51 protein-coding genes (2 of these 51 only partly in view) are annotated in these 57671 nt (G+C 50.4%); 42 read left to right on the top strand and 9 right to left on the bottom strand.

The features are described from left to right. The 14 genes from gyrA to cysM all read left to right on the top strand — a co-directional run. A protein-coding gene (gene gyrA / locus ACLO87_RS10340) for a DNA gyrase subunit A (RefSeq protein WP_135862977.1) crosses the window boundary here: on the top strand, positions 1 to 1725 show its 3' portion. Its footprint begins 981 nt before the window's first position; only the last 1725 of its 2706 coding nucleotides appear in the window; its start codon lies beyond the left edge, outside the window; the stop codon is at positions 1723 to 1725. Between the two features lie 9 nt (positions 1726 to 1734). Then, positions 1735 to 2847 carry a 3-phosphoserine/phosphohydroxythreonine transaminase gene (gene serC, locus ACLO87_RS10335; RefSeq protein WP_430223618.1) on the top strand — a complete coding sequence of 371 codons (1113 nt, stop codon included), beginning with the start codon at positions 1735 to 1737 and terminating at the stop codon, positions 2845 to 2847. Then, positions 2840 to 3925: a prephenate dehydratase gene (pheA, locus tag ACLO87_RS10330; protein WP_430223617.1), complete on the top strand. Its 1086-nt coding sequence runs from the start codon at positions 2840 to 2842 to the stop codon at positions 3923 to 3925. Before serC ends, pheA begins: the two co-directional genes overlap by 8 nt. Positions 3926 to 3936: 11 nt before the next feature. Further along, positions 3937 to 4839, top strand: coding sequence for a prephenate dehydrogenase (locus ACLO87_RS10325; RefSeq protein ID WP_135862982.1), 903 nt, complete (start codon positions 3937 to 3939; stop codon positions 4837 to 4839). Beyond that, positions 4836 to 6155: a 3-phosphoshikimate 1-carboxyvinyltransferase gene (aroA, locus tag ACLO87_RS10320; protein ID WP_430223616.1), complete on the top strand. Its 1320-nt coding sequence runs from the start codon at positions 4836 to 4838 to the stop codon at positions 6153 to 6155. Before ACLO87_RS10325 ends, aroA begins: the two co-directional genes overlap by 4 nt. Beyond that, positions 6152 to 6808 carry a (d)CMP kinase gene (gene cmk / locus ACLO87_RS10315; protein WP_135862986.1) on the top strand — a complete coding sequence of 219 codons (657 nt, stop codon included), beginning with the start codon at positions 6152 to 6154 and terminating at the stop codon, positions 6806 to 6808. The genes aroA and cmk overlap by 4 nt, the downstream gene beginning before the upstream one ends. A gap of 100 nt (positions 6809 to 6908) precedes the next feature. Further along, positions 6909 to 8624 (top strand): 30S ribosomal protein S1, encoded by a 1716-nt coding sequence (gene rpsA / locus ACLO87_RS10310; protein WP_168246826.1) that lies wholly within the window; start codon positions 6909 to 6911, stop codon positions 8622 to 8624. A 5-nt stretch (positions 8625 to 8629) separates the two neighbouring features. Then, entirely contained in the window at positions 8630 to 8953 is a 324-nt protein-coding gene (locus ACLO87_RS10305) for an integration host factor subunit beta (RefSeq protein WP_135862988.1), read from the top strand. 134 nt (positions 8954 to 9087) lie between these two features. Next, the gene (locus ACLO87_RS10300; protein ID WP_135862989.1) at positions 9088 to 9402 is read left to right on the top strand and encodes a LapA family protein; all 315 of its coding nucleotides are present in this window, start codon (positions 9088 to 9090) and stop codon (positions 9400 to 9402) included. A gap of 21 nt (positions 9403 to 9423) precedes the next feature. Next, positions 9424 to 10680, top strand: coding sequence for a lipopolysaccharide assembly protein LapB (lapB, locus tag ACLO87_RS10295; RefSeq protein ID WP_135862991.1), 1257 nt, complete (start codon positions 9424 to 9426; stop codon positions 10678 to 10680). Further along, on the top strand, positions 10677 to 11606 hold the full coding sequence (rfaE1, locus tag ACLO87_RS10290) for a D-glycero-beta-D-manno-heptose-7-phosphate kinase (protein WP_430223615.1): 930 nt from the start codon (positions 10677 to 10679) through the stop codon (positions 11604 to 11606). The genes lapB and rfaE1 overlap by 4 nt, the downstream gene beginning before the upstream one ends. After that, positions 11603 to 12598, top strand: a complete 996-nt coding sequence (gene rfaD, locus ACLO87_RS10285) for an ADP-glyceromanno-heptose 6-epimerase (protein ID WP_135862995.1) — start codon at positions 11603 to 11605, stop codon at positions 12596 to 12598. The genes rfaE1 and rfaD overlap by 4 nt, the downstream gene beginning before the upstream one ends. Before the next feature lie 100 nt (positions 12599 to 12698). Beyond that, complete coding sequence (locus ACLO87_RS10280; protein WP_430223614.1) at positions 12699 to 13046, top strand: ComEA family DNA-binding protein; 348 nt, start codon at positions 12699 to 12701, stop codon at positions 13044 to 13046. Positions 13047 to 13332: 286 nt separating this feature from the next. Continuing rightward, complete coding sequence (gene cysM, locus ACLO87_RS10275; protein WP_135862998.1) at positions 13333 to 14241, top strand: cysteine synthase CysM; 909 nt, start codon at positions 13333 to 13335, stop codon at positions 14239 to 14241. Positions 14242 to 14391: 150 nt separating this feature from the next. Here the strand turns inward: cysM and ACLO87_RS10270 are convergent, their stop codons facing one another. From ACLO87_RS10270 to uraH, 5 genes are all read right to left on the bottom strand, one after another. Next, on the bottom strand, positions 14392 to 16377 hold the full coding sequence (locus ACLO87_RS10270; RefSeq protein ID WP_430223613.1) for a hydantoinase B/oxoprolinase family protein: 1986 nt from the start codon (positions 16375 to 16377) through the stop codon (positions 14392 to 14394). A gap of 14 nt (positions 16378 to 16391) precedes the next feature. Beyond that, the gene (locus tag ACLO87_RS10265; protein WP_430223612.1) at positions 16392 to 18413 is read right to left on the bottom strand and encodes a hydantoinase/oxoprolinase family protein; all 2022 of its coding nucleotides are present in this window, start codon (positions 18411 to 18413) and stop codon (positions 16392 to 16394) included. Positions 18414 to 18555: 142 nt separating this feature from the next. Next, positions 18556 to 19596: an AraC-like ligand-binding domain-containing protein gene (locus ACLO87_RS10260; protein ID WP_430223611.1), complete on the bottom strand. Its 1041-nt coding sequence runs from the start codon at positions 19594 to 19596 to the stop codon at positions 18556 to 18558. 212 nt (positions 19597 to 19808) lie between these two features. Then, complete coding sequence (locus tag ACLO87_RS10255; protein ID WP_135866208.1) at positions 19809 to 21029, bottom strand: urate hydroxylase PuuD; 1221 nt, start codon at positions 21027 to 21029, stop codon at positions 19809 to 19811. A gap of 49 nt (positions 21030 to 21078) precedes the next feature. Further along, positions 21079 to 21432: a hydroxyisourate hydrolase gene (gene uraH, locus ACLO87_RS10250; protein ID WP_430223610.1), complete on the bottom strand. Its 354-nt coding sequence runs from the start codon at positions 21430 to 21432 to the stop codon at positions 21079 to 21081. 199 nt (positions 21433 to 21631) lie between these two features. On the opposite strand from uraH, the gene ACLO87_RS10245 reads away from it, so the two are divergent. From ACLO87_RS10245 to ACLO87_RS10205, 9 genes are all read left to right on the top strand, one after another. Next, positions 21632 to 22393, top strand: coding sequence for a GntR family transcriptional regulator (locus ACLO87_RS10245; protein ID WP_430223609.1), 762 nt, complete (start codon positions 21632 to 21634; stop codon positions 22391 to 22393). Positions 22394 to 22409: 16 nt separating this feature from the next. Beyond that, positions 22410 to 23345 (top strand): allantoinase PuuE, encoded by a 936-nt coding sequence (gene puuE, locus ACLO87_RS10240; protein WP_135862017.1) that lies wholly within the window; start codon positions 22410 to 22412, stop codon positions 23343 to 23345. Between the two features lie 150 nt (positions 23346 to 23495). Further along, positions 23496 to 26114, top strand: coding sequence for an alanine--tRNA ligase (gene alaS, locus ACLO87_RS10235; protein ID WP_135862016.1), 2619 nt, complete (start codon positions 23496 to 23498; stop codon positions 26112 to 26114). Further along, positions 26111 to 26356 (top strand): sulfurtransferase TusA family protein, encoded by a 246-nt coding sequence (locus ACLO87_RS10230; RefSeq protein ID WP_135862014.1) that lies wholly within the window; start codon positions 26111 to 26113, stop codon positions 26354 to 26356. Before alaS ends, ACLO87_RS10230 begins: the two co-directional genes overlap by 4 nt. A gap of 129 nt (positions 26357 to 26485) precedes the next feature. Further along, a complete protein-coding gene (gene rpsP / locus ACLO87_RS10225; protein WP_135862012.1) occupies positions 26486 to 26746 on the top strand; it encodes a 30S ribosomal protein S16 in 261 nt (86 codons plus the stop codon). 35 nt (positions 26747 to 26781) lie between these two features. Beyond that, a complete protein-coding gene (gene rimM, locus ACLO87_RS10220; protein ID WP_135862010.1) occupies positions 26782 to 27393 on the top strand; it encodes a ribosome maturation factor RimM in 612 nt (203 codons plus the stop codon). A 48-nt stretch (positions 27394 to 27441) separates the two neighbouring features. Then, complete coding sequence (gene trmD / locus ACLO87_RS10215) at positions 27442 to 28227, top strand: tRNA (guanosine(37)-N1)-methyltransferase TrmD (protein WP_430223608.1); 786 nt, start codon at positions 27442 to 27444, stop codon at positions 28225 to 28227. Between the two features lie 437 nt (positions 28228 to 28664). Then, positions 28665 to 29063 (top strand): hypothetical protein, encoded by a 399-nt coding sequence (locus ACLO87_RS10210; protein WP_135862005.1) that lies wholly within the window; start codon positions 28665 to 28667, stop codon positions 29061 to 29063. An 88-nt stretch (positions 29064 to 29151) separates the two neighbouring features. After that, positions 29152 to 29676 carry a DUF6985 domain-containing protein gene (locus tag ACLO87_RS10205; protein ID WP_430223607.1) on the top strand — a complete coding sequence of 175 codons (525 nt, stop codon included), beginning with the start codon at positions 29152 to 29154 and terminating at the stop codon, positions 29674 to 29676. A 158-nt stretch (positions 29677 to 29834) separates the two neighbouring features. Here the strand turns inward: ACLO87_RS10205 and ACLO87_RS10200 are convergent, their stop codons facing one another. Next, the gene (locus ACLO87_RS10200) at positions 29835 to 32687 is read right to left on the bottom strand and encodes a valine--tRNA ligase (RefSeq protein WP_430223606.1); all 2853 of its coding nucleotides are present in this window, start codon (positions 32685 to 32687) and stop codon (positions 29835 to 29837) included. Positions 32688 to 32930: 243 nt separating this feature from the next. Between ACLO87_RS10200 and ndk the strand changes: the two genes are divergently transcribed. The 19 genes from ndk (at position 32931) to rpoD (ending at position 53951) form a co-directional block, all read left to right on the top strand. Further along, positions 32931 to 33356 (top strand): nucleoside-diphosphate kinase, encoded by a 426-nt coding sequence (gene ndk / locus ACLO87_RS10195; RefSeq protein WP_135861999.1) that lies wholly within the window; start codon positions 32931 to 32933, stop codon positions 33354 to 33356. A 33-nt stretch (positions 33357 to 33389) separates the two neighbouring features. Continuing rightward, positions 33390 to 34538 carry a 23S rRNA (adenine(2503)-C(2))-methyltransferase RlmN gene (gene rlmN, locus ACLO87_RS10190; protein ID WP_135861997.1) on the top strand — a complete coding sequence of 383 codons (1149 nt, stop codon included), beginning with the start codon at positions 33390 to 33392 and terminating at the stop codon, positions 34536 to 34538. Then, positions 34538 to 35044, top strand: coding sequence for a helix-turn-helix domain-containing protein (locus tag ACLO87_RS10185; RefSeq protein ID WP_430223605.1), 507 nt, complete (start codon positions 34538 to 34540; stop codon positions 35042 to 35044). The genes rlmN and ACLO87_RS10185 overlap by 1 nt, the downstream gene beginning before the upstream one ends. Further along, the gene (ispG, locus tag ACLO87_RS10180; RefSeq protein ID WP_135861996.1) at positions 35041 to 36330 is read left to right on the top strand and encodes a flavodoxin-dependent (E)-4-hydroxy-3-methylbut-2-enyl-diphosphate synthase; all 1290 of its coding nucleotides are present in this window, start codon (positions 35041 to 35043) and stop codon (positions 36328 to 36330) included. The genes ACLO87_RS10185 and ispG overlap by 4 nt, the downstream gene beginning before the upstream one ends. A 33-nt stretch (positions 36331 to 36363) precedes the next feature. Further along, positions 36364 to 37647, top strand: coding sequence for a histidine--tRNA ligase (gene hisS / locus ACLO87_RS10175; RefSeq protein ID WP_135861995.1), 1284 nt, complete (start codon positions 36364 to 36366; stop codon positions 37645 to 37647). A 7-nt stretch (positions 37648 to 37654) separates the two neighbouring features. Beyond that, complete coding sequence (locus tag ACLO87_RS10170) at positions 37655 to 38293, top strand: tetratricopeptide repeat protein (RefSeq protein ID WP_430223604.1); 639 nt, start codon at positions 37655 to 37657, stop codon at positions 38291 to 38293. Next, on the top strand, positions 38293 to 39441 hold the full coding sequence (gene bamB / locus ACLO87_RS10165; protein WP_430223603.1) for an outer membrane protein assembly factor BamB: 1149 nt from the start codon (positions 38293 to 38295) through the stop codon (positions 39439 to 39441). Before ACLO87_RS10170 ends, bamB begins: the two co-directional genes overlap by 1 nt. A gap of 5 nt (positions 39442 to 39446) precedes the next feature. Further along, the gene (gene der, locus ACLO87_RS10160) at positions 39447 to 40820 is read left to right on the top strand and encodes a ribosome biogenesis GTPase Der (protein WP_168246794.1); all 1374 of its coding nucleotides are present in this window, start codon (positions 39447 to 39449) and stop codon (positions 40818 to 40820) included. Then, positions 40817 to 41887: a histidinol-phosphate transaminase gene (gene hisC, locus ACLO87_RS10155; RefSeq protein ID WP_430223602.1), complete on the top strand. Its 1071-nt coding sequence runs from the start codon at positions 40817 to 40819 to the stop codon at positions 41885 to 41887. Before der ends, hisC begins: the two co-directional genes overlap by 4 nt. Positions 41888 to 42009: 122 nt before the next feature. Beyond that, the gene (hfq, locus tag ACLO87_RS10150; RefSeq protein ID WP_135861985.1) at positions 42010 to 42246 is read left to right on the top strand and encodes an RNA chaperone Hfq; all 237 of its coding nucleotides are present in this window, start codon (positions 42010 to 42012) and stop codon (positions 42244 to 42246) included. 69 nt (positions 42247 to 42315) lie between these two features. Further along, positions 42316 to 43422 (top strand): GTPase HflX, encoded by a 1107-nt coding sequence (gene hflX / locus ACLO87_RS10145; RefSeq protein ID WP_135861983.1) that lies wholly within the window; start codon positions 42316 to 42318, stop codon positions 43420 to 43422. After that, the gene (hflK, locus tag ACLO87_RS10140) at positions 43388 to 44707 is read left to right on the top strand and encodes an FtsH protease activity modulator HflK (RefSeq protein ID WP_430223601.1); all 1320 of its coding nucleotides are present in this window, start codon (positions 43388 to 43390) and stop codon (positions 44705 to 44707) included. Before hflX ends, hflK begins: the two co-directional genes overlap by 35 nt. A 9-nt stretch (positions 44708 to 44716) precedes the next feature. Next, entirely contained in the window at positions 44717 to 45592 is an 876-nt protein-coding gene (gene hflC / locus ACLO87_RS10135; protein ID WP_135861979.1) for a protease modulator HflC, read from the top strand. A gap of 160 nt (positions 45593 to 45752) precedes the next feature. Then, positions 45753 to 46922 carry an ATP phosphoribosyltransferase regulatory subunit gene (locus ACLO87_RS10130; protein ID WP_430223600.1) on the top strand — a complete coding sequence of 390 codons (1170 nt, stop codon included), beginning with the start codon at positions 45753 to 45755 and terminating at the stop codon, positions 46920 to 46922. A 68-nt stretch (positions 46923 to 46990) separates the two neighbouring features. Then, positions 46991 to 48286 (top strand): adenylosuccinate synthase, encoded by a 1296-nt coding sequence (locus ACLO87_RS10125; RefSeq protein ID WP_135861975.1) that lies wholly within the window; start codon positions 46991 to 46993, stop codon positions 48284 to 48286. A gap of 151 nt (positions 48287 to 48437) precedes the next feature. Continuing rightward, positions 48438 to 48983, top strand: a complete 546-nt coding sequence (locus ACLO87_RS10120; protein ID WP_135861973.1) for a phosphoribosyltransferase — start codon at positions 48438 to 48440, stop codon at positions 48981 to 48983. Positions 48984 to 49298: 315 nt separating this feature from the next. Next, complete coding sequence (gene rpsU, locus ACLO87_RS10115; protein ID WP_166408216.1) at positions 49299 to 49511, top strand: 30S ribosomal protein S21; 213 nt, start codon at positions 49299 to 49301, stop codon at positions 49509 to 49511. Next, entirely contained in the window at positions 49508 to 51478 is a 1971-nt protein-coding gene (gene dnaG / locus ACLO87_RS10110) for a DNA primase (RefSeq protein WP_430223599.1), read from the top strand. Before rpsU ends, dnaG begins: the two co-directional genes overlap by 4 nt. A gap of 247 nt (positions 51479 to 51725) precedes the next feature. Beyond that, the gene (rpoD, locus tag ACLO87_RS10105) at positions 51726 to 53951 is read left to right on the top strand and encodes an RNA polymerase sigma factor RpoD (protein WP_168246837.1); all 2226 of its coding nucleotides are present in this window, start codon (positions 51726 to 51728) and stop codon (positions 53949 to 53951) included. A gap of 699 nt (positions 53952 to 54650) precedes the next feature. Here rpoD and guaD read toward each other — a convergent pair. The 3 genes in view from guaD to xdhB are tightly spaced (at most 18 nt apart) and all read right to left on the bottom strand, a layout consistent with a single transcriptional unit that may run on beyond the window. Beyond that, positions 54651 to 55982 (bottom strand): guanine deaminase, encoded by a 1332-nt coding sequence (gene guaD, locus ACLO87_RS10100; protein ID WP_430223598.1) that lies wholly within the window; start codon positions 55980 to 55982, stop codon positions 54651 to 54653. Positions 55983 to 56000: 18 nt separating this feature from the next. After that, positions 56001 to 56969 carry a xanthine dehydrogenase accessory protein XdhC gene (gene xdhC / locus ACLO87_RS10095; RefSeq protein WP_430223597.1) on the bottom strand — a complete coding sequence of 323 codons (969 nt, stop codon included), beginning with the start codon at positions 56967 to 56969 and terminating at the stop codon, positions 56001 to 56003. Positions 56970 to 56972: 3 nt separating this feature from the next. Next, on the bottom strand, positions 56973 to 57671 hold the 3' portion of the coding sequence (gene xdhB, locus ACLO87_RS10090) for a xanthine dehydrogenase molybdopterin binding subunit (protein ID WP_430223596.1). Its footprint extends 1635 nt past the window's final position; the window shows 699 of its 2334 coding nt (coding positions 1636-2334); its start codon lies beyond the right edge, outside the window — the gene reads right to left on this strand; it ends in the stop codon at positions 56973 to 56975.

The raw sequence follows: 57671 nt of genomic DNA, 5'->3' as shown, positions 1-57671 counted from the left end.
CAAGAAACCTTCGGTATGAACATGGTGGCTCTGGTAGATGGCCAGCCACGCTTGTTGAACCTGAAGCAACTGGTGGAGTACTTCTTGATGCACCGTCGCGAAGTGGTGACACGTCGCACAGTGTTCCAACTGCGTAAAGCTCGCGAACGTGGCCATATTCTGGAAGGTTTGGCGGTTGCGCTGGCGAATATCGATGAGTTCATTCGCATTATTCGTGCAGCACCTACACCACCTGTGGCTCGTGAAGAGTTGATGTCCCGCACTTGGGATGCCACCTTGGTGCGTGACATGTTGTCGCGTGCTGATGACAGTGGTGTGCCTGGTGGGCGTGCTGCGTACCGTCCTGATAATCTGTCTGCTCGCTTTGGCTTGCAAAATGATGGTCAGTATCGTTTGAGCGAAGTGCAGGCTCAGGAAATCCTGAACATGCGCTTGCAACGTTTGACTGGTCTGGAGCAAGACAAGATTGTCGACGAATACCGCGAAATCATGGCGCGTATTGCCGACTTGCTGGATATCTTGTCCCGTCCTGAGCGTGTGACTGAAATTATTTCCAACGAGCTGTTGCAGCTTAAAGAAGAGTTCTCCCGTACCGATAAAGATGCACGTCGCTCTGAAATCGAGCACAACGCTACCGAGCTAGACACCGAAGACTTGATCACGCCAATGGATATGGTGGTGACCTTGTCGCATGCGGGCTATGTGAAGAGTCAGCCGTTGTCTGAGTACCGTGCGCAACGTCGTGGTGGTCGAGGCAAGGTTGCTACGACTATGCGCGAAGACGACTGGGTAGATCAGTTGTTCGTGGCTAATACACACGACGTGTTGTTGTGCTTCTCGGATCATGGGCGTTTGTACTGGCTGAAAGTATGGGAAGTGCCACAGGGTTCTCGTAACTCCAGAGGCCGCCCAATCGTGAATATGTTCCCGTTGGTTGACGACGAGAAAATCACAGCCGTATTGTCCATTAAAGAGTTTAGTGACGATCAGTTTGTCTTCATGGCTACCTCCAGAGGTACAGTGAAGAAAACACCGTTGTCGCATTTCTCCAATCCACGTAAAGCCGGCATTATTGCGGTTGATCTGGACGAGGGCGACTTCTTGATTGGCGCTCAGCTCACTGATGGTAAGCATGATGTGATGTTGTTCTCCGATGCAGGTAAAGCAGTGCGCTTTGATGAGGGTGATGTACGTCCTATGGGGCGTACAGCACGTGGCGTACGCGGTATGCGTCTAGAGGACGGTCAGAACGTGATTTCCTTGCTGGTGGCCGACCCTGAGGGTGCCGAGCCACAAGAAGGCGAAGAAGCTGAACGCGTATCGGTACTGACGGCTACTGCTAACGGTTACGGTAAACGTACTGCACTGGAAGAGTACACACGTCACGGTCGTGGCACCAAAGGCATGATCGCCATCCAATGTTCTGCCCGCAATGGCGACTTAGTTGGTGCGGTGTTGGTGAAAGAAAGTGACGAGTTGATGTTGATCACCAACTCTGGTGTGGTGGTTCGTACACGAGTAGATGAAATTCGTGAAATGGGCCGCTCCACTCAGGGTGTCACATTGATTAGCGTCGACGAAGAGAGCAAATTGTCAGGTGTCTACCGCATTCTTGAAACAGATGACGTAGAGGCTGATGAAGAAAGTGACGAAACGGTTGATGCTGCAGGATCAACCGAAACAGGGGATACCTCGTCTTTAGCTGCTGATGAAGGGAATGAATAGAGAGAGTCAATGATGCGTCCGTGGAATTTTTCAGCGGGTCCTTCCGTCTTGCCGGTGGAAGTACTAGAACGTGCAGCAGCAGAAATGCTGGATTGGCAGGGCAGTGGCATGTCCGTTATGGAGATGAGCCACCGCGGTAAAGAGTTTATGCAGATTCTGCAAGAAGCCGAGGCTGATTTGCGTGATTTGCTGCAAGTGCCCGAGGACTACGCCGTTCTGTTTACGCAGGGTGGTGCACAGGCCCAAAATGCCATCGTTCCTATGAACTTGTTAGGGCTGAAACCCGGACGCAAAGCGGACTATATCGTCTCTGGTAACTGGTCATCTAAGGCGCAGCAAGATGCGACTCAGTTTGGTCATATCAATGTGGCAGCTAGCTCTGCGGCCGCTGCTAAAATTGATGGCCGTGAGTACAAACCTTTTGCGTGGTTCCCTGCTGTGGATACGTGGCATTTGCAGTCTGATGCCTCGTATATCCACGTCTGCAGTAACGAGACTATTGGTGGGGTGGAACACAATGAGTGGCCACGTTTTGACGTGCCTCTGGTGGTGGATGCCTCGTCTAACCTGTTGTCTCGACCGTTTAATTTCGACAGCATTGATATGCTGTACGCTGGTGCGCAGAAAAATGCGGGCCCAGCAGGTTTGACGCTGGTGGTGATTCGTAAAGAGTTGTTGGGTGCGGCAGATGCTATTTGCCCACACGTATTCAACTACGAGCTGTTAGCGGCTAACCAATCCATGGTGAATACTCCGGCTACCTACTCCATTTACATTGCTGGTTTGGTCTACAAATGGCTGAAACAACAAGGTGGTGTAGACAGCATCGAGAAAGCCAATATCGTTAAGGCGGAAACCTTGTACGGTTACTTGGATCAATCCTCCTTCTACGTAAATGGCGTACAAACCTGCGATCGTTCACGTATGAACGTGCCGTTCCAGTTGCATGATGCCGCATTGGATTCTGTGTTCTTGGCTGAAGCCGACAAACAAGGTTTGTTGCAGTTGAAAGGGCATAAGAGTGTTGGTGGCATGCGTGCTTCTATTTACAACGCTATGCCTTTAGAAGGTGTGCAAGCCTTGGTGGCCTTCATGAAGGAGTTCGAGCAGCGTCATGGCTAAAACTTTGCAAGAACAGTTAGCGCCGTGGCGTGCCGAAATCGACCGCATTGATGAAAGTATCCTGGCACTGCTCAATGAGCGTGCTCAGGCTGCCTTGGCAGTGGGTAAGGTTAAGCAGAACTACGACGCCGAAGATGCCATCTTGAAGCCTGAGCGTGAAGCCATGATTGTGCGTCGCTTGCAAGGGGTGAATAAAGGGCCGTTTACTGCAGAATCCGTACAAGCCGTGTGGGGGCAGATTATTTCTGCCTGCCGTGGTTTGGAAAGCGTGCTGCGCGTGGCCTGTTTAGGCCCCCAGGGTTCGTTCTCTGAGCAAGCGGGTTACGAACACTTCGGACATTTCATCAGCAACGTTTATTGCGACAGCTTTGATGAAGTGTTCCGCTCGGTAGAGGCAGGGCAAGCCGATGTGGGTATCGTGCCAGTGGAAAACTCCACAGAAGGTGCTGTTAACCGTACATTGGATTTGCTGCTGAACTCACCGCTGAAAGTGTTGGGTGAGCATTCGGTGAATATTCATCACAACTTGCTGACGAAAAGTGGCAATCTGGATGGTGTGACCAAAGTAATGGCCCACCCTCAAGCATTGGCACAATGTCAGTCCTGGTTGATGCGTAACCATCCTGAACTTAGCCGTGAGCCTGCTTCCAGCAATGCTGAGGCTGCACGATTGGCCTCTGAGCACGATGATGTGGCTGCTATTGCGAGCATTTCTGCTGCGATGGTGTGGGGGTTGTCGGTAGTAGAAAAAGGTATACAGGACGATCCGCATAACCGCACCCGTTTTCTGACTATTGGCAACATAGAGCCTTTGGCTAGCGGTAGAGATAAAACTAGCATTATTCTGGCTGTGCCTAATAAATCAGGTGCGGTATATGACATGCTGTCGCCATTGGCTAAGCATGGTGTTTCCATGACTCGCTTGGAGTCGCGTCCTGCACGTACAGGTCAATGGGAATACTATTTTTATGTGGATCTGCAAGGCCATAAAGATGAGCCAGCCATGCAGCAAGCCTTGGCTGAGCTGAAGCAAACAGTGGCTTTCTTCAAAATATTGGGTTCTTACCCAGCACAATAAAGAGAGCAGGTATGGAGAGAGGGGAGGCGACTGTTGGCTACATGGCGCAACTAGGTACGCTGGCGATTGTGGGGCCTGGGTTAATAGGCGGCTCAGTGGCAGCAGCGTTGCGCAAGCAGTATCCCAATATGCGTATTCTGGGTACGGGTCGCAACCCTCAAAGTGTGCAGGTAGCTAAAGAGCTAGGTCTTGTAGACGAAGTGGTAAGTCTAGAAGAGTGCGCACAACAAGCGGATCTGATCTTGCTGACCATGCCAGTAGGTGCGACGGAGTCGGTGCTACGTGCACTGGAACCGCACCTGCAACCGCATACCGTTGTCACGGATGCGGGTAGTACAAAAATGAATGTAGTGCAGGCGGCACGTCAGGCGCTGGGTGACAAAATTGCCCAGTTCGTACCGGGGCACCCTATTGCAGGGGCTGAGAAGGTAGGGCCGCAGGCTGCAACAGCCGAACTTTATCAAGGCCGTAACGTCATTTTGACTCCCTTAGATGAAAACCCTGAGTCGTTTCGCAATAAAGTGGTGGCGCTATGGAAGGCGTGTGGTGCACGAGTCCTATTAATGCTACCTGATGTGCACGATAGGGTATTGGCATCGGTGAGCCATGTACCCCATTTTTTATCATCAGTATTTATGTGGCAGGTGGCTATGGCACCTGATGCTGACTCACGCTTCGCTGTGGCGGGTAGTGGTTTTAGGGATTTCACCCGTATCGCTGCTGGCTCATCTGAGGTGTGGCGAGATATTTTCTTAGCTAACCGCGAAGCCGTATTACAAGAATTGGAAGAGGTGCAGCAAGCATTTGCTCAAGCAGAGCAAGCGTTGCGCAACGAGGATGGGGCGGCTCTAGAGGACTTCCTCGAGCGTGCTGCGTTGGCTCGCCGGCTGTGGGCGGGTAGGAGTGGATTATGAGTAGAACAGAGAATCTGGTCTTGACGCCAGTGAAGCAGGCGCAAGGTACAGTGACATTGCCCGGGTCAAAAAGCATTTCGAATCGTGCGTTACTGTTAGCTGCGCTGGCAGAAGGTGAAACACGCTTATTCGGTTTGCTGGAGTCCGATGACACCAAAGTGATGAAAGCGGCATTGCGCCAGATGGGTGTGAGCGTAGAGGAGTCTGACAGCGCATTAGTTGTGCGTGGTCAAATGCCTTTTACGCACCTCAAGGGCGATTTCTTTTTGGGCAACGCCGGTACGGCTTTCAGATCTTTAACCGCGGCCTTGGCGTTCATGGGTGGAGAGTTCACCTTGAGCGGTATTCCCCGTATGCATGAGCGTCCTATTGGTGACTTGGTGGACGCATTGCGTAGCGCTGGTGCTGATGTGCGCTACTTGGGTAACGAAGGCTACCCACCTTTGGCTATAGGTAAAGGGGCATTGCGCGCTGAAAACTGCATACGCGTTAAAGGCAATGTATCCAGCCAGTACTTAACAGCATTGCTGATGGCGGCGCCATTGTGGACGGCAGTGCATCAGCAGCCGTTGCACATAGAGGTAGAAGGCGTGCTGATTTCGCAGCCTTATATCGCCATTACCTTGGCGATGATGCAAGACTTTGGTGTTTCGGTTCAGCATGAGGCATGGCAGCGTTTTACCGTGCCAGCCGATGCGCACTATGTGTCGCCAGGTGACTTTCAAGTAGAGGGCGATGCGTCTTCTGCCTCTTACTTTTTGGCATTAGGTGCAATTGGTGGTGGGCCACTGCGCATTGAAGGCGTGGGCTCAGCATCTACCCAAGGTGATGTGGACTTCGCTAAGGTCATTCAAGCCATGGGCGCAGAGGTGCGCTTTGAAGCGCATGCAATGGAAGTGCGTGGCGTGCAAGTGGCGAATGGACAGCGTTTAAAAGCCTTTGATTTGGATTTTAATGTAATTCCTGATGCGGCAATGACAGCGGCGGCGTTGGCAATGTTTGCGGATGGTCCGTGTACTTTACGGAATATTGCCTCGTGGCGTGTCAAAGAAACGGATCGTATTCATGCCATGCACACAGAGCTGCAGAAGTTGGGTGCTCAGGTAGAGTCGGGGCCTGATTGGCTAACCGTATGGCCCATCGCAGAAGGAGGGTGGCAGTACGCTGATATAGATACCTACGATGATCACCGTATCGCTATGTGTTTTTCGCTGGCAGCATTTTCTCCTGTGGGCGTGAATATCCTCGACCCAGACTGCGTGAGCAAAACTTTCCCCGATTATTTTTCAGTCTTTAACCGTTTGGTGAGCGCGTGAGTGTAGTACCCGTAATTACTATTGATGGCCCTACCGCTTCAGGTAAGGGCACTATTACGAGCCAAGTTGCGCAAGCGCTGGGTTGGCATGTGCTGGATAGCGGTGCGCTGTATAGATTGACAGCGCTGTCTGCGCTGCAAAAAAACGTGTCCTTAGATGACGAAGCGGCTGTGGCTGATGTGGCGCTGCATTTGGATGTGAGCTTTGGCGAGCAAGGTGCGGTGTTAGAAGGTCAGCTGGTGGCTGATGCGATACGCGCAGAAGACGTGGGCAATGCGGCATCCAAAATTGCGGCGTACCCTCGATTGCGTGAGGCGTTGCTACAGCGTCAGCGTAGTTTCAGGGTGATGCCGGGGCTGGTCGCTGATGGTCGCGATATGGGCACCGTAGTTTTCACTGATGCACCCTTAAAGATTTTTCTTGTGGCGGATGTCCGAATCCGAGCCGAGAGGCGCTACAAACAGTTGATGGAAAAAGGAATTTCTGCTAGTCTTACGAGTCTTTTGGAAGATTTGCAGGCACGCGATTTGCGGGATACCACCCGAGCGAGTGCTCCGCTAGTTGCTGCGGCAGATGCTGTCACCATTGATTCTTCACACTTAAGTATTGAAGAAACTGTGGCGAAAGTGTTGGCGCTTTGGCAACGTTCCTGATTGGTGCTGGCTGTTAGTAACGTCAGCGTTTTACAACTCCACCGGAAATGGTTCCGGTGTGTTTATTTAGAAGCCAGAAATGGCTGATATGGGATTGTTAATGTCCTCAACTACTACCGATATTCTTGGCGGCGAAAGCTTTGCCGACCTGTTTGCAGAAAGCGTAAAAAGCCAAGACCTGAAAGCTGGCGAAGTTATTTCTGCTGAAGTTCTGCGTATCGACCACAACTACGTGTTGGTTAACGCTGGCCTGAAATCCGAATCTCTGATTCCTCTGGAAGAGTTCCTGAACGATCAGGGCGAACTGGAAGTTGAACCAGGCGATTTCGTTTCTGTTGCTATCGATTCCTTCGAAAACGGCTACGGCGACACAATTCTGTCCCGCGACCGCGCTAAACGCCTGTCCGCATGGCTGGCTTTGGAACAAGCTTTGGAATCCGGCGAACTGGTAAACGGTACGGTAACTGGCAAGGTCAAGGGTGGTATGACAGTTATGACCAACGGTATCCGTGCATTCTTGCCGGGTTCTTTGGTTGATCTGCGTCCAGTAAAAGACACCACTCCTTACGAAGGCAAAACCTTCGAATTCAAAGTGATCAAGCTGGATCGTAAACGCAACAACGTTGTGTTGTCTCGTCGTGCAGTGCTGGAAGCAAGCATGGGCGAAGAGCGTCAAAAACTGCTGGAAACCCTGACCGAAGGCGTAGTGGTCAAGGGTATCGTGAAGAACATCACCGATTACGGTGCGTTCGTGGATCTGGGCGGTATCGACGGTCTGTTGCACATCACAGATATGGCATGGCGCCGTGTTCGTCACCCATCCGAAGTTCTGCAGGTTGGTGAAGAAATCGAAGCTAAAGTGCTGAAATTTGACCAAGAGCGCAGCCGCGTTTCCTTGGGCGTTAAACAGCTGGGCGAAGATCCTTGGATCGGTCTGGCACGTCGTTACCCACAAGGTACACGTCTGTTCGGTAAAGTAACTAACTTGACCGACTACGGTGCATTCGTTGAAGTGGAAGACGGTATCGAAGGTCTGGTACACGTATCCGAAATGGATTGGACCAACAAAAACGTTGATCCTCGCAAAGTGGTTACACTGGGCGACGAAGTTGAAGTTATGGTTCTGGATATCGACGAAGACCGTCGTCGTATCTCTTTGGGTATGAAACAGTGCCGTCCTAACCCATGGGAAGAGTTCGCAGTGAACTTCAAACGTGGCGATAAAGTACGTGGCGCAATCAAATCCATCACTGACTTCGGCGTATTCGTTGGTCTGGACGGTGGTATTGATGGTCTGGTTCACTTGTCCGATCTGTCCTGGACAGACACAGGTGAAGAAGCCGTTCGCAACTTCAAGAAAGGCGAAGAAGTTGACGCCGTTGTGCTGGGTATCGACACCGAGAAAGAGCGTATCTCTCTGGGTATCAAACAGTTGGAAGGCGACCCATTCAACAACTACGTTGCTACAAACGATAAAGGCGCTGTAGTAAGCGGTGTAGTGAAATCCGTAGAAGCCAAAGGCGCTGTGGTTACACTGTCCGTTGATGTTGAGGGTTACCTGCGTGCTTCCGAGCTGGCAGCTGGTCGTGTTGAAGACGCAACAACCGTGCTGAAAGAAGGCGAGGAAATCGAGGCAATGATCCTGAACGTGGATCGTAAAGCTCGTAGCATCCAACTGTCCGTGAAAGCACGTGATAACGCTGATACCGCTGACAACATGCAGCGCATTTCCGAAGCTAGCGCTTCTTCGGGGACAACTAACCTGGGTGCTCTGCTGCGTGCCAAATTGGATCAGCAGCAGCGCGACGACGGTTAATCAGCGTGACTAAGTCGGAATTGATAACACTGCTGGCCAACCGCTACCCGCAGTTGGCTCAGCGTGATATGGATCTCGCGGTCAAAACTATGTTAGATGCAATGACTCAAGCCTTGGCGAACGGTCAACGTATCGAAATACGTGGTTTTGGTAGTTTCTCGCTATCTACGCGTTCTCCTCGTGTAGGGCGTAACCCTCGCTCTGGTGAGCAAGTGCTAGTACCTGCTAAGCAGGTGCCACACTTCAAAGCCGGTAAAGAGTTGCGTGAACGTGTAGATGCAGCGTATCTGGAAGAGCTAAAGCGCTCTGAGGCTTCATCAGAAAGCTAACGAGAAAAGCACAGCAAGATCTGCTAGTCCGTCTGAAAAAAAACAGGCCCTCATCGTAGGGCCTGTTTTGCGTATGGGCGTAGAAGCTAATTTCAAATTACAATGGTTTCTTGCCAATAAAGTGGAGTCATGACATGCGCTATCTAGTCTGGGTATTGCGTCTGCTGGTTTTTGTGATTGTGTTGTTGTTTGCACTGAAAAATACCGAGCCTGTAGATGTGCACTTCTTTGCCAACTATATGATTACGGGCGTCCCCCTAGTAGTGGTGATGCTGACGGCATTAATCGTAGGGTTGTTCATCGGTGTGCTGTTGATGGTGCTGGCGATATTGCGTAAGCGTCGTGAAGTAGCCAAGTTGAAACAGGAAATTGTGCGTTTAGAGCGTCAGCAACGTCAGCCTATAGTTGCTGAACGTAATGAAGTCGCTGATGTAGTTACGCCTCTGTAAGTAGCATAAGGAGTTGGGTGCGTGGATTTTGAACCGTGGTGGCTCATAATATTTCCTGTGCTGTTTGCACTGGGTTGGCTGGCAGCGCGTTTTGATTTTAGACAACTGTTGTCTGAGTCAAAAAATTTGCCGAATTCGTATTTTAAAGGTCTGAACTTTCTACTTAACGAGCAGCCTGATCGCGCGATTGATGCGTTTGTGGAAGTCGCTAAGCTAGACCCTGAAACTACCGAGTTGCATTTTGCGCTAGGTAGCTTATTTAGACGTCGTGGCGAAATCGAGCGTGCCATTCGTGTTCACCAAAGTTTGTTGGCGCGTTCAGATTTGCCGCAGAGCGATAAAGATGCTGCGCAATATGAATTGGCGCAAGACTTCTTCAAAGCTGGTTTGCTAGATAGGGCAGAAGAAGCATTTAAAGCCGTATTGGATACTCGCTACTCGTTGGATGCAGCCCGTGCATTGATTCGGATTTATGAATCTGAACACGACTGGCCTAAAGCTATTGCTGCTGTGCATTACTTGCGCACGTTGGTGGATGAGCCTGTGCCGCAACTGGTGCATTACCAGTGTGAGGAGGCAGAGACTGCACTGAAACGACGTGAGCCTAATCTAGAAAAGGCCGAGAAAGCCTTAGAGGCAGCAGAGCAAGCATCTGAAGAGCTAGGCGAGGAACGCGGTAGTGTGGCTTCTAGAGCCCGGATATGCATGCTGCAAGGCCATTTGGCGCAAGCTAAAGGTGATCTACAAGCACAGCGACGCTACTTGCTAGAAGCCATGAGTATTGCTCCTGAGTATGCAGGTTTAGTGGCGGCACGTTTCATGCAATGTTGCACACAGTTGGGTGTGGCTGCTGAAGGCTTATCTCAGTTGAAGGCGCACTATGAACTGCATCCTTCATTGGATGTGTTTATCGTGGTGTTCAAAGAGTTGCGTGAACAGCAAGGTCATATACGTGCATGGGCATTCTCTCGTTCTGCGTTGCGCGAACAACCTTTATTGTTGGGGTTGGATCGTATGCTGGAAGCAGAGCTTAAGCATGCCGACCACACGTTACGTGTACCAGATTATGAGTCTATCCCTCCCGGTGCGGCGGCAGCCGAAGTTGTGGCAGGGGCAGATTTGAGCTTGTTGTACAAAGTCGTACATAAACATGCACAACGTTTGGATCGTTATTCCTGCGATGTGTGTGGTTTTGAAGCGCAGCATTATTATTGGCAATGTCCGGGTTGTAACTCTTGGGAGAGCTATGCGCCCAAGCGTCTGGAGGAAATGCGATGACTGCTTTTCCAGCAGAAAAAATTCAGCAGTTAAAGGTGCTGGTTATTGGCGACGTGATGCTGGACCGCTATTGGTTCGGCGACGTAGATAGAATCTCTCCTGAAGCGCCAGTGCCTGTGGTTAAGATGGGCCGTCAAGAGGATAGGTTAGGCGGTGCGGCAAACGTCGCGCGTAACGTGGCAGCTCTTGGTGCTCACGTATCCTTATTGGGTGTGGTGGGTGATGATGTGACTGCCGATGCGGTAGAGCAGCGCGCTCAAGAGGCTGGGATCTGCACGAAAATGGTGCGTGATGCTCAGATGCCCACTACGTTAAAACTACGTGTATTGGGACGCCAGCAGCAGTTGATGCGTGTGGACTTTGAAGAGCGTCCTTCTGCTGCGATTTTAGATGTATTGCAGCAGCAAGCAGAAAGACTTATCGTTGAACACGATCTAGTAATTTTGTCTGATTACGCTAAAGGCTGTTTGGCGCAGGTAGAGTCGCTCATTGCTTTGGCCAAAAAACGTGGTATTCCCGTGTTGGTAGACCCTAAAGGTGACAAGTACGTGCGCTACACTGGCGCTACTATCTTGACGCCTAACCGCTTGGAAATGTCGCAAGCAGTAGGGGTATGGCATAGCGAGGCTGAGTTGGAAGAGCGTGCGCAAGCGTTGCGTCAGGCTTTGGAGTTGGAGGCCATTCTGATCACGAGATCAGAGCAGGGCATGACCATTTTTACGGCAGAAGGGCGTTTTCATGCTGATGCTCAAGCACAAGAAGTGTTTGATGTATCGGGTGCGGGTGATACCGTTTTGGCGACGCTGGCAGTGACTAAAGCGGCAGGATTATCGTGGAGCGATGCTATGAACTGGGCAAATATTGCCGGCGGCATCGTAGTAGGTAAGTTAGGCACATCCATTGTGACAGCAGGAGAATTGCAATGATCGTAGTAACAGGCGGAGCTGGTTTTATCGGAAGTAATCTGGTGGCCGGCCTGAATAAGCAAGGGATTAGCGATATCCTGGTGGTGGATGATCTACTGAATGGCGATAAGTTCGTCAATTTGGTGGACTTGTCTATAGCTGATTACATGCACAAAGACGAATTCCGTGAGCGTGTAGCCAAAGATCAGTTAGGTAATATCGAAGCGATTTTCCATCAGGGTGCGTGTTCGGACACTACCGAGCGTAATGGTCACTACATGATGGATAACAACTACCGAGTTACCTTGGAGTTGTTCGAGTACTGTCAGAAAAAACGCATTCCTTTCTTATATGCATCTTCAGCGGCCGTGTACGGTGCTGGTCCGGTATATGCCGAAGCGCCAGAAAATGAAGGGCCATTAAATGTATATGGCTATTCCAAATTGCTGTTTGATCAGGTACTGCGCCGTCGTTTTGATAGCTTGGTAGCACCTGTAGTGGGACTGCGTTATTTCAACGTGTATGGTCCACGTGAGCAGCATAAAGGCCGCATGTCATCGGTTGCATTGCACAACATGAAGCAATACCAGACAGAAGGTTTGGTGCGTTTGTTTGGTGGCTGGGATGGTTACGCAGATGGTGGCCAGCAGCGTGACTTCATCTTCATTGATGACGTGGTAAACGTGAATCTGCATTTCTTGAAGCAACCGTTGTCTGCTTCAGGTATTTATAACTGCGGTACAGGTAGAGCGCAGCCCTTTAACGATGTAGCGATGGCTGTAGTGAATACCATGCGTGAGTCTGAAGGTAAAGAGGCGTTATCGCTGCCTGATTTAGTGCATCAAGGCCTGATCCGTTATGTGGAGTTTCCGGATGACCTGAAAGGGCGTTACCAAAGCCACACGCAGGCAGATTTGACGGCATTGCGTAGTGCTGGTTATCAAGCTGAATTTGCCACAGTAGGCGAAGGTGTGTCGGCTTACGTTAGACACGAACTCAGTAAAAAATCCTAATCTGTAGGTAAGGTTGCGCATGGGCAAAGCCAGTCAGCCTTCGCCATAATCATGCGGCCATCCAGCATCATCAAAGCTCCTTTATCTCTTAGGAGTTTTGATGATGACTTCCTTAGCAATATCCCCCCGTTTTGCCTCTCTGTGTAGCAGCGTTTCTCGTGGTGCTATAGCGCTATTGCTGTGCCTAAGTTTATGGGGCTTCAGTGCGTTGGCGTGGGCGGTGAACGTGAACACTGCTACAGACGAACAGCTACAACAAATCAAAGGCATTGGGCCTAAAACGGCGGCCTTGATTGTAGAAGAGCGCGAACGCGGTGGGCCATTTATGGATCTCCAAGACTTGCAGGAGCGCGTCAAAGGTATTGGCGCCAAGCGAGCGCAGTCACTAGAGCAGGGCGGGCTAACCGTGCAAGGTGGTGAGGCCGCTACAGCCGCTACGACTCGCTAAGGTGGGTGGGCTGAACATAAGGGCGTGAAGGGTGATACCTCTATGTTCAGCCTCAGTCACCCTCATTACGTTATGCTTTTTAAGAGGGATGACTGGTGGCATATAGAACTAAATGCTCTATACAGAGGTTTAGCGTGCCTATATCAGTAGATATTCCGTAATAGAGTAGACAGAACCTTGGTATAGCATTCAAAATGGTCATGATACAAAGAAGTGTTGCCAGCCCAGCCACGAAAACTGTGTAGGCGATGGGCACCCCTTATTTGATTTTGCTGATACTTAGACTATGACTGCTTATCCGACTATTGAAGATACCATTGGCTCAACTCCCCTGGTGCGTTTGCAACGCCTGCATCCAGAACTGACCACAGAGCGTGGGAATGTGATTCTTGCCAAGTTGGAAGGTAATAATCCAGCCGGTTCGGTAAAAGACCGTGCTGCGAGTTCCATGATTCGTCGTGCCGAAGAGCGCGGCCAGATCAAACCCGGCGATACATTGATTGAAGCTACCAGTGGCAACACAGGTATTGCGTTGGCAATGATTGCTGCGGTACGTGGCTACAAAATGATCTTGATCATGCCTGACAACCTGTCTGTAGAGCGTAGAGCTTCTATGGCGGCTTACGGTGCAGAGCTTATTCTGACTCCAGCGTCTGCAGGAGGTATGGAGTATGCGCGCGATTTGGCACTGAAAATGCAAGCCGAAGGCAAAGGCATCGTGCTTGATCAGTTTTCTAATGATGATAACCCTCAGGCGCATATTCATAGCACCGGCCCTGAAATCTGGGCTCAGACAAACGGTCGTGTTACGCACTTTGTGAGTGCTATGGGTACTACAGGTACGATCATGGGTGTGGGCTCTTTCCTGCGTCGTCAGAAACCTGATGTGATGATCGTAGGTGCGCAGCCAGCAGAGGGCGCTTCCATTCCCGGTATTCGTAAATGGCCAGAAGAATACCAACCTTCTATTTTTGAGGCGGATGGCGTAGATAGATACGAACTGATTGGCCAAAAAGAAGCTGAAGATGCCGCTCGTGCTCTGGCATCGCAAGAAGGTATTTTTGCGGGTATCTCTACGGGCGGTGCTTTGGTAGCAGCGCTACGTGTTGCTGCTCAGGTAGAAAATGCCACTATCGTATTTATTGCATGCGATAGAGGTGATCGTTACCTGTCTACGGGTGTGTTTAACGGTTAATAGCTGCTAGCATGCTGCCGTTGTGAATCTACTGCAGCATACAAAAAATCCCCCAGAGGTTAACTGGGGGATTTTTTTGCCTAGACGATGTTGCTATGCCGTGTGCAGGGCGTTACGGTGTTGGCATAGCAAGGATGTATCTTCATACGCTTAGGCAGTAACCGCTTCAGTTTGCATCCAGTGTTGCAGGGTACGTTTTTCTAGCATGTCGCGGAACTGCTGTGTGGAAATGGGTAATACCGTGCCTTGATCCCAATCCAGAATGACACCATAACGGCGCACAGCATCTAACTGATCTATATCCCCAGCTCTATACCATTCTGCGACGTGTTCTGGGTCGGTTCTCATCCAATCCAGTCGGCTGGAGCGCATATGTTCACGTAGTGTGACGGTAGCTGCTTCATCAATGCGGTATTCACAAATCTCTGGGTCTACTGCCTCAATGATGACGCCATAGTCTTTGGCAGCACGAGCAATGGATACGTATTCATCAATGACATCTTCGAGCACAAGTTTGGGGTCGCGCTCTAACGGGTCACCAAAACCACCACCGCCTGCCGTAGGGCGACTGAATTCATCGCCAGAACTTACGGATACATCAGAAAATACAGAACCCAACCATTCAGATTCGGCAGCATCTGCACGTTTGAGGGTTAAGCCGTGTGGCATAGAGGGCAGACCGCCATTAATACCCCATACGATGGCACGTTCACGGTCGCAAATGTAGGAGATCACAGGGTCTTCTGCATCTTGCATGATAGATGTCTTGCGTACCCCCACGCCGCCACGCCATTTCCCAGGACCGGCTGAGTCGGTGAGGATTTGGAACTCGGTAGTCAGAATAGGGTTAGCCCGCTCTTGTCCTTCTACGGGTTGCGACATTAAGCCTACCCCAAACGATGCGGTAGTGACGTTGCTGCCATCCTTGCCGTTACGTCCGCCCCAGCCACCAGGCAGCCAGTCGTAGAACATAAAGATGGGTTTCTCTGGGCTGCGCGCATCTTTACCGCCTGTCAGTAGGTATTCCAAGTTAAAGGCGCAGGCGGTAGCGCGTTCTGGCATGATTTGCGACCAAATTTCATAGATCGCATTCATGATTTTTTCAAACGGCATCAAGAAGCCCGTGACGGCTACTGGCCAGCGTGCATTCACAATACTATCTTCAGGGGCGATCACATCAAACACGCGGTAAAAACCGCTGTTCAATGGCAGGTCTGGGAAGAAGGTTTTCATACCAGCGGCTACGGCTGAGAATGTAGAACCGAAGGCCGAGTTATAAATAGAGCCGATAGTAGGGTGGCTCCCTGTAAAGTCGTAGGTAGCGCGATCGCCTTTGATAGTGAGTTTGACCTTAATAGGAATCATGCCTTCACCAGAGATAGGGTCTCTATCGATGAAGTCTTGTGTTTCCCATTCACCATCAGGTAGTGCTGCCAAACGTTGGCGCACGGCACGTTCTACATAGTCTTGCACAGCGCCCATGCCTTCCAGAACGGTGTCTACGCCGTATTTTTCACTTAAGCGTATGATTTCTCGTTCACACACTTGGGTGGCTTGTGATTGCGCGTGAATATCACCAATGATAGAGGCGGGGTCTCGTGTGTTAGAAGCAATTAGGTGTGCGACATCACGACAGAACACGCCTTTGTGGAAGAGGCGTACTGGGGTGATACGCATACCTTCTTTGAACATGTCTTTGGCGGTGACGTCAAAAGAGCCTGGTACGCTGCCGCCTAAGTCTGACCAGTGACCATTGGATTGGCTAAAGCCCAGTAAAGTAGTCCCTGAGAAGATAGGGCGTATTAAACGCACGTCGTTAAAGTGGGTGCCGCCAGCATAAGGGTCATTGATGGCGTAGACATCGCCGGGGTGTATGTCGCCTTTAAAGGCTTCAATTACGGCTTTGCAGGTGAAGTGCAGTGTGCCTACGTGCACGGCAATATCCTGATTCCCTTGGGCAACGGAATTACCTTGTGCATCATGCAGACCGCTGGAAAAGTCACGGTTATAAATCACAAACGAGTAGCAGGTACGCAGAATTTGCTCTGCCATCTGGTCTACGCTGGTAATGAAGGAGTTCTTCAACACCTCAAAGGTGACGGGGTCCAACGTGGTGGATGTGGTTGCAGTAGTCATGATTCTTCTGCCTTTTAGAAACGGATGATAATGTTCAGGTAGTTGTCGATGTCAGCATGACATTGCGGGGGCACGACTACAGTGGAGTCCAACTGTTCGATCACGGCTGGGCCTTCTAGTTTGAAGCCGGCAGGCAAGTCAGTGCGTTCGTAAACAGGGGTTTGGCAGGCGCCAAATTTGGAAAACCACACTTCTCTATGGCTGACAGGGGTAGGAATAACCCCTGTTGGTTCGTGGCGTGGTAGCTCTGCTTGTGCGACTAAACCTACCGCTTTGAGGTTTAGGCGGAACACGCTAACAGGTGCATCCATACGGCGATAGTTGTATTCGCGTTCGTGTTCTTGGTGGAAGATATCAATCAAGCTATCCAGCGTTTTCACTGGGCGTGGGGCCGGTATTGCCAACGAGCGCCATTGGCCTTGGTACATCATGTCTATAGTGCGTTCCAGCACCATGTCTTCTTCTTTTACGCCTTCATGCGTCAGATGCGAGACGGCTTCAGCTTCCAGGCGCTGGAAAGCAGACTCTAGTTCGGCTATATCCACTTCAGAGGCTTGCTTGATATAGCTTTCAGCAAAGTCGTGTTGGATATTAACGAGCAGGCAGCCCAGTGCTGAGGCCACGCCGGGGTTTGGCGGAACAATCACAGCAGGAATGGAAAGCTCTTGGGCAATAGCTACGCCGTGTAGAGCACCTGCACCACCAAAAGACACCAACGCAAAGTCACGTGGGTCATAGCCTCGGCTAATGGACAGTAGACGTACCGCGTCAGCCATGTTGGCATTGGCAACGTCGATAATGGCTTGGGCGGCATCGTGCAGTTCTAGCTTGAACGGTTCGGCCACACCTTGTTGAACGGCTTTATGGGCGAGAGAGGCATCCAGAGTGACCTGGCCACCTGCCAACCTCGTTCCTAATCTACCTAGTACGACGTTAGCATCGGTGTTGGTAGGCTGCATGTTGCCGTTACCGTAGCAAGCTGGGCCTGGGTTTGCGCCGGCGGATTGGGGGCCATTTCGCAAAGAGCCCGCTTCATCCTGCCAGGCTAATGATCCGCCGCCTGCGCCAATGGTCAGTACCTCAATACTGGCAAAGCGAATGGGGTAACCAAACTCAATGAACCAGTCATTGGTGATACGAGACTGCCCGTCATAAGCGAGGGACACGTCAGTAGAGGTGCCGCCCATATCTAACCCAATGGAATTTTTGAAGCCACACAGCATGGCAATGTGGCGACTGGCAATCGCCCCTGCGGCAATACCAGAACCCGCTAAGCGTGCAGAAAAGTGCTCGACCGCTTCGGTGGTCATCACGCCACCGCCACTGTGTAACAGCAGCAGATCGCTTTCGTAGCCGCGACGTTTTAGTTCTTGTCCTAAACGTTTGGTGTAGTCCACGACCACAGGGCTGCAGGCCGCATTGATCACGGTGGTAGAGAAGCGTTCGTGCTCAAAAATCTCAGGCATCACTTCAGAGGACAACGAAATAGCGACATCAGGCATTTCTGCTCGCAGAATATCGCGCATTTGTTGTTCGTGCTGTGGATTCATGTAGGCATTCATAAAGCAGATAGCTACCGCTTTTACTTCACGACGACGTAGGGTACGAGCGACTTGCTTGGCTTGCTCTACATCTAGTGTGGTCACTACTTTGCCTTGCGCGTCTATACGCTCAGCCACGCAGAGTCGGTCACGGCGTTTTACGTGGGGTGGGGCTACGTCTTTGTAAATATCCCAGAGGTCTTCTTTGTTGGCCCTACGTATTTCAATGACGTCTCTAAAGCCTTCGGTACAGATCATGGCTGTACGGGGTAGGCGGCGAGTGATCAGAGCATTAGTCGCAACCGTAGTGCCGTGAGAAAACAGCGAAACCTGATTCAGGTCTACTTTGCTTTTATCAACGGCATTCAAGATGCCTTCAATGGGGTCTACAGTAGAGGAGGTTTTTTCAATACTGATGCGTCCGGTGTGTTCATCCATAACGCAGATATCAGTGAAAGTACCGCCTACATCGACGGCTACGCGTGTGCTTTTCATAGTGTGCTCCAAATGTTTGGCATGCAAAAATCCCTGCCTCGTAAAAACAAGGCAAAAAATTCGTTAGGGCGCGTAGGTAGCTTGATGCTGGCTACTGCCTATGACGGCAATAGACTACCTACCGAGGTGGGTAGGTCAGCGCTTAGCTGTCTACAAGAAAGTGGTGATCTTGGTGTTGGTTGAGGCGGGCACGGTATTGGCTACGTGCTTCGCTAGGCGATAAGCCAAAGTGGTTTTTATAAAGTTGACTAAAGGCTGCTGGGCTACTGAACCCCCATTCATAGGCGATTTCCGCAATGCTCTTGGTGTGAGCGTGTTGTTGTAATGAGGTATCGCTAAACAGAAGGCGTTGCTCTTGCACCCAACTGCTGACCGATTGGCCGCGCATTTGGAAAAGCATGTGCAGATAGCGCAGTGAAATACCACAGGCGCTGGCAATGTCTTGGGGGCGTAGGGGCTGTTGTATGTGGTCGCGTATGTATTTTTCGGCGCGGTATAAGTGGGCTGTTTGCACCGAAGTAAGCCCAGATTGCATGGGGGAATGATCCAGCACTGCCAAGGCCAGTAAGTCTACCAAGTGACTGCCTATGGTGTGACGCGCAGCTTGATCCATATGGTCAAGTCTGGTGGACACCATACGTACCATTTCTGTCATTAGATCGCCGGCCCCTTGGCTGGCATCAAAAGCAAGAGATACTAACCGTTCGGGCAGTCCTACCTTCGAGCGCAGCAAGGGGGCGGGAATCTTCATGACCCAGAGGCGGTTAGGTTGGGTATAGCTAAATTGGTAGGGTAGGTGACTGCGCTGCAAGATAAAGCCGCCAGGGGCGCAGCCTACTTCTCTACCGTTTTGGCTGAAATCGATGCTGTCATGGTCGGGGATAGTGATCAGATAGCTTTCCTCGCTTTCTGCTTGTTCTAGGTGCTGGCTATTACGTTGGTACAGCACGCCATCAGACTCCAGCTTGGACAGAGAGATAAGCCCCAGATCCCAAGAGTTCAACGCACCTGAAAAGCGTGATTCAGCTTTAAATGTTAGGGTTAAAGGAAAATAGGTTTCCGTGACGATTTTTTCCCAGTAGCGCTTGCGGCTCTGAGGTGCTTCATTGGTGGTGCAATGGCTGATATTCACCATGAACTCCTCCTGTTCGGCGGCTACCAGTGTGGTGCCTAAAGTCTCCATAAACTGCTTTTTGTTTTTTATCATTCTATGAGTCATATCAAGCGCTTACAAGCTATGGAGTTTAGTGCCAGCGCATAAAAACATGGTGCTATACGCAATCTAGGGTAAGTGCGTAGATAAAAGAGCAGCCGTATTGTGCCAGAAGTACATAAAAAAACAGCCCACTCCAAAAGGAGGTGGGCTGGTCAAAGGGACGGTGAAACGAGTAAAACTTAGTGGGTGTTCTGAGCATCCCAACGAGCGATGAGATCACGCTCTTCTGGTGTCATTTGCGTCAGATTGCCCAAAGGCATGTATTGGTTAGATACCACTTTCTTAATATCAGCCGCATGCAAAAGGGTCTGTGCTTCGCTGTCCATTTGCATACCCAATGGTGGTGCGGCAAAACCAAACTGTTTGTCTGGGCTGGCAGCGTGGCACTGAATACAGCGAGCTTCCATGATGTCTTGTACCTGAGCAATAGTGATGGTTTCTTCTGCACTGCTCACTTCTGTAGCAGGTTGGGACTTAGGAGCACCAATCCACACAATCACCAAAATAAGCAGTACGCCAGCGATGGGGTACATAGGCTTATTATGGCCAGCGTGCATCAACACAAAGTACTGACGGATCAGAGCACCTGCAAAAATAAACAGGGTCATGATGATCCACGCGTACTCGTTGTTGTACGTGAAGGAGTAGTGGTTGCTCAGCATGAGCAGCAGTACAGGCAGCGTGAAGTAGGTGTTGTGCACCGAACGCTGTTTACCTCGCTTGCCATCTAATGGATTAGGTGTTTGACCTGCTTTGAGCGCTGCTACCATGCGACGTTGCCCTGGAATAATCCAGAAAAACACGTTGGCAGACATGCTGGTGGCCATCACAGCACCTGTAATCAGGAAAGCGGCACGACCAGAGAAAATATGTGTGCTCAAGTAGGCAACCACTACCATCATGATGGCAACGGCAACACTCAGCAGGCCATCACGTTCCATGTTGGGGCTGATGCGTTTGCACAGTTCGTTGTAGACCACCCAGCCTGCAATCAGGAACAGGATCGCTACAATATTCACTTCTGTACCGCTCAAGTTAGCGGCCCATTCCCACGGACTGGATGGGTTCACTAAGTAGAACGTAGGCTTGGTCAGGTACAGCAAGGCGAATAGGGCAAAGCCAGACAGCCAAGTGGTGTACGACTTCCAGAATGACCAGTGCAGATCAGAGGGTAGTTCTGCTGGGCTGGTTAGGTATTTTTGGCTGTGGTAGAAACCGCCACCGTGTACGGCCCACATTTCTCCAAATACACCGCTTTTCTTAGCGGTTTCGCTTTTAGGTGGACGCAGACCGTTGTCTAGCATCACAAAGTAGATGGACTCACCAATCCAAGCTACTGCGGCAATAACGTGTAGCCAACGCAATAATAGGTTGGCGAAATCTAGCAAATACGCTTCCATGTAAACCTCTCTTTGTTTGTCGCTTACTGAATATCAGAGCAGGTATGGATTAGCTGCCACGGTAGGTGGACCATGACCAAGGGGTCACGACCAGTGGTACGTGGTAGCTACCGCCTTCTTCAGCGATACCAAAGTGAATAGATACTTGGTCTACAAAACGAGGGGATGGAAGGGCTACGCCGCGCGCAGCAAAGTAGTCTCCTGCATGAAAGACCAGTTCATATTGGCCTTTCGCTACCTCTTGATCCTGCAAAAGAGGTTCGCCACAGCGCCCGTCAGCATTAGTTTTTACACTCTTGATCAGAGAGCGTGTGCCGTTTTCGTGACGGTACAGGTCAATATTGACGTGTTGCGCAGGACAGCCATGCATGGTGTCCAGAACGTGGGTAGATAGCTTTCCCATTGGTGTCTCCGGTTTTTTTGGATTCTATATAAGAAAAATATAAGTCCAGCGAGCCCAGTTTGGGAAACCGGCCGTGGGGCAAGCGGTGCAAGGATCAGTGCGCTGGGTTCCGCCCCATGAAAATAAATTGTCGACAATTTATGTTGACGATTTTGGAAGCATCTCTAATAATTGTCAAGGTCAATCACTAGGAAATTTTATGCTTCAGCTGTCATCCACTCCTTCTACTCCCGCTGTGGATGTTGAAGCACCTTCTGCCTCTTCGCTTTTGGGCGGCAAGCGCCATGAGTCAGAAACGGGCCGTATCTACAATGAGATTTTCGATGCGGTGATGGATAGACGCTTGTTACCTGGTACGAAATTAACCGAGGCTAAGCTGTGCGAGATTTTCTCGTGCTCACGCACGGTGATTCGCGCTGTCTTGGCTGAACTGGCGCACGACAAGATTGTCAGCTTGGAAGCCAATAGAGGCGCATTTGTATGGCAACCTGATCCCAAAGAAACACGTGAAGTGTTTGAGCTGCGTAGGGATATGGAGTGTTTGATTATCGATAAGCTATTGCGCTTTCCTGACTTGGAACAAAGGTTGCAAGGGCTGTATGAGATGGTGGAGCGCGAGCAGTCGTCGTATAACGCCGGGCAGCGAATTAGCTGGATACGGTTATCTAATGCTTTTCACGTGGAAATGGCGCGTTTGTTGGGCAATGACGTACTGACAGAATTGATGCATATGTTGTGCGCAAGAACATCGTTGATCATCGCGTACCACGACAAACCGGGTGAGCAAGCGTGCTCCTTCTTTGAGCACGAACAGATTTTAAACCTGCTGTGCCAGCGCAACCGAGATGGTGCGCTGCATGCCATGCAGCATCACTTATTGGCATGTGAACAGCGTATGAATGAAGAGCAGGCACCGGCCAAGCAAGACCCTTGGCAGGCATTTGGTGCTGCACGTTTATAAAACTTGGAGACAATAAATGACCATGACTTCCGAATACCCTCGTGATTTACGCGGCTATGGGCGCGATGTACCTCATGCAAACTGGCCGGGTAAGGCACGTATTGCGGTGCAATTTGTGCTGAATTACGAAGAGGGGGGCGAAAACTGCGTGTTGCACGGTGATCCGGCTTCTGAGCAGTTTTTGTCGGAAATTGTGGGGGCAGCAGCTTACCCTGATCGTCACAAATCGATGGAGTCTATTTACGAGTACGGCTCACGCGCAGGGGTATGGCGCATTCTTAAAGAGTTTGAGCGTCGTGGCATGCCCATGACTATTTTTGGTGTGGGTATGGCGTTGGAGCGCCACCCTGAAGTGGCACAGGCCTTTGTCGACGCAGGGCATGAGATTGCGTGTCACGGTTACCGTTGGATTCACTACCAAGACAAACCTGAAGCGCTAGAGCGCGAACACATGCAGCGTTGCGTGGAAATTATCACTCAGCTCACCGGTAAACACCCAGCAGGCTGGTATACCGGTCGTGATAGCCCTAACACACGTCGTTTGGTGGCAGAGGAAGGCCAGTTCCTGTACGACTCCGACAACTATGGTGATGATTTGCCCTTCTGGGATGAGGTGAAGTTATTGGATGGCAGTATCCACCCTCAGTTGATTGTGCCGTACACCTTAGACACCAACGACATGCGCTTTGCAACACCGCAGGGGTTCAATACTGGTGATGATTTCTTCCATTTCTTGCGTGACGCCTTTGATGTGCTGTACGAAGAAGGTGAAGAGGCCCCCAAAATGCTATCCATAGGCTTGCACTGCCGATTGATTGGTCGTCCATCACGCTTCCGTGGTTTGCAGCGCTTCTTGGATCACGTGCAAAAACATGATCGTGTGTGGGTAGCGACACGCGAAGAGATTGCTCGTCATTGGGTGCAAACACATCCTTATAAAGCCCAACGTTAATACGGGTTAGCGGTATATTCATGGCGGCGCTCACGGTGTTTCGTGAGCGCCGCTTTGCGGTGAGAACCCCACATCTTTCCCGCATTTGTTAGGCGTAGTGCGTCCTCTTACTTATAATGAGTGGTTAACTGTATTTTTTTGTAGCGATCAATGAAGACATCCGAAATTCGCCAGAAGTTTCTCTCATTTTTTGAGGGGCGGGGCCATCAGGTCGTGCCGTCTTCCTCACTGGTCCCTGGGAATGACCCCACACTGCTGTTTACGAACGCAGGTATGGTTCAGTTCAAGGACGTATTTACCGGTAAGGAAACGCGGCCTTATAAGCGTGCAGTCTCTTCGCAGCGCTGCGTGCGTGCGGGCGGCAAACATAATGACTTGGAAAACGTAGGCTATACCGCTCGTCACCACACATTCTTTGAAATGTTGGGTAACTTCAGCTTCGGTGACTACTTCAAGCGCGATGCAATCCTGAATGCATGGGAATTACTAACATCCGTCTACGGCTTGCCCGCTGAGAAACTGTGGGTCACGGTGTACCACGAAGACGATGAAGCCTATGGCATTTGGCAAAATGAAGTAGGTGTGCCTGCCGAACGTATCATTCGTATTGGTGATAACAAAGGCGCACGCTACGCGTCAGATAATTTCTGGCAAATGGCTGATACAGGTCCATGTGGTCCCTGTTCGGAAATTTTCTTTGATCACGGTCCAGAAGTGTGGGGTGGCCCTCCAGGGTCCCCAGAAGAAGACGGTGATCGTTATATCGAAGTGTGGAACTTGGTGTTCATGCAGTTTGATCGCTCCGCTGATGGCGTGATGCATCCACTGCCTAGCCCATGTGTAGACACCGGTATGGGTTTGGAGCGTATTGCGGCTGTGTTGCAGCACGTACATTCAAACTACGACATTGATCTGTTTCAAGCACTGATTGCTGGCGCTTCCCGTGAAACTGGGTGTGCAGATTTAGGCAACAACTCACTGAAAGTGATTGCTGACCACATTCGTGCCTGCAGTTTCCTGATTGTGGATGGCGTGATCCCCGGCAACGAAGGCCGTGGTTATGTGCTGCGTCGTATTATTCGCCGCGCTTTGCGCCATGGTCATAAACTGGGTCAAACACGTCCTTTCTTCTATAAACTGGTGGGCGATTTGGTTGCGCAAATGGGCGTGGCTTATCCTGAACTGGTTGCTCAACAAGCGCGTATAGAGCAAGTGTTGAAGCAAGAGGAAGAGCGTTTTGGTGAAACACTGGAACATGGTCTGAAAATCCTAGAAGGCGCGTTGCAGCAGTTGGGCGATAGCAAAGTCTTGGATGGACAAACATTGTTCACGCTGTATGACACCTACGGTTTCCCTGTAGACCTTACTGCTGATATTTGTCGCGAACGTGAAGTAGAAGTAGACCAAGAGGGTTTTGAAGTCGCTATGCAGCGTCAGCGCGAACAAGCGCGTGCGGCAGGTAAATTCAAAGCAGCCGCTGAGCTGGTTTACGATGGTGCGGCGACCCAGTTTGAGGGCTACGATCACCTGCAAACTCAAGCTAAGGTTTTGGCACTGTATGTAGATGGTTTGTCTGTTGAGTCCGTGAAAGCGGGTCAGCAGGCTGTGGTGGTATTGGATACCACACCGTTTTACGCTGAGTCCGGTGGTCAGGTTGGTGATACAGGTGTGTTGCACAACGCTGAAAGCCACTTCGTCGTACACGATACACAGAAAATTCAATCCCAAGTTTTCGGCCACCAAGGTGTGCTGGAAAGTGGTGAGTTGCGTGTGGGTAACAGCCTGCATGCACAGGTGGATGTAGCGAAACGCGAAGCAACTATACGCAATCACTCGGCAACGCACTTGATGCACAAAGCCTTGCGCGAAGTGTTGGGTGGTCATGTGCAACAGCGTGGGTCGCTGGTAGATGCGCAAAAAACACGTTTTGACTTCGCGCACGATGCGGCCATGACGGCTGAGCAAATCGCTGCGGTTGAAGCTATCGTGAACCGTGAGGTGCTGCAGAATAGCCCCGTTGCGGCACAACTGATGGCCTTTGATGAAGCCGTTGAGGGCGGCGCTATGGCGCTGTTTGGTGAAAAATACGGCGACGAAGTGCGCGTATTAGACATCGGCTTCTCCAGAGAACTGTGTGGTGGTACACACGTATCTCGCACTGGCGATATCGGTTTGTTCAAAATCGTTTCTGAAAGTGGTGTGGCAGCAGGCGTACGCCGTGTTGAAGCAATCACTGGTTTGAACTCATTGGCGTGGGTACAAGGCGTTAATGGTTTGCTGAGTCAAGCCTCAGCTGCATTGCGTACTACGCCGGAAGAGGTCACTACACGTATTACATCGCTGCAATCCCAGCTTAAAGATGTAGAGCGTGAGCGTGATCAGTTGAAAGATAAATTGGCTAGCTCTGCTGGTCAGGATCTAGTGCAACAAGCGGTGGAGTTGGCTGGCGGTGTAAAACTGCTGGTGGCTGACCTTCCGGGTGTTGAGGCTAAATCACTACGTAACTTAGTGGATCAACTTAAAGACAAGCTGCAATCTGCTGTGGTGGTATTGAGCACCAGCGAAGATGGCAAGATCAGCTTGGTTGCTGGTGTAACGAAAGCGCTGAGCGCTACAGTGAAAGCTGGTGACGTGGTCGGTCATATCGCCCAGCAAGTGGGTGGTAAAGGCGGTGGTCGTCCTGATATGGCAATGGGTGGTGGTTCGGATATAGCCGCCTTGCCGCAAGCTCTGGCTTCTGTGCAAGCCTGGGTGGAAGCTAAGTTATGAGTAGTCAGGAAATAGGAAGCGTCGCCCTAGAGGTAGATGCTTCCGGCCTGAAATGCCCGCTGCCTATTTTGCGGGCAAAAAAGGCATTAGCACAAATTCAAAGTGGTGACGTGTTGAAGGTCATCACTACGGATACCCATGCACTGACTGATTTTCAGGCATTTGCAACACAAACTGGCAACCTTTTGCTTAAACAAGAGGAAGTTGGGGAAACGTTGGTGCATTATTTACAGCGGCGCTGATCACAAAGCGCTGGATGTTGTTTTTGGTTGGGTTTATAATTGTTTTTTGCGGCCAAACGTATCGTTTGGGTCCGTATGATGATAAACTCTTTTGTTTTACACTTTTACTAACAGAAAAAGGAATTATCAATGGTGGTAATTCGCTTGGCCCGTGGTGGCTCCAAAAAGCGTCCGTTTTATACCGTAGTAGCCGCCAATCGTAGCGATCGCCGCGACGGCCGCTTTATTGAGCGTCTGGGCTTCTACAACCCCGTCGGTGGTGAAGGTCAGGAAAACCTGCGCCTGCAATTGGATCGTATCGAATACTGGACAACAAACGGTGCACAATTGTCGCCTTCCGTTAGCCGTCTGGTTAAAGAATACGCTAAAACCGTTAGCAGCGCAGTTTAATCAAACTGTCGCTGGTATCGTCTGAAGCCTACGCAATGTCAGTTATTCCTGATGATCTAGTTGAGCTGGGTCGAGTAGTATCTGCTTATGGCGTGCGAGGCTGGGTGAAAATCCAACCTTATGCTGTGGATGGCGATACCTTGCTTACCGCAAAACGGTGGTGGCTGAAAACGCCTGTTTCTCCTGCTCACGGCGGAGGCGCAGGCGTTTCTGCGTCCTATATACCGTTTACGGTGCAGCAAGCAAAATGGCATAGCGGTACGGTAGTCGCGCTTTTTAAAGGCTTCGATGACCGTAATCAATCTGAGCCATTAAAAGCTCATACGGTATGGGTGTCACGTGCTGATTTTCCCGCTGCCGACGAAGAAGAATTCTATTGGGTAGATCTTATAGATTGCTTGCTATACGGTGAAGATGAGGGTGGTCAATCTGCCTTTTTGGGCCGTGTAGTGCAAGTGCTGGATAACGGTGCTCATGCAGTGCTGGAAGTCGAGCAGGGCAATGTAGATGAGGCCCAACACTTTACACCTGTGCTTTCTGCCAAAGGAAAGCGACAGACTATTCTGGTACCTTTTGTCAAAGAGTGTGTGCATACAGTTGATTTAGCCGCGAAGCGGTTAGATAGCAACTGGCCAGTTGGATTCTAAACCTGCTGGTAGCAGGTGCTCTGACTGTCTGACCCGTTAGGGATAAACATGCGCTTTGATGTACTGACCATATTCCCAGAAATGTTTACATCACTACTAGATAGTGGTGTGAATGGGCGCGCCCATAAAAAAGGGGCGTGGCAGTTGCATACATGGAATCCTCGCGACTTTACGCACGATACACACCGTACGGTGGATGATCGCCCTTATGGCGGCGGCCCCGGTATGGTGATGATGGCTGCGCCATTAGAGGCGGCATTACATGATGTGCACTCTGAAAGGCAAGAACAGGGCGAGCCACAATGCGCTCCAGTGATCTTACTTAGCCCCATCGGTGAGGTGTTTCAACAGCGCCATGCGCAAGAAATCGCTGATGCAGGGCAGGGTGCTATCTTTGTGTGTGGCCGTTACGAAGGCATAGATCAGCGTTTCATTGATAAATGCGTCACGCATCAATATTCACTTGGTGACTTCGTGTTGTCTGGTGGTGAGTTGGCGGCAGCTGTCATGATGGATAGTGTGGTGCGACTGCTGCCTGGTGTGCTTAATGATGAGCAGTCGGCAATGCAAGACTCTTTCCATTCTTCCTTGGATGGCTTGTTAGATAGCCCACATTACACGCGCCCTGAAAATTATGAGGGTGTGGCTGTTCCTGATGTATTGCTCTCAGGCAATCATAAACACATAGAGCAATGGCGCAGAGAGCAGTCCTTACGCTTAAGTTTGCAGAACCGTCCGGATTTGTTGATTGCAGCGTGGAAGAATGGGGCACTTACCAAGAAGGATTTGGCGTTTTTGGCGACGCTGGGGGTAGTGCCTCCGTTTGAGGGTTGAGCATCGGCTTTTATTTTGTTGTGTTCATAGTTTATGCAGGGGAGTCTTTCCGCAGTCTCCCTCCAGTGTTGCTGATTCTGATAGGTTTACTTCCCACTCTTGTTGGAAACCGGTAGTTGCAACGTCTACTCTCCTCATGCTCTCTCTCCTCGTATTTCTACTACAGAAATAAGCACTTCTTTCAACAGCAATCACACTAAGAGCCGTGGCATGCGACGAGCAGAAGGCGGATGGAAGTGTTTTTTATTTGGTTTACAAATTAAAAAATACTTTCGCAGCCTAGGCTATGGCAGATAGTCGTTGAGAATAGGCTTGGAGGGTTAGTGTTTATAACCACCACTACGCCTGATAAATACTTTCATACTGGCGCTAGCTTGTTTTTGGTTAGAATCTAACGCATTACTACAGAAGCGTTGAAACCAACGGAGCTTATCTGCATGTCACTACCAAATACCCTGTTTATTTCCACCCGCCAAGATGCTATTGCCCATGCTAAGGGCGAGCAGGTGACGGTCAATGATTTATACGAGTTCGGTGGCCTTACCGACTTGGATATCAGTATTTTGTTCTCCATCGCAGCAGATGAGGAATTCGATTTCGATCTGCATGAAATCCTACCTATGGACGAGGTGGAGGACTCTGAGGTGTTTGAGCTTCCGATGCGTCTTACTCAAGTATTGGCGACGAAAGATGCTGCAGATATTCCGGTATTGGCAAAAGAGTGGGCAGCTACAGAGGAGTTGCAGTGCGACCCGGCCGGGTTAATTCCTGTGGTGACAGCCTTGATTGATTTAAGCAAAAAAGTGGGTGCTCATCACCTTTATTTCACGGCTTAATCTCTTTCTAACTCTGGGCTGAAAATGGTGAGCATAGGGCTAGAGTTGTGGTTTGTTGGGTGCTGATTACGAATAATGGATGGTGGTGATGGATATTCCAGGTTTAGGTGCGGTAGAAAAGGATGAGGATACTGGCTGGTATTTCAGTGATCCCGTAGTGGTTGCTGTGCTGGGTGGTGATGAGTGCGAGATTGTTCTCGAGGGCTACGATGAAGATGAGCGCAAAGAAGATTTTCATGCGGTTATCGCCAATTTCCTTGCGGCAAGCCCTGATGTTCTACGCGAAGCGGATGAGGCGCTTTTTCGCTACTACAAAGATTATGAAGAGTATTGGCTAGAAGAGGGTAATGAGCCTATAGCTACGGCTGAAGAGTTGTGGCAGCGGGTGTGGTTTGGATCTGAGCCTATGGTTTCGCGTGATGATCGTGGCGATAAGGCCATCTATGTATCGGTTGAGTGTGGCTGTGACTGGGAGGTGGAGCACGGCCTGCAGATAGTCTTTAAGAATGGGCTGCAGATTACGAAGCTTGGGCCATATGATGGTCATTTAACTAATGTTAGTGCATATGCGGACGATAGCCTTGATGGGGTGATCTATCGCTCCCATAAGTAAGCGGTATGATTTTGGGTTGGTTCAGGTAGGGCTCATCTATAAGAACGCTAAATGGGAAGGTTAGTCTCTTTGTGTTGGCAGTAAAGAAAAACTCCCTTGGTCATAATAACCAAGGGAGTTTTTTGTGGCCAAGTAAGCGTATGAATGAGAGGGCTAGATTAGCCGTTCAAACGCGCCAACTGAGCTTGGATCTTCGCTTGTGTTTCGCTGAACTGGTTCAGGCGTTCACGCTCTTGCTCTACCACAGCAGCGGGTGCACGCTCTACAAAGCTGGCATTACCCAATTTGCTTTGCGCTTTAGTGATTTCACCGTTCAAGCGGTCTAGCTCTTTGGTCAAGCGCGCAGTTTCAGCGGCAACGTCAATTTCAACGTGCAGCATCAATTGCGTGGTGCCTACTACCTGAACAGGTGCGCCCAAGTCTGGCAATGTGGCGTGGATTTCCACTTTTTCCAGTTTAGCCAAAGCCTGCAAGTATGGGGTGTTGTGCTCTAACACTGCTGCGTCACCTTGTGCCAATAGCGGTACACGTTCGGCAGGTGATAGATTCATTTCACCGCGCAGGGCACGGATAGCATCTACTTGAGCTTTTAGTTCGGTAATGGCCTGTTCAGCAGCTTCATCCACCAAGTTCTGGTCAGCCACAGGGTAGGGTTGCAGCGCGATGGTGCTGTCGTCACCGGCTTGGCGTACACCAGCCACCTCAGCTACTTTCTGCCACAGTTCTTCTGTGATGAATGGCATGATGGGGTGAATCAGGCGCAGTACGGACTCTAGCACGTGAATCAGCGTGCGGCGTGTGCCCAGTTGTTGTGCTGGGGTACCTTGCTGAATTTGTACTTTAGCCAGTTCCAAGTACCAGTCGCAGTACTCATCCCAAACAAAGTGGTACAGAGAGTTGGCAACGTTATCGAAACGGTATTCGCTAAAGCCGCGTTCTACATTACTGTGCAGGCGTTGAAGCAGGCTGCTGATCCAACGATCTGCAGTGGAAAACTCGGCAACTTCGGCGCCGTTCAGGCTGTGGCCTTCGGTGTTCATCAGCACAAAGCGTGTGGCGTTCCACAGCTTGTTGCAGAAGTTGCGGTAGCCTTCACAGCGTTTCAGGTCAAAGTTGATGTTACGGCCCAGTGTGGCGTAAGCGGCCATCGTGAAACGCAGCGCATCAGTACCGTAGGCGGGGAAGCCGTCTGGGTAGTCTTTGCGGGTACGTTTCTCTATGCTTTGGGCTTGGCGTGGGTTCATCAAGCCTGTAGTGCGTTTGCCAATCAGGCTTTCTAGGTCAATACCGTCGATGATGTCTACGGGGTCAATAGTATTGCCCTTGGACTTACTCATCTTCTTGCCTTCCATGTCACATACCAAGCCGTGTACGTATACCGAGTGGAAAGGTACTTGACCGGTCATGTGCATGGTCATCATGACCATACGCGCAACCCAGAAGAAAATAATATCAAAGCCTGTTACCAGTACGCTGGATGGCAGGTATTTTGCCAAATCAGGTGTTTGTTCTGGCCAGCCCAGATCGGTGAACGGTACCAATGCAGAGGAGAACCAGGTATCCAGTACGTCTTCATCACGGCGCAGAGGGCCTTGGATGCCGGCAGCTTCAGCTTTGGCTTTGGCTTCTTCTTCGCTACGGGCAACGACGATTTGGCCGTCTTCGCTGTACCATGCGGGAATCTGGTGACCCCACCACAATTGGCGAGAAATACACCAGTCTTGGATGTTGTTCAGCCACTGGTTGTAGGTGGTAGTCCAGTTTTCTGGGTAGAACTTAATGCGGCCGTCAGCAACGACTTCCAGCGCAACATCGGTAATGCTTTTACCAGGATGCAGGCTGTCGGCAGGTGCGGCTTTGCTCATGGCAACAAACCATTGGTCTGTCAGCATGGGTTCAATCACGGTGTTGGTACGGTCGCCGCGTGGCACCATTAGTTTGTGAGGTTTAACTTGTTGCAGCAAACCCATGCTGTCCAAGTCGTACACAACTTTTTCGCGTGCAGCGAAACGGTCCAAGCCTTGGTAAGCTTCGGGTGCGTTTTCGTTAACTTTGGCATCCAGCGTCAGGATGCTGATCATGTCCAAGCCGTGGCGTTGGCCTACGGCGTAGTCGTTGAAGTCATGTGCAGGCGTGACTTTCACAACGCCTGTGCCGAATTCCATGTCTACGTAGTCATCAGCGATGATGGGGATTTCTCTACCCACCAACGGCAGTGTGACGGTTTGACCAATCAGGTGTTTGTAGCGTTCGTCTTCGGGGTGAACCATCACTGCTACGTCGCCCAGCATGGTTTCTGGGCGGGTAGTGGCAACCACTAAGTGAGTCAGGTCGCCAGAGGGTGTGCTCAGTGGGTAACGAATTTCCCACATGTGGCCATCTTCTTCCTCACTCACTACTTCTAGGTCGGATACGGCGGTGCCTAGCACGGGGTCCCAGTTCACCAAACGTTTGCCACGATAGATCAGGCCTTGTTCGTACAAACGAACAAATACTTCGGCCACACCACGGGACATGTTGGAGTCCATGGTGAAATATTCACGGCCCCAGTCGCATGATGCACCTAAACGACGGAACTGTTGGGTAATGGCATTACCGGATTTTTCTTTCCACTCCCAGACTTTTTCTACGAAATTTTCGCGGCCTAGGTCATGTCTGGAGATTTTTTGGGCGTCCAGTTGGCGTTCCACCACAATTTGTGTGGCGATACCTGCGTGGTCGGTGCCTGGAATGAAAGCGGTGTCATCGCCGCGCATGCGGTGGTAGCGAGTCAATCCATCCATGATGGTTTGGTTGAACGCGTGCCCCATGTGTAGCGTACCAGTGACGTTAGGTGGGGGAGACTGGATGACAAAGGCTTCGCTTTGGTGCCCGACTGCAGGGGCTACGTGCTGACCACCGGAGAAAAAACCACTTTTTTCCCAACGGGCGTACCAGCGAGATTCGATGTCGCTGGGCTCAAAACTTTTGGCTAATTGATCGGTATTGCTAGTTGTAGATGCGTTTGTCATTGTCTATACGAAAATTTTGCGGCTTGTCGTTGTATGAATGTAACGCAGACAAGTGCCTAAGAATCGGATGCTGAAGCAGTTATTTTATGATGCTGCGCTGCTTCGTGGGCATGCTAAAATGTCTGGTTGCCGTAAAAGCATTAAAAGTGATTGTTTTTATTGAAAAAAACAACGCTTTGATTTAAATGGCTGTTTTCCTTTCTCTAGGGAAATGGCTGGATTTTTGATTATTTGGAATTTTACATGGCTATTGAACGCACTCTGTCTATCATCAAACCTGACGCCGTTGCTAAAAACGTAGTAGGTCAAATCGTATCTCGCTTTGAAAACGCAGGTCTGAAAGTTGTAGCCGCTCGCATGGCTCACTTGTCCCGCGCTGAAGCTGAAGGTTTCTACGCTGTTCACAAAGCACGTCCTTTCTTCAACGACTTGGTTGAGTTCATGATCTCTGGCCCTGTATTCGTACAAGTGCTGGAAGGCGAAGGCGCAATCCTGAAAAACCGTGAATTGATGGGTGCTACTAACCCTAAAGAAGCTGCTGCTGGCACAATCCGTGCTGATTTCGCAGAAAGCATCGATGCTAACGCTGTTCACGGCTCTGATGCCCCTGAAACAGCTGCTGTTGAAATTGCTTATTTCTTCCCAGCTAGCCAGGTTTTCAGCCGTTAATTGCTGAGTATTGAAAGAATCGTGTCGGGTCCTATGTCTGAAGTCGTTACACCTATTAATCTGCTGGGGCACTCGCCCGAGCAGCTAAGCAACCTCGTGGCTCAATGGGGAGGGAAACCTTTCCGTGCACGGCAGTTACAGCGCTGGATACACCAGCGTGGCGTGTGTGACTTCGAACAGATGACGGACCTGGCACGGGACTTTCGTCAGCAGTTGGCAGAGCATTGCATCATTCAGGCCTCTGAGGTCGTGCATGAGCAACGCTCTGCGGATGGCACACGTAAGTGGCTATTTGATGTGGGGCAAAATAACTCCGTGGAAACGGTGTTTATTCCCGAAGACGATCGCGGTACCTTGTGTATTTCCAGTCAGGCTGGTTGTACGGTGGCGTGTCCGTTTTGCTCCACGGGATATCAGGGTTTTAACCGCAACCTTACCGCTGCGGAAATTATCGGGCAGTTATGGCACGCTAGACGTGCTGTGATGCAAGATTTAGAAAATGCTCGTATCGAAGGTGGTGCTACGCCACCGGATCGCGTCATCAGCAACGTTGTGATGATGGGTATGGGCGAGCCTTTGCTGAATTACAGCCAAGTGCTGATAGCGTTGCAGTTGATGCTGGACGATAACGCCTATGGCTTATCACGTCGCCGTGTCACGGTGTCCACATCGGGCGTAGTGCCGTTCATGGATAAACTGGCACAAGAGTGTCCAGTGGCCTTGGCGGTGTCTTTGCACGCGCCCAACGACGCACTGCGGGACCGCTTGGTACCGCTAAACAAGAAATATCCGCTTAAAGAATTGTTGGCAGCATGTAATCGCTACCTTGAGCGTGCTCCACGTGATTTCATCACGTTTGAGTACATCATGTTAGATGGGATTAATGATCTGGATGAGCATGCCGATCAGTTGTTGGCTATCTCTCGCGAAGTAAAGTGCAAGTTCAATTTGATTCCATTTAATCCTTTCCCACAGTCCGGGTTAAAGCGCTCCTCACATGCGCGTGTGCGTGAATTTGCACAGCGCTTGATGGAAGGGGGGGTAGTAACGACTGTGCGTAAGACCCGTGGCGATGATATTGATGCTGCCTGTGGCCAGTTGGCCGGTGATATTCGAGATCGCACGCGCATTGACCAGCGTATGCCGCAGCGCGCGCAGATCTTACTCAAGCAGGAGCCTTAATGAGTCTGATGACGTACGATTCGTCGTTGAATGCCGAAGCCGCTGCGCCGGCCGCACCTGAGATTACAGATGTGGGTGTTATGTTGCAGCAATTGCGTGAGCAGCGTGGGTTGTCTGTGAGTGATGTGTCGCGACGACTGAAGTATTCCGAAGCACAGTTGTGTTTGTTGGAGCAAGCGCAGTTCGATCAGTTACCTAAGGCTGCGGCCTTGCGCGGTATGGTGCGCAATTACGCTCGCTACTTAAAAGTAGATGAACATGCCGTGCTGGCCGTGTTAGATAAGCAGGCGGGCACAGCTCCTAGACCTCCAGTACCTCGCAAGATCAAAGGTTCATGGGCTGGGGCAGATACACCTTTGTATGCCGAAGAACCACGTCAACGAGCATGGGGCTGGGGCCTGATTATTGCTTTGTTGCTCTTTGTGGCTGCTTTTTATGCGTTGGACCGGGGTTGGATTCCTGATTCCTGGCTGTTTTTTGACTGGTTGAAAGAACTGAAAAAATGACCTCTGCCGTTACCCCTTTTGCTCATCAAGCCCCATTGGCTGTAGGTGCACAGAGTAGACGTCAAACTCGTGCAGTACCTGTTACGTGGAACGATAAGCAGGTGGTGATTGGTGGTGGAGCGCCAGTTGTGGTGCAGTCCATGACCAATACGGATACTGCCCGTGCGATTGAAACCGCCATACAGGTCAAAGAGCTGGCGTTGGCTGGTTCTGAGATGGTGCGTATTACCGTGAACTCCCCAGAAGCAGCTCGTGAGGTGCCCGCTATCCGTGAGCAACTAGACCGTATGGGGATGAATGTACCGCTAGTGGGTGACTTTCACTTTAATGGTCATAAGCTGCTTACTGATTACCCAGAGTGTGCGCAAGCGCTCTCTAAGTACCGCATTAACCCAGGAAATATGGGCGGGGGTAAGCGTAGGGACGATAACTTTGCGCGCATGATCGAAGTTGCGTGCCGTTACGAAAAACCTGTGCGTATCGGTGTGAATTGGGGCAGTCTAGACCACGACCTCATGGCAAGAATGATGGACGATAACAATCGTCAATCTACACCATGGGAAGCACAAGCTGTGATGCGTGATGCGTTGGTGATTTCAGCAATCAGTAATGCGCGTAGAGCAGAAGAGTTAGGTCTGTCACCCAATGCAATCGTGTTGTCCTGCAAAGTGAGTCACGTACAAGATTTGATTACAGTCTACAAAGACTTGTCTCAGCGCTGTGATTACCCGCTGCATTTGGGGCTGACCGAAGCGGGTATGGGTAGCAAAGGTATCGTGGCTTCTACAGCTGCGCTATCGGTATTGTTACAGCAAGGCATAGGCGATACCATACGTATTTCGTTGACGCCCGAGCCGGGTGGCGACCGTAGTCGTGAAGTGGTAGTAGCACAAGAAATTTTACAAACCATGGGGCTGCGAGCCTTTGCTCCTATGGTAGTGGCCTGTCCTGGCTGTGGCCGTACAAGTAGTACGGTATTCCAGGAGTTGGCCGATGACATTCAGCGCTTCCTGCGTGAGCAGATGCCAGTTTGGCGCCAGCAGTACCCTGGCGTAGAAAGCATGAATGTGGCGGTTATGGGGTGCGTGGTCAACGGGCCAGGTGAAAGTCGCCATGCTGATATAGGCATTAGCTTGCCAGGTACGGGGGAAGTTCCTTCAGCGCCTGTGTATCTGGATGGTGAACGAGTAGTGACATTGAAGGGCGACACTATTGCCAAAGAGTTCCAAGGCATTGTGCTGGACTACGTTCAGCGTCGCTATGGTAATAAACAAGCGCAGCAATAATACTGTGCGGGTTCAATACAAAAAAGTAGAGTTATGACGCAGTCGTTTCAAAAGCTTCGTGCCTTAACAGGTATGAAAGACATTCTTCCCGATACCAGTTGGCAATGGGAACAGCTAGAAGAAACCGTACGCCAATGGTTGGCCAGTTATGGCTACCGCAATATGCGTACTCCAGTGCTGGAGCATACGCAGCTGTTTAGTCGTGGTATTGGCGAAGTAACCGATATCGTAGAAAAGGAAATGTATTCCTTTACCGACTCGTTAAATGGCGATTTGCTCACCATGCGCCCTGAGTTTACGGCGGGGATGGTGCGCGCCAGTATTGAACATAATTTGTTGTACGACCGTCCGCATCGCGTGTATGCGATGGGCCCAGTGTTTAGACACGAGCGCCCTCAGCGTGGTCGTTACCGTCAGTTCCATCAAATTGACGTAGAAGCCTTAGGTTTGCCGGGTCCTGATGTGGATGCCGAGCTGATCATCATGCTGAATCGTTTGTGGAAGATTCTGGGGCTGAAAGACATCCGTTTGGAAATCAATTCCTTGGGTCAGGCCGAAGAGCGTGCCGCCCACCGTGAGGCGTTGATTAGCTATCTGGAAGAGCACAAATCTATTCTGGATGAAGAAGCGCAACGACGCATGTACAGCAATCCTTTGCGTGTGCTGGATACTAAAAATCCAGCGATGCAGGAAATGGCCAACAATGCGCCTAAGTTATTTGATTACTTGGGTGAAGAGTCGTTGGCTCATTACCAAGGTGTATGTCAGCGCTTAGATGATGCAGGTATTGCCTACACACTAAACCCTCGTTTGGTACGTGGCCTGGATTACTACAATCTGACCGTATTCGAGTGGATTACTGATCGCTTAGGTGCTCAAGGCACTGTGTGTGGTGGTGGTAGATACGACGGCTTGATTCCTCTGCTGGGTGGTAAGCCTGCGCCAGCAGTGGGTTTTGCTATTGGTATGGAGCGTTTGCTTGATCTGTGTGAGCAAGAGGCTAACCAAACTGAACAAAGCGAATGTGATGTGTACATGGTGCACCAAGGCGATGCAGCACAACGTCAAGCTAGCTTATTAGCAGAGCAGTTGCGCGATGTGGGCTTGCGTGTGATTGTGCATGCTGGTTCTTCTGGTTTCAAATCGCAGTTCAAGCGTGCTGATGCAAGCGGCGCTTATGTGGCTGTTATTCTGGGTGAAAACGAATTAACGACTCGCACGGCAAGTGTGAAGTGGTTGCGTTTAGAAGATGAAGAAGCGCAGCAACAAAGCGTGGCATTCGATCAATTGGCAACGGTTTTAACAACGAAGGTATAAACACGACATGGCTTACGATCTGGAAGAACAGGAAAAGCTGGACGCGATTAAAGACTGGTGGACTCGCTACGGTACATTGTGCGTAGTTCTTGCCTTCGTAGTGTTGGCTGGTATCTTGGGCTGGCGTGGCTGGCAGTGGTATCAGACTCATCAGAATACGCAAGCCATGGGGTATTACGAAGCGCTAGAAGCTGCAAGCACCATGACGGGTGAAGAGGCTGATGCACGTCTGGTTGCGGCGAGTGCGACATTGCGTTCGGACTTCCCTAAATCGGGTTATGCCAGTCGTGGTGCGTTGGTAGCGGCATGGGCGCTGCAAGAGCGTGGCAATGCTGATGGCGCACGTGAGCAACTAGAGTGGTTGGTTCAACAAGGTTCCGATCCTGCAATGAAAGCTGTGGCTAGACTGCGCTTGGCAGGTTTGTTGTTGGAGCAAAAGGATTTCGATGCGGCCTTGGCGCAGTTGGAGAATCCGCCTGCTGGTTTTGCTGGTTTGTATGCCGACCGTAAAGGCGACATATTGTTTGCACAAGATAAAGTGGCTGAAGCGCGTGCTGCATGGCAAGTGGCGTTGGGCTTGCTGAAAGGCGAAGCGGTTGAGCAGTTGGTACAACTGAAAATTGACGCGGTCGGGGAGCAACAATAATGGCTAAACATGTGTTTAAACGTTCAGTAGTTGCCATGGCAGTGGTGCTAGGCCTAGGCGTGTTAACAGCGTGCTCTAGTAGCAACCCACGCTTTGATCCAGTGCCGTTAACAGATTTTCAACCTGAAGTGCAGGCCAATGTGCGTTGGTCTACTTCTGTGGGCAGTGGCGGTGGCTATGGCTTTGCGCCAATGGTATTGGGCCCGAACGTCTATGCAGCAACCCCATCCGGTGCAGTTACTAAAGTTGATGTGGCTACCGGCAGGCCAGTTTGGAGTACTAACGTAGATAAGCGTTTAAGTGCTGGTGTAGGTGCTGATGGTCGTTTGGTAGTGGTAGCGGCAAACGATGGTACTGTGATTGCTCTGGATGATCAGGGGCAAGAACAATGGCGTGCTCAAGCTGCTAGCGAAGTAAACGTGCCACCAGCAGTAGGTTACGGCGTAGTTGTGGTGCGCAGCAGTGATTACCGTTTACAAGCGTTTGATGCGAGAAACGGTGAGCTGTTGTGGAGCGTTCAGCGCCCAGGACCTGCTTTGGCGTTGAAAACTAGCATCCAGATGGACATCGTAGATGGCATGCTGATTGCGGGTATGCCTAATGGTCGAGTGATGGCGGTTGATTTGGGTACAGGGGCCGTGCAGTGGGAAGGTACTGTAGCCGTATCCAAAGGCGCAACTGACCTAGAGCGTATTATTGACGTCGTTGGTTTGCCGTTGATTCGTGGCCCATTGTTGTGCGCAGCTGCCTACCAAGGCCGTATTGTGTGCTTCGATGTGTCCAAAGGCGGTGTGCCGGTATGGTCACGTGATTTTTCTACTAGCGTAGGGATAGGGGCAGACGATAGATTCGTTTATGCCGCAAATAGACATGATGTGCTGAGTGGGTTCAGCATGGCAGATGGTACGGCAATTTGGAGCCAAGAAGGTTTACGTAATCGTCGCTTGTCCGCGCCAGCAGTGGTGCCTGAGGCAGTGGTGGTGGGGGATTCTGAAGGCTACGTGCATTTGCTGTCCCGTTCTGATGGGCGCTTCCTAGGACGTGTAAGCGTCGGTGGTGGTGCAATTACTTCTCCGTTGGTGGGTACCGATCGTGGTGTGGTCGTGCAAACCGGCAACGGTAATTTATTATTGGTTGGTGTCAATTGAGCAAGATTGCTTTCAAGCCTGTAGTGACGCTGGTGGGGCGAGCCAACGTTGGTAAGTCAACGTTGTTTAATCGTCTTACGCGTTCCCGCCAGGCGTTGGTGGCGGATTTCCCAGGGCTGACGCGCGATCGCCATTATGGCGAGGGCAGAATGGGATCACGTCCTTATTTGGTGGTGGATACAGGTGGTTTTGAGCCTGTGGCCAAAGAGGGTGTGGTGCGTGAAATGGCACGTCAAACACATCAGGCCATTATTGAGTCCGATGTGGTGATTTTCTTGGTTGATGCTCGCGAGGGTATTAATCGACTGGATTACGATATTGCCAATTTGCTGCGTCGCTCTGGTAGACCCGTTATTTTGGCGGTGAACAAGGCCGAAGGCATGCGCCATAGTGCTGCTGTGGCAGACTTCTTTGAGCTGGGTCTGGGTGAGGCGCGAATGATTTCTGCGTCGCATGGTGATGGGGTTATGGACCTTATCGAAACAGCCTTGCTGGAAGTGCCTGAGCCCGAGTTGGAACCAGAGGTCGAAGAAGAGTTCGATCCTGATGCGCCTGAAACAGAAATTAAGCATCGTATCAAGCTGGCGATTGTGGGTAGACCAAACGTAGGTAAGTCGACGTTCATCAACAGTTTGATGGGCGAAGAGCGTGTGATTGCGTTCGACATGCCAGGTACTACGCGCGATGCTATCGAAATCGAATTCGAGCACGGTGGCGTACCTTATACCTTGATTGATACAGCGGGTTTGCGACGCAAGGGTAAAGTGTTTGAAACCATCGAGAAGTTCTCGGTGATTAAAACCTTGCAAGCGATTGAGGCATGTAACGTTGTACTGTTGATGCTGGATGCGCAAACTGACATCTCGGATCAAGATGCTAGTATCGCCGGTTTTATTCAAGAAACTGGCAGAGCGCTGGTGATCGGGATCAACAAATGGGACGATCTAGACAGCTACAAGCGTGAGTGGGTGCAACGTGAGTTTGAGCGTAAATTGCACTTCCTGAACTTCGCTAAGATGCATACGATGTCGGCATTGAAAGGGCAGGGTATTCGTCCAATTATGAAGTCTGTGCGTGAGGCGCATGGTGCAGCGTTCCGACGTTTGTCTACACCAAAACTGACACGAGTCTTGCATGCAGCGGTAGAACAGCAACAACCGCCACGTAAAGGTATTTTCCGCCCCAAACTGCGCTATGCTCACCAAGGGGGGCAGAATCCTCCGTTGATCGTTATTCATGGTAGCGGTTTGGAAGGCGTATCGGACTCTTACCGACGCTACCTTGAGGGACGTTTTCGTGAAGCTTTTGACTTACAGGGTACGCCATTGCGTATTGACCTGAAGTCATCACACAACCCTTATGTGCAGGATAAAAAGTGAGCCGTTTTTGGAGTGACCACGTTAATAGCTTGCAGCCTTATGTGCCAGGCGAGCAGCTTGCCATCAAAAATCTGATCAAGCTGAATACCAACGAGCATCCTTATGGGCCGTCGCCTAAAGCGATTGCTGCCATTAATCAGGCTGCTAATGATAGTCTGCGTTTGTATCCTAGTTACGATGCTAAAGGCTTGCGTCAAAGCATTGCGCGCCTACATCATCTGGATATGGGCAATGTGTTTGTTGGTAATGGTTCAGACGAAGTTCTGGCGCATATTTTCAGTGGTTTATTCCTGCGCGGCGGCCGTCCGTTGCTGTTACCTGACATCAGCTACAGTTTCTACCGTACGTACTGTCGTTACTATCAAGTGCCGTTTGAGATCGTGCCTCTGGCAGATGATTTCTCTATTCGCGTGGAAGACTACACAAAACCACGTGATGTGGCGCCAGCCGCTATTATTTTTGCGAACCCCAATGCGCCTACTAGCTTGGCGTTAGGGTTGGGCGACATAGAACGCATTGTCAAAGCCAATCCCGATACGGTGGTGGTGGTAGATGAGGCCTATGTGGATTTTGGCGGGCAAAGCGCGTCTGGCCTGATTAAACAGTACCCCAATGTGGTGGTGGTGCAGACCTTATCCAAAGCCTATGCATTAGCGGGTTTGCGTGTGGGGTTTGCCTTGGCTAGCACGGAAATCGTAGCGGGCTTAGAGCGCATTAAAGATAGCTTTAACTCGTACCCATTGGATAGTCTTGCTTTGGCTGGTGCGCAAGCGGCTATTGATGACCAAGCGTACTTTAATGACGTGCGCAAGGCTGTGATGGATGCGCGTGATGAGTTAACAAAAGATTTGCAGGCTCTAGGTTTTACTGTATTGCCGTCTGCTGCTAACTTCGTGTTTGCGACACATCCCGAGCACGATGCAGCGCATTTGCAACAAGAGTTAAAAAGACGCGGTATTTTGGTACGACATTTCTCACAAGATCGCATTCAGCAGTTTTTAAGGATTACAGTGGGAACTTTGGTGCAGTGCAAGCGTCTGACTCAAGAGCTAACATCTATACTGTAGAGCCACGTAGAGTAAGCATTTGTTAATATGCTATGGTTTGTAGGGTGCGCAACAGGGTGAAACCCTGTAAAGTATAGGTTTACAAGATTCAACCGAATAACAACACAATTGGAGTTTAGCCAATGAGCAATAAAGGGCAAATATTACAAGACCCATTTTTAAACGCCCTGCGTAAGGAACATATTCCTGTATCCATCTATCTGGTAAACGGCATTAAATTGCAGGGGCAAATTGAATCGTTTGACCAGTACGTAGTATTGCTTCGCAATACTGTGACTCAGATGGTTTACAAACATGCAATCTCCACTGTAGTTCCTGCTCGTCCCGTATCTCTGAAAGCGGATGACGACGCTGAATAAGTGTAGTGCCATCTTCCCAATACCCGCTTATCGCTATCGATGGGCGGGTATTTATTTTAGGGGTAGCCGATGAATACGCTGATTATCAGTGTGGACATGGGCGAACCAGATTATCAAGCTCATGCCGATGAGTTTGTCATGCTGGCTACTGGTGCAGGGGCGGTTATCGCCGATGTGGTAGTAGCTAAACGCAGCAAGCCTGATGCCGCCTATTTCATAGGTTCCGGCAAAGTTCAGGAAGCAGTACAGCTAGCCGATGCGCATGGGGTTGAACTGATTTTGTTCGACCATCCGTTAAGTCCTGCGCAACAGCGTAACTTGGAACGCCAGTTCAACCGCCGCGTGGTAGACCGTGTGGCATTGATTCTGGATATTTTTGCCTTACGAGCTCAAAGCCACGAAGGTAAATTGCAGGTAGAGCTGGCGCAGTTGCAGCACTTATCTACACGCCTAACCCGTCTGTGGACGCACTTGGAGCGTCAGCAAGGGGGTATAGGTATACGCGGGCCCGGTGAATCACAGCTTGAGCTGGATCGCCGAATGATTGGTGACAAAGTACGCAAATTGCGTGAGCGTTTAGAAAAGGTACAGCGTCAACGTGCCACTCAACGTCGTGCTAGATTGCGTAGCAATACCCTGACCGTTGCGCTGGTTGGCTACACCAACGCCGGTAAATCTACACTTTTCAATGCATTGACGCGCGCTAATGCGTATGCAGCCGATCAGCTTTTTGCCACGCTAGATCCTACAACCCGAAAAATTTGGATTGAAGGAACTGGTCAGGTGGTGGTGTCAGACACGGTTGGTTTTATTCGTGATTTGCCTCCAGCATTGATTGCTGCGTTCCGTGCTACGCTCGAAGAAACGGTGCATGCCGATTTGCTCTTACACGTTGTGGATGCATCCAGTCCTCAACGCGATGAACAAATACACGAAGTACATAAAGTACTGGAAGATATTGGGGCGGCACAGATACCTCGTGTGCTGGTCTATAACAAGATCGATCAAGCAGGTTTCGAACCTAGGATCGAGCGCGATGAACATGGTAAGATTTTGCGTGTCTTTGTCAGCGCCCTTGAGCGGGTTGGGCTAGACTACTTACGCGAAGCGATTGCCGAATCAGGTCAACTTTCAGAAAGTAATGCGTTTAATGTCCAGAATTTACAACTTGAATGATCCCGGTTGGGGACGTAACGGCGAGAAAAAAGGTGATCAACCTCCTCGTCGTCCTGAGTCCGGCCAAGAAGGTCCGCCAGATCTAGACGAAGTATGGCGCGATTTTAATAACCGCTTGGGTTCGGTTTTTGGTCGTAAGCAGCGTGGCGGCAATCAGCCTCCTAGTGGCGGTTCGGGTGGTAATGCGCCTCGTATGCCTAAAGGCTCGCCAAAAATTTTCCTGGGTCTAGGGATTGCAGCAGTCGGCTTCTGGCTGGCTAGCGGTTTCATGATCGTGGAAGAGGGGCAGGTTGCTGTGGTTACTCGTTTCGGTCAGTACACCAAAACCTTGGGTCCTGGTTTGCAATGGCGCTGGCCTAGCCCCATTGAAGAACACCAAGACGTCAACGTAGCGCAATTGCGTACTATAGAATTGGGCTACCGTGGCAACTCCCGCAATAAAGTTCTGCCTGAGTCGCTGATGCTGACGCAGGACGAAAGTATCGTGGATGTGCAGTTCGTGGTGCAGTACAGACTGCAACCCGGTGGTGCGCCTGATTACTTGTTTAATACTGTTGCGCCTGATGATTCCGTGCGCCAAGCAGCAGAAACTGCTATGCGTGAAGTCGTGGGTCGTACACCTATGGATTCCATCTTGTACTCGGGTCGTACTGTAGTAGCGCAAGATGTGCAGAAGTTGGCACAAAGTATTCTTGAACTGTACAAAACCGGTATAGAGATCAGTACTGTGGCGATCCAGAACGTGCAGCCTCCAGAGCAAGTTCAAGCCGCATTTGACGATGCTGTGAAGGCAGGTCAAGACCGTGAACGTCTGATTAACGAAGGTAATGCGTACGCCAACAAGATTCTTCCTGAGGCACGTGGTCAAGTGTCCAGAATGATGGAAGAAGCAGAAGGGTATAAAGCACGTGTTATTGGTGATGCGCAGGGTGATTCCGCACGCTTTACCAGCGTAGAGAAAGAGTACGTTAAAGCACCTGGTGTGATGCGTGATCGACTCTACCTGACAACGATGCAGGAAATTCTGGAGCAAACAGCGAAGGTTATGGTGGACTTACCTGCTGGCAGCAATATGCTGTATTTGCCGCTGGATAAGATCGCTAGCCAAGCAGCTAAAGCAAGCGCTACTGGCGCGAGTGGTAATGGTAGTGATGCGGCAGTATCTGCGGCAGCGTCGGCAGCCACTACAACCAGCAAGCCCGTAGAAGCAGCGCGTCCTGCTGCAGCGGCTTCGCAAGGTGCTAATAGCTTGCCTAATAACCTTTACTCGCCTTATTCCCGCTAGGAGATCACAATGCACCGTTTGTTTCCAGCATTGATCGCCTTGGCCATCGCCCTGGCGGTATTGCTATCCTCCGTTTTTATCGTACGCGAACGTGATTTGGCGTTGGTGTTTGCGCTGGGGGAAGTGAAAGAGTCTATTTCCAAACCAGGTTTGTATTTCAAACTGCCGCCGCCATTCCAGAATGTAGTGTTCTTGGATAAGCGTTTGCAGACTATTGAAAACAAAGAGCCTGAGCGTATTCAGACAGCAGAAAAGAAAAACCTGCTGATTGATTACTACGTGAAATGGCGTATTTCTGACCCACGTCAGTACTACGTAACATTTGGCGCGTCGGACCGTGGTGCGGTAGAGCGTTTGCAAGCGCAGATTCGCGACGCGCTGAACGCGGCAGTTAACGTACGTACAGTAAAAGACGTGGTGGCTTCAGAGCGTGATGAAATCATGCGTGAAGTGTTAAACGCTGTGGCTGCACGTGCTCGTCCATTTGGTGTGGAAGTCATTGACGTACGTTTGACACGTATTGGCTTCGTGCCAGAGATTTCTGAGTCTGTGTACCGACGTATGGAAGCTGAGCGTAAGCAAGAGGCTAACCGTTTGCGTGCAACCGGTATGGCAGAAAGCGAACGTATTCGTGCGCAAGCAGATCGTACCCGTGAAGAAATGTTGGCAGAGGCTTATGCGAAGTCTCAGGCTATACGCGGTGATGGTGATGCGGAAGCTGCTGGTGTGTATGCATCGGCATATGGCAAAAATCCTGAGTTCTACCGTTTCTACCGTAGCTTGGAAGCTTACCGTAACGCCTTCAGTTCTGAGAACGACGTACTTGTTATCAGTCCTGATACGGAATTCTTTAACTTCTGGTCTCAGAGCAAGGATTCCCGTTAAACCACAATTGGTATAGACGGGCTTGCCACAGCAAGGCAAGTTTCGTTTATACTAACGTGTAAGTTATTACACCATTTCGCAGGCGACTTGGAGGGCTTACGCCCCAAGTCGCCTTTTTGTTGTTTGTGTATTGATTGACTACGCCGTACGAGTCTTAGACATGTCAAATTGGTTGTTACCCGAAAGTCTGGCTGATATTCTGCCTGCAGAAGCTCGACGCATCGAGGAACTACGTAGAAAGCTGCTTGATCTGTATCGCACCTACGGGTTCGAACTGGTTATGCCCCCCTTAGTAGAGTACCTGGAGTCCTTACAGGCCGTTTCGGGTACCAAATTAAACTTGCGAACCAATAAGTTGGTGGACCAGTTGTCTGGCCGCACCATGGGTGTGCGCGCTGATATGACGCCGCAAGTAGCTCGAGTGGATGCTCACTTGCTGAACAGGGAAGGGGTGACACGTCTGTGTTATTGTGGTCCTGTATTGCATGCGCGTCCTACCGGCTTGATGGCTGATCGTGAACTGCTGCAAATTGGTGCAGAGGTGTTCGGTTGTGCTGGGGTGGAAGCGGATATTGAAATTATTCGCTTGGCTCTGGCCAGTGTTGCCGCCGCAGGTGTGCAGGGCGCTAGACTGGATTTGAACTTTCCTGGTATTGGTCAGACGCTGATCAACCAAGATCCGGCGCTGGTTCCATATTCCGCTGAAATTTTTGATCTGTTAAGCACCAAAGATATGCCTGGTATCCAAGAGTTGGGTAGCAGGGTAGAAGGGTGCAATCCTGCTGTGATTGAGCACTTGCTGGTCTTAACCGGTTTGTACGGTGAGGTAGATGCTACCTTGGCAGCAGCACGTAAAAAATTACCGGCATTGCCCGAGATTGTTGCCGCCTTGAATGGCTTGGAGGTGCTGGTTGCAGCGCTGCCTGGTCAGGCACTGGCAATGGACTTGGCCGATATGGCAGGTAGTTATGGTTATCACACTGGCGCGGTATTTTCTGTGTATGCACCGGGTTGGCACGATGCGCTAGTACGTGGTGGGCGTTATGACGGCGTAGGTAAAGTCTACGGTCGTTCGCGTCCGGCAACCGGGTTCAGTCTGGATTTACGCAAACTGTCGGGTGGGTTAACGCCTGCTACGGCAACGCAAGCTATACGTGCCCCATGGGGTTTAGATGAGGCATTGCTGGAGGCCATTTCGGTATTGCGTGAATCAGGACAGATCGTAATACAGATGTTTCCAGATCAAGCTCCGACTCAAGATGAATTCATCTTTGACAGAGAGCTGGTTTGCGAAGCGGATCAGTGGCACTTAAGGGCGATTTCTGCATAAATATGCAAGTTCGCGTGGTTTTTGGTGGTTGAGCGGCATAACCGTTCCTATTTTACTAAGTACGTAACATGAGCAAGAATATTGTAGTCATCGGCACGCAGTGGGGTGATGAAGGTAAGGGCAAGATCGTTGATTGGCTTGCCGAATCTGCCCAAGGCGTTGTACGTTTTCAAGGTGGTCACAATGCGGGTCACACGCTTTGGATTAATGGACAAAAAACGGTATTGCGTTTGATTCCCTCTGGGATCATGCATAGCCACGTCACTTGCTATATTGGCAATGGCGTAGTGCTGTCACCGGAAGCTTTGCTGGCAGAAATTGCCGAGCTAGAAGCCGCAGGTTTGAATGTGCGTGATCGTTTGCAAATCTCGCAAGCCTGCCCGTTGATTCTGCCTTACCACATCGCTGTGGATCAGGCGCGTGAACGCCGCAAAGGTGATGCCAAGATTGGCACTACCGGCCGTGGTATTGGGCCTGCTTACGAAGATAAAGTGGCTCGCCGTGCATTGCGCGTGCAAGATCTGTTTGATCTGGTTAAGTTTGAAGAAAAGCTCAAAGAAATTCTGGAATACCACAACTTTGTGTTGACCCAGTATTTGGGCGCAGAGGCTGTATCTATAGAGCAAGTGATGGAGCAAGTACGCACGTACAGCGAAGCACTGAAGCCTATGGTGGCTGACGTATCCAACAACTTGTACGTTGCTAAGAAAGAAGGGCAGAAGCTGTTGTTCGAAGGTGCGCAAGGTGCGTTGCTGGATATTGATCACGGTACTTACCCCTTCGTTACTAGCAGCAACTGCTTGGCAGGCGCAGCATCAGCTGGTGCTGGCGTTGGTCCGCAGCAGTTGGAATACGTATTGGGTATTGCGAAGTGCTACACCACGCGTGTGGGTTCTGGTCCATTCCCTACCGAGCTGTTTGATGAGGTGGGTACACGCATGGCTACCGTTGGTAAAGAGTTCGGTTCCGTAACGGGTCGTGCCCGTCGTTGCGGTTGGTTTGATGGCGCTGCTATGAAACGTTCCGTGATGATCAATGGTATTACCGGTCTGTGCATGACCAAATTGGACGTGTTGGATGGTTTGGAAACACTGAAAATTGGTGTGGGTTACCGTTACAACGGTGAATTCCTGGATGTGCTGCCATACGGTGCTGATGCGGTAGCGGGTGCGGAGCCTGTGCTGGAAGAAATGCCAGGTTGGTCTGAGTCCACTGTTGGTGTGACTGAGTACGACAAATTGCCAGTAAACGCTCGTCGTTACCTAGAGCGTATTGCTGAAATTTGCGATGTACCTATCGATATGGTGTCTACAGGTCCAGATCGTCGTGAAACGATTGTTCTGCGTGACCCGTTCACTAACTAAGTTTAGTTAGGTATTAAAAACGCACAAGGCGGCTATTTTTAGCCGCCTTGTGCGTTTTTATCATCATGAGGGCAGTGATTGCATCTGTGTAGATGATTTTCAGGCGTAGGCAGTGATATGATTCTACTTTGTTTGTCAGTCAGGAATTTTTATGAGTTTGCCCCCAAACACCGATAGTGATCTTTGGATAAGTTGGGATGAGTATCACCGTCTGATAGAACGTCTGGCATTAACCATTCATGAGTCCGGCTGGAAGTTTGACAAGATTGTCTGCTTGGCTCGTGGTGGTATGCGAGTGGGCGATATCATTTCTCGTATTTACGATGTACCTCTAGGTATCCTAGCAACTAGCAGCTACCGAGAAGCAGCTGGTACCCAACAAGGGGCTTTGGATATTGCGCAGTTCATTACCATTACCCGTGGTACGCTGGACGGTAATGTATTATTGCTGGATGATATGGTTGATACAGGCATGACCTTCAAGCGAGTGCGCGATCACCTACGTCAGCAATTCCCAGCCATCAATGAATTACGTACTGGTGTGTTGTGGTGGAAAGGGCACTCAACTGTAGAGCCTGATTACCACGTGGATCACCTGCCTACGAACCCTTGGATTCATCAGCCATTTGAGGATTACGATAGCATTCGTCCTCATCAGCTAGAGCCTTGGATTCGTAAAGGTCGTAGCAGTAACTAATAGCCGAGGCTAATACCACGCAGAATTACGGCATATGTGAGTTTTAAGCGGCTCATGTCTTTATTGTCGTAGGGTTTCGTGGTATTCTACAAGGCTACCCCGTATGCCTTTTGCGGTCTGAAACAAAAGGGCTGGGCAAAGCATGGTAGCTTGGATGTAAGTGGTTTTATTTGCATCTGACGTCGCTGATACGTGTCATATGTTGTGGTCTGGATCATAATGTAGTGCGACTGCAACGTATGTTTTTGCCCTAGTGGCCTTTTTGTTCAGGCAGAAAGTGCTTTTGATTGATTTACTAACTGAATTTAGAACTACATGTCTATTGTTCGCCTAAAAGAGAACGAGCCTTTCGAGGTCGCAATGCGCCGTTTTAAGCGCACTATTGAAAAAACAGGTCTGCTGACCGAACTGCGCTCACGCGAGTTCTACGAGAAACCAACTGCTGAGCGCAAGCGTAAACACGCCGCCGCAGTAAAGCGCCACTACAAGCGCATCCGTAGCCAGCAACTGCCTCCACGCCTATATTGATTCCTGAATCTTTTATTCAGGAACTGCTCGTACGCATCGATATTGCCGATGTTGTAGGGCGCTATGTGCAGTTAAGAAAGGGTGGAGCCAACTTGCTTGGACTCTGCCCTTTTCACAACGAAAAATCCCCCTCCTTCACTGTCAGTCCAACTAAACAGTTTTATCACTGCTTTGGTTGTGGCGCTCATGGTTCTGCCGTCACTTTTTTGATGCAGCATACCGGAGCTAGTTTTCCTGAGGCCGTACGCAGTCTTGCCAATGAGGTAGGTATGGTGGTGCCTGAAGCACCCCGAAGCCCACAGCAGCGTGCAGCAGATCAGCGTCGTAAGGTTGAAGTTTCCCGTCATCAGCAAATTTTGGATGCGGCGCAGGAGCATTACCTGCGAGAACTGAAACGCAGTGAAGCGGCTAAGCAGTATCTTAAAAAACGTGGCTTAACCGGCGAAATTGCCAAAACCTTCGGTTTGGGTTGGAGTGGCACAGAGCGTCGTGGATTAAGCAGCGTCTACCCCAATTACGAAGATCCGTTATTGATTGAGTCAGGCTTGGTAATAGAAGGCGAAGATGGTCGCCGCTATGACCGATTCAGACAACGGGTGATGTTCCCCATTCGAAATAGTCGCGGCCATATTATTGGTTTTGGCGGGCGGCTGATTGAAAAAGGGGAGCCTAAATATCTCAACTCACCAGAAACCTCCTTGTTCTCCAAAGGGCACGAGCTCTATGGACTATGGGAAGGTCGCAAAGGCATCAGAGATGAAGGCTTTGTGGTGGTGGTTGAAGGCTACATGGATGTGGTGGCTTTGGCACAGCATGGTTTGGCAAATGCTGTAGCGACTCTGGGTACGGCTACCAGCGAGCACCACATCAAAAAACTGATTCGTAGTAGCGATCGTATTGTGTTCTGCTTTGATGGCGATCAGGCAGGGCGTAAAGCGGCATGGCGTGCACTGGTGACATGTTTGCCATTGGTACGAGATGACGTGGCGATGCGTTTCATGTTCTTGGAGCAGGGTCATGATCCTGACTCCTTTGTGCGTGAAAGCGGCGCAGATGCATTCCGAGAGCAAGCAAGTCAAGCTAGTGCGCTGTCTACCTTTATGCTGGACGAACTGTCTGAGCGCCATGCCTTAAATGAGGCAGAGGGTAGGGCAGCATGTGTGCACGAGGCATTGCCGTTATTGAAAAGCTTGCCTGACATTACGCTGTCAGTACAAATTCAAAATGAATTTGCTAAGCTGGTGCAGCTAACGCCGGAAGAGCTACAGCAACGTTTAAGTGCGGTGACAGGTGTGGCTGCTGCGACTGCGAGTCAAGCATCTACACCAGATTACGGTAATGCACCACCTGCGGAGTATGGTCCGCCTGATGACTATATTCCGTTTGATGATGGCGATGTGCCGTATGCTGATTTTGGTGGTATGTCCTATGATGATATGCCATCATCAGGGCAGAGCAAGCCTCGCCGACGTCAACGAGGCAGAGCACCTAGCAGTGCCGGTGGTTTTGGCGGTAATGAGGTCAGGTCACGTACGGTGATGCCATTAGCGAAACGTTTGTTGCGTTTGTTGGCTGCTCACCCTGAGCTGGTTAGCCGCTTGGCGGACCAGCAACTTGAAATTATCGTACAAAGTCCCAATCTAATACTTGTACAAGAGCTAATTGCGCTCATTAATGTGTGTGATGCTAAGCATTCAGGTGCATTGTTGGAAGCGGTAGATCCCGATACTGAGCTTGGTGAGTTGTTGATAGCGCTAACGACAGATTTGCTGGCAGAGGAAGAACTGCCAAGTCCGAAGGAAGAGTTGCAAGATACGTTGCGTAGAGTAGAGCAGGTATTGGTGAAGACTGAATTGGATGCGTTGGCAAGTAGCGGGCTGCCAGATGAGGCTTCGCGCCGACGATATCAAGAACTTTTCAAGCGTAGTGTTCTGCTTAATGCTGCGCCTAGTTCACAACTGAAGTAAAATATAAGGTTTAGGTGGTTTGCAAAACCATTGGTAGGTAAAGGGCCACGCTCTATTGAGCATACGGCACGATACGTAGTTGGATTCTGATTACTCAAGCCCTTAGCAAAATAGCAGGGACACTTATACAGTACTGATCAGAACACGCGTTTCACCTGGTCCTTCCAGTAGTTTGGCGAATTACCCGATTGCGTTTTGTCCTGTGGCACTATGCTGCTTTAGCTGTGCTACGTCTATGGGATCCACTATGACACAAACGACTGGTAAGAAATCGGTGACTACAGAAGATGAAAAACGTGTGGTGATGGCAGCAGCAGCTGCGTCCGACGACACTTCTGTGGACGTTGAGCCGGCAGCAAAAACAGCCAAGAAAGCCGCTAAAAAAGTGGCGAAGAAGGCTGCTGCCACAAGTGCGGATGATACGACAGCAGTTAAAAAGACTGCTAAGAAAGCCGCTAAGAAGGCTGCAGCTAAAGCTGCTGCAGTCCCAGGTCGTCGTGGGCGTCCTGCCAAAAACACGAATTATGATGATGAGGATGATGACCTGCACGATAGTGACGAGGTTATCCCTGATCTGAAACCCGTCAGCAAAAAAGGCGCTAAGCGCGGTCGCGGTGAACGCGATGTGTTTGGTGGCCGTGGTCAGTTGACGCCAGAAGAGCAAGAAGCTCGTCGTAACCGCCTGAAAGCCCTAATTAAACTGGGTAAAGAGCGCGGTTACTTGACCTATGGCGAAATCAACGACCATTTGCCTGATGATCTGGTTGATGCTGAAGCGATTGAAGGTATTATTGGCACCTTCGGCGACATGGGTATCTCGGTCTATGACCAAGCCCCTGACGCTGACACCTTGCTGATGAGCGATACTGTACCATCGGCTTCCAGCGATGACGATGTGGACGATGAGGCTGAAGCCGCATTGACCACCGTAGATTCCGACTTCGGTCGTACTACTGACCCAGTACGTATGTACATGCGTGAAATGGGTTCGGTAGAACTGCTGACACGTGAAGGCGAGATTGAAATCGCTAAACGTATCGAAGACGGTCTGAAACACATGATCATGGCGATTGCTGCTTGCCCAACTACAGTGAAAGAAGTGCTTTCATATGTAGAGCAGGTACGTGGTGGCACCATGGAAATCGACGAAGTTGTTGATGGTCTGATCGATGATGATGGCGAAGAGTACGCCGGTTCAGGTGTGACACGCGACGAAGATGACGAAGGCCCAGCGGGTGGCATGAGCAGCCAGCAGCTAGAACATCTGCGTACCAAGTCCCTGAAAAAATTCGATCTAATCAACGATTGGTTCGAGAAAATGCGTACAGCCTTTGAGAAAGAAGGCTACCGCAGCGAAGGCTACCTAAAAGCCAAAGAAGCTATTCTTGAAGAGTTCATGGGTGTGCGCTTTACCGCCAAAATGGTTGAGCGTCTGGCAGATACCATGCGTAATCAGGTAGCGGAAGTTCGTGCTCACGAGCGTGAAATTCTGAATATCTGTGTACATCGCGCTGAAATGCCTCGTTCACACTTCATCAAGAGCTTCCCTGGTAATGAAGTGAATCTGGAATGGGTAGCGCAAGAAATTGCTGCTAATCCTGCTTATGCTGAAACCTTGGAGCGCAACATTCCTGCGATTCAAGAAGTACAGCAAAAGTTGATTGATCTGCAAACTAGCGTTGTGCTGTCGCTGAAAGACCTGAAAGAGGTTAACAAGCGCATGCTGACAGGTGAGGCCAAAGCACGCAAAGCTAAGCGTGATATGACCGAAGCTAACTTGCGTTTGGTGATTTCCATTGCGAAAAAATACACCAACCGTGGCTTGCAGTTCTTGGATCTGATTCAAGAAGGTAACATTGGTTTGATGAAAGCCGTGGACAAGTTTGAATACCGTCGCGGTTATAAATTCTCTACTTATGCTACATGGTGGATTCGTCAGGCGATTACTCGTTCTATTGCTGACCAGGCGCGTACGATTCGTATTCCTGTGCACATGATCGAGACCATCAACAAGATGAACCGCATCAACCGTCAGATTTTGCAGGAAACTGGTGTAGAGCCAGATCCAGCAACACTGGCGCAGAAGATGGATCTTCCAGAAGATCGTGTACGCAAGATTCTGAAAATCGCCAAAGAGCCTATTTCCATGGAAACGCCTATTGGTGATGATGATGATTCCCACTTGGGCGATTTCATCGAAGACAACAATACCGTGTCCCCATCGGATTCGGCATTGCATGGCGATATGCGTGGCGTGGTGAAAGAAGTGTTGGATTCCCTAACACCTCGTGAAGCTAAAGTACTGCGTATGCGTTTCGGTATCGAAATGAGTACAGACCAAACGCTGGAAGAGGTAGGTAAGCAGTTTGACGTAACGCGTGAGCGTATTCGTCAGATTGAGGCGAAGGCACTGCGCAAACTGCGTCACCCTAGCCGTGCTGACAAACTGAAATCCTTCTTGGAAAGTCAGTAAGCAAGAAGATGGTGCGCGGTATAGCGCACTGTCTAACAAGCGGTAGATTAACGACGAACCTCTGGTGTTTTGCCAGAGGTTTTGTCGTTTCTGGATCTGTTGTTTGTGGCGTGAGGCTCTGCAGATGTATTCATCGCACACGCTGGGGACTGCAGGAATATTTTTTGTGATTTGAGACACCAAATCAAAAAAGTTTCCTCTCCGTACACCGGTTGTTCTGAATGAGGATAGGTTTATAGCCCTTTCTTTTGCGGCAGTGTTATCTATCTATGCGGTATTTAGAATTGATCTGGCCTACTTGGTGCTAATGCAACGGCGCTTAATGATTATTTCTGCTCGTAGGAGAAGAGGGTAGCAGAAGCTGCAATGCTGAAAATATCTTCGCCTATGTGCCACAGAAAGACGCCTGACTAGCAACAACTACCAAAGTAAAAACCGTGGCAAGCGATGAAGGGAAAACGGAGGAAAGTATTTTTTTATTTGGTGTACAAATTAAAAAATACTTTTCGCAGTGCTAGCTATGGCAGCTAGCGGTGAATACGTTGGTGGCAGCGTCTTTTGCTATAGGAGTTCGAGTGTTCTCGGAGGGACATTAGGTTCAAAACCCACAGCCTTAGGTTCATGCTGCCAATCGTTGCTAGGCGTTTTTAGCGCTCCTTAAGCACCGCATTGGCGACTCTAAAATGGCCCATGGCGTAATTACTCTGCACGCTGATGCACGCAAACACCTGCCGCATACGTAGCATAGATACAGCGATCATCCCCTAATAAGGCTACCGCAAATAGCAATTCCTCTAAGCTGTTAGCAGTAGAGCTGCGTCTAGCTAATAACGGGGTGGCGTGTGTATCCAGCACAATAAAGTCAGCTTCCGCCCCCGTAGCTAATGTACCTATTTGCCCAGCTAAACCCAACGCCTCAGCGGCACCGGCTGTGCAGTGATAGAACAGTTGCAGTGCTGGTAAGTAATGCTGCTGCAATCTTGCCACTTTGTAGGCTTCGTCCATGGTACGTAACAACGAGAACGACGTACCCGCACCTACATCAGTTGCTAAGGTGTAGCGCATCTGGCTGTTTTCAGCCGCAGCCACATCAAATAGTCCGCTGCCTAAAAATAAGTTAGAGGTAGGGCAGTGTGCGGCTACGCTCTGTGTGTCATGCATACGGCCTCGGTCTGTTTCATCCAACCAAATACAGTGCCCATATACGGCTTTAGGGCGTAGCAAACCGTACTGGTCGTAAATATCCAGATAGCTACGGCTGTTGGGGAAGAGTTCAGCCGCCCATTTAACCTCGGCTTGGCTCTCGGCTACGTGGCTTTGTATGTAGACGTCTGTATAGGTTTTAGCAAGCTCACTACAGCGTCCTAGTTGGTCAGGGGTGGAGGTGGGTGCAAAGCGTGGTGTGAGGGCGTATAGCTGCCTTCCTGTGCCGTGCCAGCGCTGTATAAGTGCTTCGCTGTCTCTTGCACCGCTTTCGGCGGTGTCTTGTAGGTAGTCAGGGCAGTTTCTATCCATGAGTACTTTACCGGCAATCATGCGCAGGTTGCGCCTATGGCTGGCTTCAAAAAAGGCGTTGGTGGCCTCTTTGTGTGACGTGCAGTACACCATAGCCGTAGTGGTGCCGTTACGTAGCAACTCATCTAAGAAAAACTCGCTGATTTCTGCGGCATGTGCAGGGTCGGCAAAGCGTTTTTCAGTGGGGAAGGTATAGTTTTCTAGCCAAGGAAGCAGGTCAGGAGCGGGGGAAGCAATCATTTCCGTTTGCGGAAAATGAATGTGGCTATCAATAAACCCCGGCATCAAGAGCTTGTTCTCAAAACGAGTCAGAGGGATGTCGTCTGTCAGTAGGTGCTGCAAACGGCTGTAGTCGCCACAGGCCAGCACCTTACCTGCTTGTACTAATAGCAAGCCATCTGAGTGGTAGGTAATGCAGTCTTGATGCTGCGAGTGCTGGGCATTTGGTTGCTGGTGAAAGTACAGCAGCGCAGCACGAAACGCTTGTGTGGAGGTGTGGGTAGAGACAGTAATCATGATGGGCGTATCCTGAAATCACAGAAACGATTCGTGCAGTTGTAGTAGTTGCGCCGTAATGGCTACCGCAATGGCAGCAGGTTCTTTGCTGCGTATTTGGCCTATGCCTATGGGGCAGGTGAGTCGTTCAATGACCTCATCGGTGATTCCGCGCTGACGGAAGCGTTTCTCAAACTGTTGACGTTTAGTTTGAGAGCCTATCAGCCCGGCATATCTGAAATCATTACGCTTCAAGATATGGTTGCACAGTTTTTGGTCTAAATCGTGGCGGTGTGTCATCACAAGGAAGTAGGCATTGGCTGGCGCTAGCTCCACGGCTTCTTCAGGGAAATCGGTGATGTGTACTTGTACGTTGCTGGGGATGCTGTCAGGGAACTCAGCTTCGCGTTCGTCTACCCACGTAACCGAGCAATCACTCAGGCTACCTAGAAAATGTACCAACGCTTTGCCTATGTGCCCCGCACCAAATAACACCACGGGTATAGCTGGAGGGGATAGCTCGTCGGTGAACCATTGGGTATGGCCATCTAGGTCTTGATCCAGTCGAGTATGGCCCAAACTGTGGGGCAACTCCATTAGGCTTACGTCATGTTGAGCGCCCATGCCTACACGGCGTTGGGCGCTTTTACCAGTGCCTAATAAGGTAGCAAGATCTTCTAGCCATTCCAGATCGTCGCTACCTAGAAGTTCAAATACTAACGTGACCATGCCACCGCAGCATTGCCCTAAGCGTGGGCCTAGTGGATAGCGTTCGATTAAGCGTGCCGATTTGCCCGCTACATGGTCGTTCATGAGTGTGCGGGCTTGGTGAATGGCTTGCCATTCCAGATGCCCACCGCCTATGGTTTGCCACTGCTGTGTACTGCTGACCAACATGCGTGTACCGGCATTGCGAGGGGCTGAACCTTTGGTTTGGGCTACCGTAATTAATACGGCAGCCTGCCCCTGATCCAGCAGTCGCCGCGCTTGGCGTATCAATGCTGGCATGGCTTAGCTCCCATGTTGCGCTCGCTCTACCGCGGCGAGTATGGCCTCAGGTGTGGCGGGGGCATTCAGCGTGGGTTGACGTGTGTAGTTACTGGTACTGGCTACCGCATCACGCAGTGCATTGAACACACAAAAAGGTAGCAGTAGTGGAGGTTCACCTACCGCTTTGGAACGGTGAATACTAGGTTGAACGTTTTGATTATCAAACAGCTTTACCGAGAAATGCTCTGGGCAATCGCGTATAGCTGGGATTTTATAGGTGGAAGGTGCGTGAGTGCGTAATCTGCCTTCTTTGTCCCACCACAGTTCTTCTAGCGTTAACCAGCCCATCCCTTGGATGAAAGCACCTTCTACTTGCCCTATATCCAGAGCCGGGTTTAGGGAACGGCCCACATCGTGCAGCGCATCAGCGGCCAACAGTGACCATTCGCCGGTTAAGGTGTCTAGCACGACCTCTGCTACCGCTGCACCATACGAGAAGTAATAGAAAGGGTTGCCGGTCATTTTGATGCCGTCCCAATGCAAACCAGGAGTGGCGTAAAAACCGTCGGACCACAACTGAACGCGCTGTAAGTAAGCTTGTTCTACCACCTCTGCAAATGGTGTAACCAAACTGCCTGCATACACCATGCCTTTGGCAAAATGTATGTCCTCGGGTTGCAGTTGCTGTAGTGTTGCCCAAAACTCGGTTAACCGTGCTCG

Origin of the sequence: Paenalcaligenes sp. Me52 (genome assembly GCF_050487965.1) — a bacterium.
Lineage (GTDB): Bacteria > Pseudomonadota > Gammaproteobacteria > Burkholderiales > Burkholderiaceae_B > Paenalcaligenes.
The sequence above is the reverse complement of the archived record's forward strand: the minus strand, read 5'-3'. Positions and strand labels throughout refer to the sequence as shown.

What these genes read in the sequence shown, in the direction of transcription:
- serC (WP_430223618.1), top strand. Translation starts at nt 1,735, where the DNA reads ATGATGCGTCCGTGGAATTTTTCAGCGGGTCCTTCCGTCTTGCCGGTG.
- pheA (WP_430223617.1), top strand. Translation starts at nt 2,840, where the DNA reads ATGGCTAAAACTTTGCAAGAACAGTTAGCGCCGTGGCGTGCCGAAATC.
- ACLO87_RS10325 (WP_135862982.1), top strand. Translation starts at nt 3,937, where the DNA reads ATGGAGAGAGGGGAGGCGACTGTTGGCTACATGGCGCAACTAGGTACG.
- aroA (WP_430223616.1), top strand. Translation starts at nt 4,836, where the DNA reads ATGAGTAGAACAGAGAATCTGGTCTTGACGCCAGTGAAGCAGGCGCAA.
- rpsA (WP_168246826.1), top strand. Translation starts at nt 6,909, where the DNA reads ATGTCCTCAACTACTACCGATATTCTTGGCGGCGAAAGCTTTGCCGAC.
- ACLO87_RS10300 (WP_135862989.1), top strand. Translation starts at nt 9,088, where the DNA reads ATGCGCTATCTAGTCTGGGTATTGCGTCTGCTGGTTTTTGTGATTGTG.
- rfaE1 (WP_430223615.1), top strand. Translation starts at nt 10,677, where the DNA reads ATGACTGCTTTTCCAGCAGAAAAAATTCAGCAGTTAAAGGTGCTGGTT.
- rfaD (WP_135862995.1), top strand. Translation starts at nt 11,603, where the DNA reads ATGATCGTAGTAACAGGCGGAGCTGGTTTTATCGGAAGTAATCTGGTG.
- ACLO87_RS10280 (WP_430223614.1), top strand. Translation starts at nt 12,699, where the DNA reads ATGATGACTTCCTTAGCAATATCCCCCCGTTTTGCCTCTCTGTGTAGC.
- cysM (WP_135862998.1), top strand. Translation starts at nt 13,333, where the DNA reads ATGACTGCTTATCCGACTATTGAAGATACCATTGGCTCAACTCCCCTG.
- ACLO87_RS10270 (WP_430223613.1), bottom strand. Translation starts at nt 16,377, where the DNA reads ATGACTACTGCAACCACATCCACCACGTTGGACCCCGTCACCTTTGAG.
- ACLO87_RS10265 (WP_430223612.1), bottom strand. Translation starts at nt 18,413, where the DNA reads ATGAAAAGCACACGCGTAGCCGTCGATGTAGGCGGTACTTTCACTGAT.
- ACLO87_RS10260 (WP_430223611.1), bottom strand. Translation starts at nt 19,596, where the DNA reads ATGGAGACTTTAGGCACCACACTGGTAGCCGCCGAACAGGAGGAGTTC.
- ACLO87_RS10255 (WP_135866208.1), bottom strand. Translation starts at nt 21,029, where the DNA reads ATGGAAGCGTATTTGCTAGATTTCGCCAACCTATTATTGCGTTGGCTA.
- uraH (WP_430223610.1), bottom strand. Translation starts at nt 21,432, where the DNA reads ATGGGAAAGCTATCTACCCACGTTCTGGACACCATGCATGGCTGTCCT.
- ACLO87_RS10245 (WP_430223609.1), top strand. Translation starts at nt 21,632, where the DNA reads ATGCTTCAGCTGTCATCCACTCCTTCTACTCCCGCTGTGGATGTTGAA.
- puuE (WP_135862017.1), top strand. Translation starts at nt 22,410, where the DNA reads ATGACCATGACTTCCGAATACCCTCGTGATTTACGCGGCTATGGGCGC.
- alaS (WP_135862016.1), top strand. Translation starts at nt 23,496, where the DNA reads ATGAAGACATCCGAAATTCGCCAGAAGTTTCTCTCATTTTTTGAGGGG.
- ACLO87_RS10230 (WP_135862014.1), top strand. Translation starts at nt 26,111, where the DNA reads ATGAGTAGTCAGGAAATAGGAAGCGTCGCCCTAGAGGTAGATGCTTCC.
- rpsP (WP_135862012.1), top strand. Translation starts at nt 26,486, where the DNA reads ATGGTGGTAATTCGCTTGGCCCGTGGTGGCTCCAAAAAGCGTCCGTTT.
- rimM (WP_135862010.1), top strand. Translation starts at nt 26,782, where the DNA reads ATGTCAGTTATTCCTGATGATCTAGTTGAGCTGGGTCGAGTAGTATCT.
- trmD (WP_430223608.1), top strand. Translation starts at nt 27,442, where the DNA reads ATGCGCTTTGATGTACTGACCATATTCCCAGAAATGTTTACATCACTA.
- ACLO87_RS10210 (WP_135862005.1), top strand. Translation starts at nt 28,665, where the DNA reads ATGTCACTACCAAATACCCTGTTTATTTCCACCCGCCAAGATGCTATT.
- ACLO87_RS10205 (WP_430223607.1), top strand. Translation starts at nt 29,152, where the DNA reads ATGGATATTCCAGGTTTAGGTGCGGTAGAAAAGGATGAGGATACTGGC.
- ACLO87_RS10200 (WP_430223606.1), bottom strand. Translation starts at nt 32,687, where the DNA reads ATGACAAACGCATCTACAACTAGCAATACCGATCAATTAGCCAAAAGT.
- ndk (WP_135861999.1), top strand. Translation starts at nt 32,931, where the DNA reads ATGGCTATTGAACGCACTCTGTCTATCATCAAACCTGACGCCGTTGCT.
- rlmN (WP_135861997.1), top strand. Translation starts at nt 33,390, where the DNA reads ATGTCTGAAGTCGTTACACCTATTAATCTGCTGGGGCACTCGCCCGAG.
- ACLO87_RS10185 (WP_430223605.1), top strand. Translation starts at nt 34,538, where the DNA reads ATGAGTCTGATGACGTACGATTCGTCGTTGAATGCCGAAGCCGCTGCG.
- ispG (WP_135861996.1), top strand. Translation starts at nt 35,041, where the DNA reads ATGACCTCTGCCGTTACCCCTTTTGCTCATCAAGCCCCATTGGCTGTA.
- hisS (WP_135861995.1), top strand. Translation starts at nt 36,364, where the DNA reads ATGACGCAGTCGTTTCAAAAGCTTCGTGCCTTAACAGGTATGAAAGAC.
- ACLO87_RS10170 (WP_430223604.1), top strand. Translation starts at nt 37,655, where the DNA reads ATGGCTTACGATCTGGAAGAACAGGAAAAGCTGGACGCGATTAAAGAC.
- bamB (WP_430223603.1), top strand. Translation starts at nt 38,293, where the DNA reads ATGGCTAAACATGTGTTTAAACGTTCAGTAGTTGCCATGGCAGTGGTG.
- hfq (WP_135861985.1), top strand. Translation starts at nt 42,010, where the DNA reads ATGAGCAATAAAGGGCAAATATTACAAGACCCATTTTTAAACGCCCTG.
- hflX (WP_135861983.1), top strand. Translation starts at nt 42,316, where the DNA reads ATGAATACGCTGATTATCAGTGTGGACATGGGCGAACCAGATTATCAA.
- hflK (WP_430223601.1), top strand. Translation starts at nt 43,388, where the DNA reads ATGCGTTTAATGTCCAGAATTTACAACTTGAATGATCCCGGTTGGGGA.
- hflC (WP_135861979.1), top strand. Translation starts at nt 44,717, where the DNA reads ATGCACCGTTTGTTTCCAGCATTGATCGCCTTGGCCATCGCCCTGGCG.
- ACLO87_RS10130 (WP_430223600.1), top strand. Translation starts at nt 45,753, where the DNA reads ATGTCAAATTGGTTGTTACCCGAAAGTCTGGCTGATATTCTGCCTGCA.
- ACLO87_RS10125 (WP_135861975.1), top strand. Translation starts at nt 46,991, where the DNA reads ATGAGCAAGAATATTGTAGTCATCGGCACGCAGTGGGGTGATGAAGGT.
- ACLO87_RS10120 (WP_135861973.1), top strand. Translation starts at nt 48,438, where the DNA reads ATGAGTTTGCCCCCAAACACCGATAGTGATCTTTGGATAAGTTGGGAT.
- rpsU (WP_166408216.1), top strand. Translation starts at nt 49,299, where the DNA reads ATGTCTATTGTTCGCCTAAAAGAGAACGAGCCTTTCGAGGTCGCAATG.
- rpoD (WP_168246837.1), top strand. Translation starts at nt 51,726, where the DNA reads ATGACACAAACGACTGGTAAGAAATCGGTGACTACAGAAGATGAAAAA.
- guaD (WP_430223598.1), bottom strand. Translation starts at nt 55,982, where the DNA reads ATGATTACTGTCTCTACCCACACCTCCACACAAGCGTTTCGTGCTGCG.
- xdhC (WP_430223597.1), bottom strand. Translation starts at nt 56,969, where the DNA reads ATGCCAGCATTGATACGCCAAGCGCGGCGACTGCTGGATCAGGGGCAG.